The sequence below is a fragment of the Enterobacter sp. CGMCC 5087 genome (assembly GCF_003144775.1).
Classification (GTDB): Bacteria; Pseudomonadota; Gammaproteobacteria; order Enterobacterales; family Enterobacteriaceae; genus Enterobacter; species Enterobacter cloacae_M.
This window is the reverse complement of the sequence record NZ_QFXN01000217.1, coordinates 1-55,844: the sequence shown is the minus strand read 5'-3', so window position 1 is coordinate 55,844 and position 55,844 is coordinate 1. Positions and strand designations below refer to the sequence as shown.

The 55,844-nt window shown below is 56.1% G+C and carries 56 protein-coding genes and 1 tRNA gene (1 of these 57 running past the window's edge); 30 read left to right on the top strand and 27 right to left on the bottom strand.

Translation table 11 applies throughout. The features are described 5' to 3' along the window. The 7 genes from uhpB to DEO48_RS18355 form a co-directional block, all read left to right on the top strand. Window positions 1-1,272: the 3' portion of a signal transduction histidine-protein kinase/phosphatase UhpB gene (gene uhpB / locus DEO48_RS18385; RefSeq protein ID WP_109845930.1), read on the top strand. 234 nt of this gene lie to the left of the window's left edge; 1,272 of the gene's 1,506 nt are visible here — the last part of the coding sequence; its start codon lies beyond the left edge, outside the window; the stop codon is at window positions 1,270-1,272. Beyond that, window positions 1,265-2,584 carry an MFS transporter gene (locus tag DEO48_RS18380; RefSeq protein ID WP_033144332.1) on the top strand — a complete coding sequence of 440 codons (1,320 nt, stop codon included), beginning with the start codon at window positions 1,265-1,267 and terminating at the stop codon, window positions 2,582-2,584. The genes uhpB and DEO48_RS18380 overlap by 8 nt, the downstream gene beginning before the upstream one ends. 132 nt (window positions 2,585-2,716) lie before the next feature. Then, window positions 2,717-4,108 (top strand): hexose-6-phosphate:phosphate antiporter, encoded by a 1,392-nt coding sequence (gene uhpT, locus DEO48_RS18375; RefSeq protein WP_023309834.1) that lies wholly within the window; start codon window positions 2,717-2,719, stop codon window positions 4,106-4,108. Window positions 4,109-4,286: 178 nt separating this feature from the next. Continuing rightward, a complete protein-coding gene (locus DEO48_RS18370) occupies window positions 4,287-4,739 on the top strand; it encodes a DUF1198 domain-containing protein (RefSeq protein WP_023309835.1) in 453 nt (150 codons plus the stop codon). 102 nt (window positions 4,740-4,841) lie between these two features. Continuing rightward, window positions 4,842-6,032 (top strand): purine ribonucleoside efflux pump NepI, encoded by a 1,191-nt coding sequence (nepI, locus tag DEO48_RS18365; RefSeq protein ID WP_109845929.1) that lies wholly within the window; start codon window positions 4,842-4,844, stop codon window positions 6,030-6,032. A gap of 56 nt (window positions 6,033-6,088) precedes the next feature. Next, entirely contained in the window at window positions 6,089-6,361 is a 273-nt protein-coding gene (locus DEO48_RS18360; protein ID WP_041911702.1) for a type II toxin-antitoxin system Phd/YefM family antitoxin, read from the top strand. Further along, window positions 6,336-6,602 carry a Txe/YoeB family addiction module toxin gene (locus tag DEO48_RS18355; RefSeq protein WP_041911701.1) on the top strand — a complete coding sequence of 89 codons (267 nt, stop codon included), beginning with the start codon at window positions 6,336-6,338 and terminating at the stop codon, window positions 6,600-6,602. The genes DEO48_RS18360 and DEO48_RS18355 overlap by 26 nt, the downstream gene beginning before the upstream one ends. Before the next feature lies 1 nt (window position 6,603). Here DEO48_RS18355 and DEO48_RS18350 read toward each other — a convergent pair whose 3' ends face one another. The 6 genes from DEO48_RS18350 to DEO48_RS18325 all read right to left on the bottom strand — a co-directional run bounded on the left by DEO48_RS18350 (window position 6,604) and on the right by DEO48_RS18325 (window position 12,530). Next, window positions 6,604-7,509, bottom strand: coding sequence for a DMT family transporter (locus DEO48_RS18350; RefSeq protein ID WP_109845928.1), 906 nt, complete (start codon window positions 7,507-7,509; stop codon window positions 6,604-6,606). 148 nt (window positions 7,510-7,657) lie between these two features. Beyond that, window positions 7,658-9,037, bottom strand: coding sequence for a carbohydrate porin (locus tag DEO48_RS18345; protein ID WP_023309838.1), 1,380 nt, complete (start codon window positions 9,035-9,037; stop codon window positions 7,658-7,660). A 136-nt stretch (window positions 9,038-9,173) separates the two neighbouring features. After that, a complete protein-coding gene (locus DEO48_RS18340) occupies window positions 9,174-9,476 on the bottom strand; it encodes a PTS lactose/cellobiose transporter subunit IIA (protein WP_029741865.1) in 303 nt (100 codons plus the stop codon). Window positions 9,477-9,481: 5 nt separating this feature from the next. Continuing rightward, window positions 9,482-10,858, bottom strand: coding sequence for a glycoside hydrolase family 1 protein (locus tag DEO48_RS18335; protein WP_109845927.1), 1,377 nt, complete (start codon window positions 10,856-10,858; stop codon window positions 9,482-9,484). 17 nt (window positions 10,859-10,875) lie between these two features. Further along, window positions 10,876-12,204, bottom strand: coding sequence for a PTS sugar transporter subunit IIC (locus DEO48_RS18330; protein WP_109845926.1), 1,329 nt, complete (start codon window positions 12,202-12,204; stop codon window positions 10,876-10,878). Between the two features lie 11 nt (window positions 12,205-12,215). Beyond that, the gene (locus DEO48_RS18325) at window positions 12,216-12,530 is read right to left on the bottom strand and encodes a PTS sugar transporter subunit IIB (RefSeq protein WP_014830072.1); all 315 of its coding nucleotides are present in this window, start codon (window positions 12,528-12,530) and stop codon (window positions 12,216-12,218) included. 293 nt (window positions 12,531-12,823) lie between these two features. Here DEO48_RS18325 and DEO48_RS18320 point away from each other — a divergent pair, with 293 nt between their 5' ends. Further along, window positions 12,824-13,774 carry a LacI family DNA-binding transcriptional regulator gene (locus DEO48_RS18320; RefSeq protein ID WP_047646737.1) on the top strand — a complete coding sequence of 317 codons (951 nt, stop codon included), beginning with the start codon at window positions 12,824-12,826 and terminating at the stop codon, window positions 13,772-13,774. 45 nt (window positions 13,775-13,819) lie between these two features. Here the strand turns inward: DEO48_RS18320 and DEO48_RS18315 are convergent, their stop codons facing one another. From DEO48_RS18315 to DEO48_RS18295, 5 genes are all read right to left on the bottom strand, one after another. Then, complete coding sequence (locus tag DEO48_RS18315) at window positions 13,820-14,116, bottom strand: YicS family protein (RefSeq protein ID WP_023309843.1); 297 nt, start codon at window positions 14,114-14,116, stop codon at window positions 13,820-13,822. A 122-nt stretch (window positions 14,117-14,238) separates the two neighbouring features. Beyond that, window positions 14,239-15,603, bottom strand: coding sequence for an efflux transporter outer membrane subunit (locus tag DEO48_RS18310; protein WP_109845925.1), 1,365 nt, complete (start codon window positions 15,601-15,603; stop codon window positions 14,239-14,241). Next, a complete protein-coding gene (locus DEO48_RS18305; protein WP_109845924.1) occupies window positions 15,603-18,713 on the bottom strand; it encodes an efflux RND transporter permease subunit in 3,111 nt (1,036 codons plus the stop codon). The genes DEO48_RS18310 and DEO48_RS18305 overlap by 1 nt, the downstream gene beginning before the upstream one ends. Further along, on the bottom strand, window positions 18,713-19,834 hold the full coding sequence (locus tag DEO48_RS18300) for an efflux RND transporter periplasmic adaptor subunit (RefSeq protein ID WP_109845923.1): 1,122 nt from the start codon (window positions 19,832-19,834) through the stop codon (window positions 18,713-18,715). Before DEO48_RS18300 ends, DEO48_RS18305 begins: the two co-directional genes overlap by 1 nt. A 148-nt stretch (window positions 19,835-19,982) precedes the next feature. Then, entirely contained in the window at window positions 19,983-20,552 is a 570-nt protein-coding gene (locus tag DEO48_RS18295; RefSeq protein WP_029740765.1) for a TetR/AcrR family transcriptional regulator, read from the bottom strand. 186 nt (window positions 20,553-20,738) lie between these two features. On the opposite strand from DEO48_RS18295, the gene DEO48_RS18290 reads away from it, so the two are divergent. Continuing rightward, on the top strand, window positions 20,739-21,158 hold the full coding sequence (locus DEO48_RS18290) for a GNAT family N-acetyltransferase (RefSeq protein ID WP_109845922.1): 420 nt from the start codon (window positions 20,739-20,741) through the stop codon (window positions 21,156-21,158). On the opposite strand, the gene DEO48_RS18285 is transcribed toward DEO48_RS18290, so the two are convergent. Then, complete coding sequence (locus tag DEO48_RS18285; RefSeq protein ID WP_109845921.1) at window positions 21,155-21,802, bottom strand: TetR/AcrR family transcriptional regulator; 648 nt, start codon at window positions 21,800-21,802, stop codon at window positions 21,155-21,157. The two genes, DEO48_RS18290 and DEO48_RS18285, sit on opposite strands and share 4 nt — an antisense overlap. A 93-nt stretch (window positions 21,803-21,895) precedes the next feature. Between DEO48_RS18285 and DEO48_RS18280 the strand changes: the two genes are divergently transcribed. From DEO48_RS18280 to DEO48_RS18250, 7 genes are all read left to right on the top strand, one after another. Further along, window positions 21,896-23,380, top strand: coding sequence for an MDR family MFS transporter (locus DEO48_RS18280; protein WP_181367028.1), 1,485 nt, complete (start codon window positions 21,896-21,898; stop codon window positions 23,378-23,380). Window positions 23,381-23,568: 188 nt separating this feature from the next. Next, entirely contained in the window at window positions 23,569-24,369 is an 801-nt protein-coding gene (nlpA, locus tag DEO48_RS18275; protein ID WP_048981417.1) for a lipoprotein NlpA, read from the top strand. Between the two features lie 122 nt (window positions 24,370-24,491). After that, window positions 24,492-25,271 (top strand): MBL fold metallo-hydrolase, encoded by a 780-nt coding sequence (locus DEO48_RS18270; RefSeq protein ID WP_109845919.1) that lies wholly within the window; start codon window positions 24,492-24,494, stop codon window positions 25,269-25,271. A gap of 26 nt (window positions 25,272-25,297) precedes the next feature. Next, window positions 25,298-26,251 carry a GlxA family transcriptional regulator gene (locus tag DEO48_RS18265; RefSeq protein WP_109845918.1) on the top strand — a complete coding sequence of 318 codons (954 nt, stop codon included), beginning with the start codon at window positions 25,298-25,300 and terminating at the stop codon, window positions 26,249-26,251. 112 nt (window positions 26,252-26,363) lie between these two features. Further along, window positions 26,364-26,612, top strand: a complete 249-nt coding sequence (locus DEO48_RS18260) for a hypothetical protein (RefSeq protein ID WP_029740772.1) — start codon at window positions 26,364-26,366, stop codon at window positions 26,610-26,612. A gap of 303 nt (window positions 26,613-26,915) precedes the next feature. Beyond that, the gene (locus DEO48_RS18255; RefSeq protein WP_059446496.1) at window positions 26,916-27,371 is read left to right on the top strand and encodes a hypothetical protein; all 456 of its coding nucleotides are present in this window, start codon (window positions 26,916-26,918) and stop codon (window positions 27,369-27,371) included. 87 nt (window positions 27,372-27,458) lie between these two features. Continuing rightward, window positions 27,459-27,689: a hypothetical protein gene (locus DEO48_RS18250; protein WP_126786511.1), complete on the top strand. Its 231-nt coding sequence runs from the start codon at window positions 27,459-27,461 to the stop codon at window positions 27,687-27,689. 40 nt (window positions 27,690-27,729) lie between these two features. Here DEO48_RS18250 and DEO48_RS18245 read toward each other — a convergent pair whose 3' ends face one another. The 4 genes from DEO48_RS18245 to DEO48_RS18230 form a co-directional block, all read right to left on the bottom strand. Continuing rightward, complete coding sequence (locus tag DEO48_RS18245) at window positions 27,730-28,818, bottom strand: AAA family ATPase (RefSeq protein ID WP_109845917.1); 1,089 nt, start codon at window positions 28,816-28,818, stop codon at window positions 27,730-27,732. 145 nt (window positions 28,819-28,963) lie between these two features. Next, the gene (locus DEO48_RS18240) at window positions 28,964-29,923 is read right to left on the bottom strand and encodes a DUF523 and DUF1722 domain-containing protein (protein ID WP_047173159.1); all 960 of its coding nucleotides are present in this window, start codon (window positions 29,921-29,923) and stop codon (window positions 28,964-28,966) included. 102 nt (window positions 29,924-30,025) lie between these two features. Beyond that, entirely contained in the window at window positions 30,026-30,436 is a 411-nt protein-coding gene (gene uraH, locus DEO48_RS18235; protein WP_023309856.1) for a hydroxyisourate hydrolase, read from the bottom strand. A 99-nt stretch (window positions 30,437-30,535) separates the two neighbouring features. After that, window positions 30,536-31,261: a MerR family transcriptional regulator gene (locus DEO48_RS18230; protein WP_063409833.1), complete on the bottom strand. Its 726-nt coding sequence runs from the start codon at window positions 31,259-31,261 to the stop codon at window positions 30,536-30,538. Window positions 31,262-31,378: 117 nt separating this feature from the next. Here DEO48_RS18230 and DEO48_RS18225 point away from each other — a divergent pair, with 117 nt between their 5' ends. After that, entirely contained in the window at window positions 31,379-31,903 is a 525-nt protein-coding gene (locus DEO48_RS18225) for a lipocalin family protein (RefSeq protein ID WP_109845916.1), read from the top strand. 3 nt (window positions 31,904-31,906) lie between these two features. Here DEO48_RS18225 and DEO48_RS18220 read toward each other — a convergent pair whose 3' ends face one another. From DEO48_RS18220 to DEO48_RS18195, 6 genes are read right to left on the bottom strand one after another with little or no spacing between them, the layout of a single operon-like run. Continuing rightward, complete coding sequence (locus DEO48_RS18220; protein WP_109845947.1) at window positions 31,907-32,917, bottom strand: fimbrial protein; 1,011 nt, start codon at window positions 32,915-32,917, stop codon at window positions 31,907-31,909. Continuing rightward, a complete protein-coding gene (locus DEO48_RS18215) occupies window positions 32,917-33,432 on the bottom strand; it encodes a fimbrial protein (protein WP_109845915.1) in 516 nt (171 codons plus the stop codon). The genes DEO48_RS18220 and DEO48_RS18215 overlap by 1 nt, the downstream gene beginning before the upstream one ends. After that, a complete protein-coding gene (locus DEO48_RS18210; protein WP_109845914.1) occupies window positions 33,423-35,948 on the bottom strand; it encodes a fimbria/pilus outer membrane usher protein in 2,526 nt (841 codons plus the stop codon). The genes DEO48_RS18215 and DEO48_RS18210 overlap by 10 nt, the downstream gene beginning before the upstream one ends. A gap of 23 nt (window positions 35,949-35,971) precedes the next feature. Next, window positions 35,972-36,649, bottom strand: coding sequence for a molecular chaperone (locus tag DEO48_RS18205; protein WP_109845913.1), 678 nt, complete (start codon window positions 36,647-36,649; stop codon window positions 35,972-35,974). A 53-nt stretch (window positions 36,650-36,702) separates the two neighbouring features. Then, window positions 36,703-37,287 carry a fimbrial protein gene (locus DEO48_RS18200; protein WP_023309862.1) on the bottom strand — a complete coding sequence of 195 codons (585 nt, stop codon included), beginning with the start codon at window positions 37,285-37,287 and terminating at the stop codon, window positions 36,703-36,705. 53 nt (window positions 37,288-37,340) lie between these two features. Then, entirely contained in the window at window positions 37,341-37,943 is a 603-nt protein-coding gene (locus DEO48_RS18195; protein ID WP_109845912.1) for a LuxR C-terminal-related transcriptional regulator, read from the bottom strand. A gap of 706 nt (window positions 37,944-38,649) precedes the next feature. Between DEO48_RS18195 and DEO48_RS18190 the strand changes: the two genes are divergently transcribed. The 8 genes from DEO48_RS18190 (at window position 38,650) to DEO48_RS18155 (ending at window position 44,180) form a co-directional block, all read left to right on the top strand. Then, window positions 38,650-39,411, top strand: a complete 762-nt coding sequence (locus tag DEO48_RS18190) for a winged helix-turn-helix domain-containing protein (protein ID WP_088544610.1) — start codon at window positions 38,650-38,652, stop codon at window positions 39,409-39,411. A gap of 1 nt (window position 39,412) precedes the next feature. Continuing rightward, window positions 39,413-39,892, top strand: a complete 480-nt coding sequence (locus DEO48_RS18185; RefSeq protein WP_023309865.1) for a hypothetical protein — start codon at window positions 39,413-39,415, stop codon at window positions 39,890-39,892. A 189-nt stretch (window positions 39,893-40,081) separates the two neighbouring features. Further along, complete coding sequence (locus tag DEO48_RS18180; protein ID WP_109845911.1) at window positions 40,082-41,020, top strand: GlxA family transcriptional regulator; 939 nt, start codon at window positions 40,082-40,084, stop codon at window positions 41,018-41,020. A gap of 85 nt (window positions 41,021-41,105) precedes the next feature. Further along, entirely contained in the window at window positions 41,106-42,104 is a 999-nt protein-coding gene (locus DEO48_RS18175) for a class I SAM-dependent methyltransferase (protein WP_109845910.1), read from the top strand. Between the two features lie 127 nt (window positions 42,105-42,231). Next, window positions 42,232-42,675 carry an acetyltransferase gene (locus DEO48_RS18170; protein WP_109845909.1) on the top strand — a complete coding sequence of 148 codons (444 nt, stop codon included), beginning with the start codon at window positions 42,232-42,234 and terminating at the stop codon, window positions 42,673-42,675. Between the two features lie 127 nt (window positions 42,676-42,802). Next, window positions 42,803-43,345, top strand: coding sequence for a type IV secretion protein Rhs (locus tag DEO48_RS18165; RefSeq protein ID WP_109845908.1), 543 nt, complete (start codon window positions 42,803-42,805; stop codon window positions 43,343-43,345). Continuing rightward, window positions 43,342-43,686: a putative T6SS immunity periplasmic lipoprotein gene (locus DEO48_RS18160; RefSeq protein ID WP_258306118.1), complete on the top strand. Its 345-nt coding sequence runs from the start codon at window positions 43,342-43,344 to the stop codon at window positions 43,684-43,686. The genes DEO48_RS18165 and DEO48_RS18160 overlap by 4 nt, the downstream gene beginning before the upstream one ends. A gap of 11 nt (window positions 43,687-43,697) precedes the next feature. Next, a complete protein-coding gene (locus DEO48_RS18155; RefSeq protein WP_109845907.1) occupies window positions 43,698-44,180 on the top strand; it encodes a type VI secretion system tube protein TssD in 483 nt (160 codons plus the stop codon). Between the two features lie 631 nt (window positions 44,181-44,811). Here the strand turns inward: DEO48_RS18155 and DEO48_RS18150 are convergent. Beyond that, a complete protein-coding gene (locus DEO48_RS18150; RefSeq protein WP_109845906.1) occupies window positions 44,812-45,153 on the bottom strand; it encodes a SymE family type I addiction module toxin in 342 nt (113 codons plus the stop codon). Between the two features lie 128 nt (window positions 45,154-45,281). Here DEO48_RS18150 and DEO48_RS18145 point away from each other — a divergent pair, with 128 nt between their 5' ends. The 3 genes from DEO48_RS18145 to DEO48_RS26570 all read left to right on the top strand — a co-directional run bounded on the left by DEO48_RS18145 (window position 45,282) and on the right by DEO48_RS26570 (window position 46,913). Continuing rightward, the gene (locus DEO48_RS18145; RefSeq protein ID WP_109845905.1) at window positions 45,282-45,458 is read left to right on the top strand and encodes a YlcI/YnfO family protein; all 177 of its coding nucleotides are present in this window, start codon (window positions 45,282-45,284) and stop codon (window positions 45,456-45,458) included. A gap of 176 nt (window positions 45,459-45,634) precedes the next feature. Beyond that, on the top strand, window positions 45,635-46,492 hold the full coding sequence (locus tag DEO48_RS18140; RefSeq protein ID WP_109845904.1) for a hypothetical protein: 858 nt from the start codon (window positions 45,635-45,637) through the stop codon (window positions 46,490-46,492). Next, window positions 46,467-46,913: a hypothetical protein gene (locus tag DEO48_RS26570; protein WP_146198300.1), complete on the top strand. Its 447-nt coding sequence runs from the start codon at window positions 46,467-46,469 to the stop codon at window positions 46,911-46,913. The genes DEO48_RS18140 and DEO48_RS26570 overlap by 26 nt, the downstream gene beginning before the upstream one ends. Before the next feature lie 8 nt (window positions 46,914-46,921). Here the strand turns inward: DEO48_RS26570 and DEO48_RS18135 are convergent. After that, window positions 46,922-47,016: transfer RNA gene (locus DEO48_RS18135), tRNA-Sec, on the bottom strand. 288 nt (window positions 47,017-47,304) lie between these two features. Between DEO48_RS18135 and DEO48_RS18130 the strand changes: the two genes are divergently transcribed. Continuing rightward, on the top strand, window positions 47,305-48,696 hold the full coding sequence (locus DEO48_RS18130; protein ID WP_109845903.1) for a glycoside-pentoside-hexuronide family transporter: 1,392 nt from the start codon (window positions 47,305-47,307) through the stop codon (window positions 48,694-48,696). A gap of 12 nt (window positions 48,697-48,708) precedes the next feature. Then, window positions 48,709-51,027, top strand: coding sequence for an alpha-xylosidase (gene yicI / locus DEO48_RS18125; protein WP_109845902.1), 2,319 nt, complete (start codon window positions 48,709-48,711; stop codon window positions 51,025-51,027). Between the two features lie 60 nt (window positions 51,028-51,087). Here yicI and DEO48_RS18120 read toward each other — a convergent pair whose 3' ends face one another. The 3 genes from DEO48_RS18120 to DEO48_RS18110 all read right to left on the bottom strand — a co-directional run bounded on the left by DEO48_RS18120 (window position 51,088) and on the right by DEO48_RS18110 (window position 55,119). Beyond that, window positions 51,088-52,791 (bottom strand): AsmA family protein, encoded by a 1,704-nt coding sequence (locus DEO48_RS18120; protein WP_109845901.1) that lies wholly within the window; start codon window positions 52,789-52,791, stop codon window positions 51,088-51,090. Window positions 52,792-52,910: 119 nt separating this feature from the next. Continuing rightward, window positions 52,911-54,302: a xanthine/proton symporter XanP gene (xanP, locus tag DEO48_RS18115; protein WP_109845900.1), complete on the bottom strand. Its 1,392-nt coding sequence runs from the start codon at window positions 54,300-54,302 to the stop codon at window positions 52,911-52,913. A gap of 247 nt (window positions 54,303-54,549) precedes the next feature. Next, window positions 54,550-55,119: a fimbrial protein gene (locus DEO48_RS18110; protein ID WP_109845899.1), complete on the bottom strand. Its 570-nt coding sequence runs from the start codon at window positions 55,117-55,119 to the stop codon at window positions 54,550-54,552. Window positions 55,120-55,844: the final 725 nt, after the last annotated feature.

Sequence of the window (55,844 nt, the reverse complement as noted above, 5' to 3'; positions counted from 1 at the left end):
GCCCTCGCGCACCTGCCCTTATTGATGACCGGAAGCCTGCTCACGCTTCTCCCGGTTGCCCTCATCTCCCGCTACCGCCACCAGCGCGACTGGCGCACGCTGCTGCGTCAGGGGGCGGCGCTGATGGCCGCCGCGCTGCTGCAGTCGCTTCCGTGGGTCGGCGAGAAGGAGATGCTCAACGCCCTGCTGCTGACCCTGACCGGCGGCCTGACGCTGGCGCCAACCTGCCTCGTGATCTGGCACTATCTCACCAGCACCGTCTGGCAGCCGCTCGGCCCGGCGCTGGTTTCCCAGCCGGTGAACTGGCGCGCCCGGCACCTCATCTGGTATCTGCTGCTGTTTGTGGTGAGCCTGTGGCTCCAGCTTGGCCTGCCCGCCGAGCTTTCTCGCTTCACGCCGTTCTGTCTGGCGCTGCCGATTATCGCCCTGGCCTGGCACTACGGCTGGCAGGGGGCGCTGATCGCCACGCTGATGAACGCCATCGCGCTGATCGCCAGCCAGACCTGGCACGATCACCCTGTTGATTTACTGCTTTCCCTGCTGGCTCAAAGCCTGACCGGGCTGCTGCTGGGAGCGGGCATTCAGCGCCTGCGCGAGCTGAACCAGTCCCTGCAAACCGAGCTGGCGCGCAACCGCCGTCTGGCGGAGCGCCTGCTGGAAACCGAAGAGAGCGTGCGGCAGGAAGTTGCCCGCGAGCTACACGATGATATCGGCCAGACTATCACCGCTATCCGCACCCAGGCGGGCATTGTCCAGCGCCTGGCGGCAGAAAACGCGGGCGTGAAGCAGGGCGGGGCGCATATAGAACAGCTTTCCCTCGGCGTCTATGACTCCGTTCGTCGCCTGTTAGGACGACTGCGCCCGCGCCAGCTTGACGACCTGTCGCTGGAGCAGGCGGTGCGTTCCCTGATGCGCGAGATGGAGCTGGAAAGCCGCGGAATAGTGAGCCATCTCGACTGGCGCATTAACGAATCTACGCTCAGCGAAGGCCAGCGCGTGACGCTGTTCCGCGTCTGTCAGGAAGGGCTGAACAACATCGTCAAGCACGCCAGCGCCAGCGCGGTCACGATCCAGGGCTGGCAGCAGGACGACAGCCTGAAGCTGATAATTGAAGACGATGGCTGCGGCCTGCCGCCGGGCTCCGGCCAGCAGGGTTTTGGCCTGGCGGGCATGCGTGAGCGCGTCAAGGCGCTGGGCGGCACGCTGAACCTCTCCTGCACCCACGGGACGCGCGTCAGCGTCAGCCTGCCGCTACGGAGTTACCATGTTTAAAACCCCTGCCAGCGCCGCGCCGATTGGAGATAAAGCGGAAATCGACGCCCGCTACCGCTACTGGCGTCGCCATATCCTGATGACCATCTGGCTCGGCTACGCGCTGTTCTACTTCACCCGCAAAAGCTTCAACGCCGCCGCGCCGGAAATCCTCGCCAGCGGCGTGATGACGCGCACCGATATCGGCCTGCTGGCGACGCTGTTTTACATCACCTACGGCCTGTCGAAGTTCTTCTCCGGCATCGTCAGCGACCGCTCCAACGCGCGCTATTTTATGGGCGTTGGGCTGATCGCCACCGGCGTGGTGAACATTCTGTTTGGCTTCTCCACCTCGCTGTGGGCCTTCGCCCTGCTGTGGGCTCTGAACGCCTTCTTCCAGGGCTGGGGCGCGCCGGTCTGCGCCCGCCTGCTCACCGCCTGGTATTCGCGCAACGAGCGCGGCGGCTGGTGGGCAATCTGGAACACCGCGCATAACGTCGGCGGGGCGCTGATCCCGATGGTGGTAGGTGCGGCGGCGCTGCACTACGGCTGGCGCGCGGGGATGATGATTGCCGGTGGCCTGGCGATAATTGCCGGGCTGTTCCTCTGCTGGCGCCTGCGCGACAGGCCGCAAACCGTTGGCCTGCCTGCGGTTGGCGACTGGCGGCACGACGAGATGGAGATTGCCCAGCAGCAGGAGGGCGCGGGGCTGACCCGCAGGGAGATCCTCACCAAATACGTGCTGAAAAACCCGTACATCTGGCTGCTGTCGCTCTGCTACGTGCTGGTCTACGTGGTGCGCGCGGCGATCAACGACTGGGGCAACCTGTACATGTCCGAGACGCTCGGCGTGGATCTGGTGACCGCCAACTCGGCGGTGACGATGTTCGAGCTGGGCGGGTTTATCGGCGCGCTGGTGGCCGGCTGGGGCTCGGACAAGCTGTTCAACGGCAACCGTGGCCCGATGAACCTGATTTTCGCCGCCGGGATTTTGCTCTCCGTCGGCTCGCTGTGGCTGATGCCGTTCGCCAGCTACGTGATGCAGGCGGCGTGCTTCTTCACCACCGGCTTCTTCGTGTTTGGCCCGCAGATGCTGATCGGCATGGCGGCGGCGGAGTGTTCCCACAAAGAGGCGGCAGGCGCGGCGACGGGCTTTGTCGGGCTGTTTGCCTACCTCGGCGCATCGCTCTCCGGCTGGCCGCTGGCGCGGGTGATCGACGTCTGGCACTGGAGCGGTTTCTTCGCGGTGATCGCCATCGCGGCGGGGATCTCCGCGCTGCTGCTGCTTCCCTTCCTGCACGCGCAGGCGCCGCGCGAGGTGAGCGAAGCGTGATGCGCCTCACCTTTCTGGCCCGAGTGGCGTAAAACTAAGAAATTTTCCCGGTTTTACCTGGACGCTGTCTCAGGCATCTCTCCCGGCTGATTTTTACAATGCTGCAAAAATCAGCTCAGGAGTAACTCAGTCATGCTGGCCTTCTTAAATCAGGTGCGCAAGCCGACCCTGGATCTGCCGCTCGACGTGCGGCGCAAGATGTGGTTCAAACCGTTCATGCAGTCCTATCTGGTGGTCTTCATCGGCTACCTGACCATGTACCTGATCCGCAAAAACTTTAACATCGCGCAGAACGACATGATCTCCACCTACGGGCTGAGCATGACGCAGCTGGGGATGATTGGCCTGGGCTTCTCCATCACCTACGGCGTGGGTAAAACCGTCGTTTCCTACTACGCGGACGGCAAAAACACCAAGCAGTTCCTGCCGTTTATGCTGATCCTCTCCGCCATCTGTATGCTCGGCTTCAGCGCTAGCATGGGCGCAGGGTCTGTCAGCCTGTTCCTTATGATCGCCTTCTACGCCCTGAGCGGTTTCTTCCAGAGTACCGGCGGGTCGTGCAGCTACTCCACCATCACCAAATGGACGCCGCGCCGCAAGCGGGGTTCGTACCTCGGCATGTGGAACATCTCCCACAACCTCGGCGGGGCGGGTGCGGCTGGCGTGGCGCTGTTTGGCGCAAACTACCTGTTCGACGGCCACGTGATCGGCATGTTTATCTTCCCGTCGATTATCGCCCTGATCGTCGGCTTTATCGGCCTGCGCTACGGCAGCGACTCCCCGGAATCTTACGGCCTCGGCAAAGCCGAAGAGCTGTTCGGCGAGGAGATCAGCGAAGAGGACAAAGAGACCGAAGAAAACGAGATGTCCAAATGGCAGATCTTTGTTGAGTACGTGCTGAAAAACAAAGTGATCTGGCTGCTGTGCTTCTCAAACATCTTCCTGTACGTGGTGCGTATCGGCATCGATCAGTGGTCGACCGTGTATGCCTTCCAGGAGCTGAAGCTCTCTAAAGAAGTGGCGATTCAGGGCTTCACTCTGTTCGAAGTGGGCGCCCTGGTCGGCACGCTGCTGTGGGGCTGGCTCTCTGACCTCGCCAACGGCCGTCGTGCGCTGGTGGCCTGCGTCGCGCTGGCGCTGATTATCGCCACACTTGGCGTCTACCAGCATGCCAGCAACCAGTACGTTTACCTCGCATCCCTGTTCGCGCTTGGCTTCCTGGTGTTTGGTCCGCAGCTGCTGATCGGTGTAGCGGCAGTGGGCTTCGTCCCGAAAAAAGCGATCGGCGCCGCCGATGGGATTAAAGGCACCTTCGCCTACCTGATCGGCGACAGCTTCGCCAAGCTGGGTCTGGGGATGATCGCCGACGGCACGCCGATTTTCGGCCTCACCGGCTGGGCGGGCACCTTCGCGGCGCTGGATGCAGCGGCCATCGGCTGTATCGTCCTGATGGCGATGGTAGCGGTATTGGAAGAACGTAAGATTCGCCGTGAAAATCGTGCGCAGAAATTAAAAACAGCCTGAGTGTGCAGGTAACTTCTTTGCCCGGTGTGTGATGCCGGGCTTTTTTATATTGACCCCGACGGGGTTAACTCCTCCTCTCCCAATTCTTCAACATCTTTTCCGTTCACTATTATGGCGCCACCCGCTGTCGAGGCGCTGCGTTTCCCGCTATGATGAGCGGCTAGTCAAAGGAGAACGCATGGTCTGGATAATGCTGGCAACGCTTGCCGTGGTGTTTGTGGTGGGATTTCGCGTCCTGACCTCAGATTCCCGCCGCGCCATCAAACGTTTAAGCGAGCGTCTGGGGATCACCCCGATGCCGGTCGAGTCGATGATCGACCAGTTCGGCAAAATGCCGGGCAATGAGTTTATCCGCTACCTTGAGCGCCCGGACGAAGCGCATCTGCAAAACGCCGCGCAGGTGCTACTGATATGGCAGGTCTGTATTGTCGACGGCAGTGAAGAGAATCTGCACACGTGGCACCGCCTGCTGCGTAAAGCCCGCCTGGCCGCGCCGATCACCGATGCGCAAATTCGTCTGGCGCTCGGTTTTATGCGCGAGATGGAGCCCGATCCGCAGGAGCTTAACGCCTTCCAGCTGCGCTATAACCAGCTCTTTCTGCCGGAAGAGGGCGTGTTTTACCTGCACTGATCCCCTCTAAAAATCACAAAAGTTGTCTAAACGTTAAATTCGTCACACTTTTGATGATAAACTGCGCGACTTTTCCGCACGTTTTTATCTTCAGGTGACGCCATGACAGAACATATCCAGCCCACGACCAGACCGCAGACCAAAGAGGTTTCACGCCCCAACTGGTCGGCCGTTTTCGCCGTGGCATTCTGCGTCGCCTGCCTGATTACCGTTGAGTTTCTGCCGGTGAGCTTGCTGACGCCGATGGCGCAGGATCTGGGCATTTCCGAAGGCGTGGCGGGGCAGTCCGTTACCGTCACCGCGTTTGTGGCGATGTTCGCCAGCCTGTTTATCACCCAGGTGATTGGCACTATCGACCGTCGCAGGGTGGTCATCCTGTTCAGCGTGCTGCTGACGCTCTCCTGCCTGCTGGTCTCCTTTGCTGAAAGCTTCACCCTGCTGCTGCTCGGTCGCGCCTGTCTGGGGCTGGGGCTCGGCGGCTTCTGGGCGATGTCGGCCTCGCTCACCATGCGCCTGGTGCCCGCGCGTACGGTGCCAAAAGCGCTTTCCGTTATCTTCGGTGCGGTCTCTATCGCGCTGGTGATTGCCGCGCCGCTCGGCAGCTTCCTCGGCGGGATTATCGGCTGGCGTAACGTCTTCAACGCGGCGGCGGTGATGGGCCTGCTCTGCATCATTTGGGTGTGGAAGGCGCTGCCGTCCCTGCCGGGCGAAGCGGCGCACCACAAACAGAACATGTTCGCGCTGCTGAAGCGCCCCGGCGTGCTGGCGGGGATGACCGCCATCTTTATGTCCTTTGCCGGGCAGTTTGCCTTCTTTACCTACATCCGCCCGGTGTTTATGACCATGGCGGGCTTTGACGTGGACGGCCTGACGCTGGTGCTGCTGAGCTTCGGTATCGCCAGCTTTGTCGGCACCTCGCTGTCGTCTCAGTTCCTGAAACGCTCCCTGAAGGTGGCGCTGGCGGGTGCGCCGCTGGTGCTGGCAGCGAGCGCGGCGGTACTGGTGCTGTGGGGCAGCGATAAGTGGGTGGCGTCTGCCATCGCGATTATCTGGGGCTTTGCCTTTGCCCTGGTGCCGGTGGGCTGGTCGACGTGGATCACACGCACGCTGGCCGATCAGGCGGAAAAAGCCGGTTCGATTCAGGTGGCGGTGATCCAGCTGGCGAACACCTGCGGCGCGGCCATTGGCGGCGTGGCGCTCGACCATCTGGGGCTGACGTCGCCGCTGGTGATTTCCGGTACGCTGATGCTGCTGACGGCACTGCTGGTGGCAGGGAAGGTTAAGGCACGTTGATTGATAAATAGTCACTTCATCGATATACTTGTACCGTAACTTGTACAGGAGGAAATATGCAGGTTGTGACGTTTACCGAAGCACGAAGTCGACTCAAAGATGTGTTGGACGACGTGAATGACAATGTGGAGACCACCATCATCAGCCGTCGCAACGGGGGTGATGCGGTAGTGATGTCTCTGCAGCACTACAACTCAATGATGGAAACCATCCATCTGATGAGTTCGCCTGCTAACGCCAGCCGACTGATGGAGTCAATCGCACAGGCAAATACCGGAAAAACCACGCAGAGGGATCTGATAGATGACCAGGCTACTGATTTGGACTGATAATGGCTGGGATGATTACCTGTGGTGGCAGGAGCAGGATAAGAAAACGCTTCGCAGAATCAATAAACTGATTGAAGATGCGAAGCGTCAACCCTTCGATGGCCTGGGTAAGCCGGAACCGCTAAAAGGTAATCTTTCCGGATACTGGTCTCGCCGAATCAACGATACCGATCGTCTGGTTTACGGGGTGTCGGATAGCGCTCTTACTATTTTGATGTGCCGCTATCACTATTATTCGTAAATCACGCCGATGCCTTAACCCGTCTCCGCGAATCCATCGAAATCAGCACCACCGACGACACAATCAATAGCGTCCCCAGCCAGTCCGGCAGGGTGAACGCCACGCCCAGCAACACCACCGACAGCAGCGCGCTGCTCAGCGGCTCGGCGCAGCTCAGAATGCTCGCCTTCGGCCCGCCGATCGTCTGTGCGCCTTTCAGATACAGGCTGAACGTCAGCGCCGTACCAATCACCACCAGATAGAAAAACGCCAGCAGCAGGCTGCCGTCAATGACGAACGTGGTCCCGCGCCCGGCGTAGAACGGCGTCAACATCAATCCGGCAATCAACATACTCCAGCCGACAATTGGCAATGTGCCGTAGCGGGCGATCAGCGTTGACGGATAGGTGGTGTAAAACGCCGCGGCAAACGCCGAGGCGATACCGAAGAACAACGCGGCAGGCGAGATGGAGAGCGAGGTTGGGTCGCCGTGGGTGACCAGCAGAAAGGTACCGACAAGCGACGTTAAAATGGCCGACAGCACAAACGCGCCGGGACGCTTTTTCCGCGCCAGGGCAAACCACGCCACGATGATGGTCGGGGACAGAAACTGCAGCACGGTGGCGGTCGCAGCGTTGGATTTTTCAATCGTCAGCAGGAAGGTGAGCTGCACGGTGAGCGCGCCGACCACCGAGAAAAACAGCAGGCTGAGGGCGTCTTTGCGGTGTTTGATGACCGAGAAAATCTTGTCGCCGTGAACGAAGGAGAGCGTCAGGAGGATCACGCCAGTAAACAGCAGGCGAACCATGGTCAGGTAAGGCGAAGAAATGTGGCTTTTCTCCATGATGTACTGCGCGCAAACCCCCGAGCTGCCCCATAAAACGGCGGCGATCAGGACGTTTAGCATCCCTTTACGTGTGGAACCCATGTTCTCCCCTGCGATGTTGTCGTTAATTCGGTCAACAGCATAGCATGGTTGTGTGCGGCCTGATGCCCTCACCCCGGCCCTCTCCCACGGGGAGAGGGAGCAAACACTAAAAACGGCAACTCTCGTTGCCGTTTTGCTTCTACCTTGCTTAGAACCACGCCTCCCACATCGCGCCGACGTTGAAGTCGTCGAGCGTTTCGTCTTTGGTGTTGTTCACGCGCGCGGTGCGTTCGTTATCCACTTTGCCGCCGGTCACGTAGAAGCGCAGCATCGGGCGGAACTCCGGCCCCATGGCGATAGACATATTCTGCGACAGGGTCAGCTTCCAGCCCTTGTTGTCACCGCCGTTGTCGTAGTCAACGTGCTGCCAGCCCGCTTCCAGCCAGGTGGAGTGAACGTCGTTCCACCAGTGCATCGGACGCACGATGGCGTTGTAGTTCTTGCGGTTGTCGGTCTTATCGCGGCTGTTGTCGTAGTCGTGGAAGGCGAGGATGTACTCCACCTGCGTGGCCTGGGTAAATTTGTACAGCCCTTCGAAGCTGGCGTAGACCGTGGTCAGATCCTCGGTTTTGTTGAACACGCTGTTGTCCGCGTTATCGGAGTAGCGGGCGATCACCTTATTCACGCCGCTGTCGTTGGTGTGGCTAAGCACCACGCCGCCCTGCCACGCGTTCAGACGCTCGTCGCTCTCCACCGCCTTGGAGTCAAAGCCGTAGTTGGCGTACAGCTCCATGTCGATCGGGCCGAGCTTCATGCCGTGGATTTTTGAGGTCGCGGCGTAGTTGCCTTTGTCGCCCGTGCCGGAACCGCCGGTACAGGTGATGCGCGACGGGTTGGCTTCGTCTTCCATCACTTCCGGGCTACAGGATTCCACCGCCGCCACGGCGGCCACGTCGAACTGTACACCGCCGATGTCGAAGTTCTTCACCCCGGCGCCCTGGCCGTCGTGGTTCATCCAGAAGTAATCGTTGATGCCCTGCTGTGGACGCTGGTGGAAGTCACGACCGGCCCAGAAATAGGCGTTCGGGTTGGAGGCCATAATGTTGGTCACCCCCGCGTAGGCTTTTTTCAGGTTAACTTCGTCGCCCCAGTGGTCGATCATCACGTTGATGTCCCAGATGGCGCCGTTTTCACCCTTAAAGGCCTTGGAGAGCTGGAATTCCCCGCCGTTGCCTTCGTTGCCCAGACGACCAATGGCGGACGCGCCGTTGTAGGAGCCGTCCACCGCCACGTATTTTTGGTCGGCGGCCTGGAAGTGCGCGCCGTAGCGGGCATAGCCGGTAAATTTAATCCCGAACGGGATCGCCATATCCGGAGATTGCGCCGCGCTTTGCGGCTCGGTCACCACGTCCGCTTTTTTCGCGACCGCCGCATCCATTTTAGCCTGACGTTCGGCGAGGGCTTTATCCACCGCTTTTGCCACAATGGCGTCGATTTGCTCCTGGGTGAATTCCTGCGCGAGCACGGAAATTGGGCAAAGCGCGGCGATAACCGCCATGGTTAATGGAAGTTTTTTAATCGTATTCATGGTTATCTCAATATAGTTTAATTTTATTCAGACAATAACCATCCCGCTCCGATCTGACAGAGTATGTCGCTATCATCAGAACAAGTGGATCTCTATTTAGGGTACAGAGGTATTACAGTAATTATTTCGCCATAGACTATCTCTGATATAAATGAATAATTTCTTCGGACAGTTCACGCGCTAATAAGGAATTCATTAAGTGATCCTGCGCGTGCACCATAATTAACGTCATCGGCTGGCGGCCTTCGCCCGCATCCTGCTCGATCAGTTTGGTCTGCATCTTGTGCGCCTGGCGCGCGTAGCCGTCGGCTTCGCGCAGCAGGCTTTTGGCTTCGTCAATGTTGCCCTGACGTGCCGCGTGCAGCGCTTCAAAGCACAGGCTGCGGGACTGTCCGGCATTGACGATAATTTCCATTACGGCTTCTTCTAATGCGATCATCATCATTACTCTTTTTCAAAGCTATTATTTAACGCGGTGGCGGCAAACCACTCTCCGCTTTTCTTAATGGTGCGTTTCTGCGTCTTTAAATCGAGCTGGATAAATCCGTAGCGATTTTTATACGCGTTGCACCACGACCAGTTATCAATAAACGTCCACATATGATAGCCAAGACAATTGCACCCTTCGCTAATACCCTTATGCAGCCAGGCTAAATGTTCGGAAATAAACTCGATGCGGTATTGATCGTTAATCTGGCCATTTTCAATAAAGCGCTGCTCGTTTTCGACGCCCATGCCGTTTTCAGAAATAAAGCAGCGAGGGTTGCCGTAATTGTCGCGGAGGTTGACCAGAATATCGTAAATACCCGGCTCGTAGATTTCCCAGCCGCGATACGGGTTCATCTTGCGGCCCGGCATCTCGTAGCTATCAAAGAACCACTCCGGCATAAACGGCGCCTGCGGGTTCACCGCGCTGTCGCGACACTTCACGCGACGCGGCTGATAGTAGTTAATGCCGAGCAGGTCGATTTTTCCTTCCGCAATCAGGAAACCGTCTTCCGGCTTGCAGGCGGGCAGCTGGTCGTAAGATTTCAGCAGCGCCACCAGATCGGCCGGGTATTCGCCGCGCAGGACCGGGTCGAGGAAGCTGCGGTTAAACATCAGATCCGCAACGTGCGCCGCCTTCACGTCTGCCGGGTTCTGCGAACGCGGATACGACGGCGTCAGGTTCAACACGATGCCGATCTCCCCCGCGTAGTGCCCGGCGCGGTAGGCCTGAACCGCCTTCGCATGGGCCAGCACGGTGTGATACGCCACGGTGGCCGCCCGGCGGAAATCCACTACGTTGGGGTAGTGGAAGTCGTACAGATAACCGCCTTCCACCGGCACGATCGGCTCGTTGAAGGTAAACCAGTGCAGCACGCGGTCGCCGAACAGCTCGAAGCAAATCTGCGCATAGCGGGCGTACGCGTCCACCACGTCACGGTTTTCCCAGCCGCCTATCTCCTGCATCGCCATCGGCATGTCGAAATGGAACAGGGTGATAAACGGCGTGATGTCCTGTTCATTCAGCTCATCAATGACCTGATTATAAAAATCGACCGCGTCCGGGTTCACTTCACCGATACCGTCGGGGATCAGGCGCGCCCAGCTAATCGAGGTACGAAAGCTGTTGTGGTTCAGCTGTTTTAACAGCTGAATGTCCGTTTTCCAGTGCTGATAAAACGTGGAGGTGTGCTGCGGCCCCACGCCGTTGTGAAAACGGTTCGGCTCGCGGGCAAACCAGTAGTCCCACGTGGTTTCACCCTCTCGTGTCCCTTCCGTCTGGAGAGCGGAGCTTGCGCTGCCCCACCAGAAGTTATCGGGAAATGCGTATTTCATGACCCTTCCTCTTTGACTTAATTGCTTGTGGCTTCAGCGGCACCCACGGTTGCAGCCTGGGCTTTCTGCTCTTCGTTTTTAATCAGCGTACGCTCATAGGCGCGCAGGAACGGCAGGTACATCAGCGCCGACATCACCATGCAGACGAGGCACATCACCACCGGGCTCAGCGCCCAGTTCGCCGCCCACGAGGCGCCAATCGGCGCGGGCGTAGTCCACGGGGTTAACGAGACCACCTGTGCCAGCCAGCCGAGCTTCGTGGCGCCGTACGCCAGGCAGGCGTTGACCAGTGGAACGAACACGAACGGGATAAACAGCATCGGGTTCATGATGATCGGCGCGCCGAACAGAATCGGCTCGTTGATGTTAAAGAAGCTTGGCACGACGCCCATTTTGCCGATGGTGCGCAGGTGGGTAACGCGGCTGCGCAGCAGCAGGAAGGCCAGCGGCAGGGTGGAGCCTACGCCGCCAATCAGCAGGTAGTGATCCCAGAAGCCCTGAAGATAAACGTGCGGCAGCGCCGCGCCGGCCGCCAGCGCCGCCTGGTTTGCGGAGAGGTTCGCCATCCAGAACGGGTTCATGATGCCGGTGACGATCAGCGAGCCGTGAATACCGGCGAACCAGAAGATCTGGCACAGCAGTACGGAGAGCAGAATCGCGGGCAGGGAGTCAGACGCGGACACCAGAGGCTCCAGCAGATGCATGATCGCCTGCGGGATGATCATTCCGGTCTGCGCTTCGATGAACAGGTTCAGCGGGTGCAGCGTACCGATCACCACCATCACCGGGATCAGGATCTCAAACGAGCGCGCCACACCGGTTGGGACTTCCTTCGGCAGGCGAATGGTGACGTTGTTCTGCTTCAGCCACGCGTAGACGCGGGTGGCGTAAATGGCGGTGATCAGCGCGGTGAAGATGCCCTGGCCGGAGAGATACTGGGTCGAGATCTTGCCTTCGGCATACGGCGCGGCGACCAGCAGGAAGGCCATAAAGGCCAGCAGGCCGGACATCACCGGGTCGAGGTTGAACTGACGCCCCAGGCTCGCGCCAATCCCCACCGAAATGAAGAAGGTCATCACGCCCATGCTGAGGTTAAACGGCAGCATCAGCTGTTCGCGGTAGGTCTGGGAGAAATCCAGCCAGCCGCGGGCAAAGCTGTTAGTGGTATCCGCCGAGAACGGCGGGAAGATGAACACCAGCATAAACGAGCCGATGATCATAAACGGCAGCGCGGCGGTAAAGCCGTCGCGGATGGCAATCACATACTTTTGCTGGCCCAGCTTCGCGGCCAGCGGGGTAATTGACTGCTCAATCACCGCGACCATGGATTGATATAACGAACTCATGTGAACACCTTTTAGTGTGCCGCTTCGATGAGCGACAGAGCATAGTCCAGTACTTTATCGCCACGCTGCATGCCGTAGTCCATCATATCGATGGGCTGCACCGGAATGCCTTTCGTAGCCGCCTTGTCTGAGAGTGTCTGTAACATGTATTTCACTTGCGGTCCGAGAAGGACAACCTGGTATTGCGGAAACTGCGTATCAAATTCGGAAACACCGTACGCATCAATCTTCACCGGCAAACCACGTTCTTTCGCGACATCGACCATTTTGCTGACCAACAGGCTGGTGGACATCCCGGCAGAGCAGCACAGCATAATCTTGAACATCGACAACCATCCTCTAAATGTAAAAAGTTATTGCGAGGATGATTGGACATGATACGGAAACCGGTTTCCATTCATAAAGAGCAGAACTGTGATAGCCATCAAGATCCAATACTTATGAGGCTAATTAACCGGATGTGTGTCACATAATTTGGCTGTTTTGACATCATTTTGAGTGGAAACGGAAAATCGGTTTCCATGGAAAACGGAAACGGATATACTCCGTTCTGGCTATAATGTGAGCCGAAGCGGTCATGGAATTTGCAGGCGCGAGGTAAGCCTGCCAGGGGAAAGAGATGTCGACAATCAATGATGTATCACGTCTTGCCGGGGTGTCTAAAGCCACGGTATCGCGAGTGTTGAGCGGGTCGCGTGGCGTTAAGGAAGCCAGCCGTCAGGCCGTATTAAAAGCGGTGGATGAGCTGAACTACCGGCCTAACGTGATTGCCCAGTCGCTGCTGAGCCAGTCGACGGGCTGTATCGGGGTGATTTGCGCGCAGGAAAACATTAACCAGACCACCGGTTATCTCTACGCGCTGGAAAAACAGCTCAGCCAGCATCAAAAACATCTCCTGCTGCGCTTCGCGCATAGCAAAGCTGAAGTAATGCACGCCCTTGAAGAACTCTCCTGCGGGCTCTGTGACGACATCCTGGTGATTGGCGCCCGTTTCCCGCTGGACGTGGATATGGACAACGTCATTCTGGTGGACTGCATGGAATCTGATAATTCCAACAGCATCCAGTTCGATCACGCCTTTGCCGCCGAAACCGCCTGTAACTACCTCACCAGCCAGGGGCGTCGCCAGATTGCGCTGATCCACCCCCACGGCAGCGGTTTTGCCGACCAGGTCCTGCTCGGCTACAAGCACGCGCTGGAGAAAAATTTCCTGCCCTTTAATCGCAGCCTGGTCTTTATGGACGCGACTTCTTCGTCCGTTGCGCTGCAGGAGCTGCTGAACAACGCCAGCACCCTGAATTTCAACGCGCTGTTGGTGGCCGACGAGCAGGAAGCCCAGCGGGTGATCCCGCAGCTGCAGGCGTTTAACAAATCGGTGCCGGACGACATCATGGTCTTCAGCCTGGCCGGATCGCTGCACCTGCCGGGTATTCCGGTGATCCCGGCGATTGAATATTCCATGGACGCGATGGCGGCGCGCATTGTGAGCTGGCTGACGGAGAAAACGCAGATGCTCGGGTCCTATGTTCTGCGCGGGGATTTGATTATTCCGGACATGCGGAAGCGTTAAAAATGTTTTCCGGGCCGGGTAAGCGCAGCGCCACCCGGCGGGAACTCAATAATCTTCCATACAATCCACTTGACCAATCGCCCCCCAGTAGGCATCCAGGTTGTCGCGCTTAACGGCGGTGATGGCATTTTTGATCAGCAGCTGATTGGCCTCGGACGACAAAATCATCTCCTGCCAGGCTTTATCGCTCTGTTTTTTCTGTGGCGTACAGGTTTTCTTAATATCTTTAAGGACCTGCTGCTTTATTTGCGCCTCTTTCGCGGGGTCATCCTTTTCCTGAGCATGGACAAACGCGGCGAAGAGCAGACAAACCAGCAGGCAGACCAGGTGCGCAGCTTTCATCAACAACCCCCTTTTAGAAGTCACATGCTTCCCATGAAATATATCGTTACATTCAGTGTAGCGACGCCAGCCGAAAGTATGAATTTTCTCTTCACCGCCTGTCATGAACTTCCCGGCAAGCGCTACTGAATACCGCCGCCCAGCGACTGCCACAGCGTGATGCGGTTTTCCAAGTCGGTTTGCTGCAGCGCAATCAGCGATTCCTGCGCCGACCACAGCGACCGCTGCGCGGTAAGCACCGTCAGATAATCCCCCGCGCCTGCCTTATAGCTGCGCGTTGCCACGTCCAGCGTTTTTTGCTCCGCCGCGACGTATTCGCGCTGGGCGTCGAGCTGCTCGCTCAGGGTTTCTCGTCGCGCCAGCGCGTCGGCCACGTCCTTAAACGCGCTCTGGATGGCTTTCTCATAGGTGGCGATCAGCCCCTTCTTCTCCGCTTCCGCGTAGCGCAGCTGCGCCAGGTTGTTCCCGCCGCTAAACAGCGGCAGGGTGATGGACGGCGCAAACGACCAGACCTTCATCCCGTGGCTGAACAGGGAGGAGAGCGAATCGCTGCCGACGCCCGCGCTGGCGGTGAGTGAAATGGTCGGAAAGAAGTTGGCGCGCGCCGCACCGATGTTGGCGTTGGCGCTCAGCAGGTTATGCTCGGCCTCCTGAATGTCCGGGCGGCGCAGCAGCGCGCTGGAGCTGACGCCCGCCGGGATCAGCGTGATGGCGTTATCGCTCAGGCTCTCCAGCGTGCCGGGCAGCAGGTTCTCCGGCACCGTATTGCCCGCCAGCAGATTAAGGGCGTTTTTGTCCTGCATCACCAGCGTCCGGTAGCTCGCCACGCTGGCGCGCGCCTGCTGATACACCGCCATCGCTTCACTGACGTCCGTCGCCGCCGCCACGCCCACTTCCTGCTGGCGCTTCACAATCTTCAGCGAGTTCGCGGCGCTCTCCATCGTGGATTTCGCCAGCGCCAGGTTGCTGTTATCCGCCGCCAGCGTCACCCAGGCCGTGGTCAGCTCGCTGACCATCGTCAGGCGCGTGTTCTGCGCGGTGAACTCGCTGGCAAGCCAGGTTTCACGCGCGGCGCGGGAGAGGCTCTGGTTGCGGCCAAACAGATCCAGCTCGAAGCTGGAGACCGCGCCGTTGGCTTGGTCGCTTGTCGCGACGCCGCTTGCCAGCGTGCGGCTGCGGGTATGGCTCAGCTCCGCGTCCACCGTCGGGAACAGGGACGAGCGCGTTTCACTGTACTGGGCGCGGGCGGCGTCGATATCGGCAATCGCTTTTTGCACGTCGCGGTTGCTGTTAAGCGCCATCGTCACCACGCTTTTCAGCCGCGCATCGTTCATTACCTGCTGCCACTGGCTCACCACGGCGGTGGCTTCGCCGTGCGCGCCGGGCAAGGTTGCCGGGACGGGGGCGTCCGGGCGTTGATACGTTGGGTCTAACGACACACAGCCTGCGCTCAGCAGGGCTAACGCTAAAACAGATACACGAAACATTATGACCTCCGGTTCGCGTGTTTACCGGAGAACAGACGTTTCACCAGTACAAAGAATAAGGGAACGAAGAAGATCGCCAGCAGCGTCGCGGCCAGCGTTCCGCCGATAATGCCGGTACCAATCGCCACGCGGCTGTTTGCGCCTGCCCCGGTTGCCACGGCCAGCGGCGTAACCCCTGCGATAAACGCCAGCGAGGTCATGATGATCGGACGCAGGCGCGTCTGGGCGGCACGCAGGGCGGCACGCGTCAGAGAGTACCCTTCAGCGACTTTGGCTTCGGCAAACTCGACAATCAGGATCGCGTTCTTCGACGACAGGCCGATAGTGGTGAGCAGCGCCACCTGGAAGTAGACGTCGTTGTTCAGGCCGCGCAGGGAGGCGGCGACGGCCGCGCCTAGCACGCCAAGCGGGATCACCAGGATGACCGAAATCGGCACCGACCAGCTCTCATACAGCGCCGCCAGGCACAGGAACACGACCAGGATCGAGAGGGCATAGAGGCTCATCGCCTGACCGCTCGCCAGTTTTTCCTGCAACGACAAACCGCTCCACGCCCAGGTGCTGCCGGACGGCAGGCTGTTTGCCAGCTGCTCCATTTTGCCCATCGCCGTGCCGGAGCTGGCGCCGCTGGCGTTTTCGCCCTGTATTTCATACGCCGCCGAGCCGTTGTAGCGCACCAGGCTTTCCGGGCCATACTCCCAGCGGGTGGTGGCGAAGGCGGAGAACGGCGTCATGGTGCTGTCGCTGCCGCGCACAAACCATTTGTTGAGATCCGACGGTACGGCGCGGGTGTCGCTGTCGCCCTGGATGTAGACCTTTTTCACGCGGCCGCGGTCGATAAAATCGTTCACGTAGGTCCCGCCCCAGGCGCTGGAGAGGGTGTTGGTAACGTCGCTCAGGGACAGCCCCAGCGACACGGCCTTGTTGTTATCGATATCCACCTGAAGCTGCGGCATCTGCGGCAGATCGTTGGCGCGCACGGCGTGCAGCGAGCTGTCCTGATTGGCCTCGCCAATCAGCTGGTTACGCAGCTTCAGCAGCGCGTCGCGGTCGGTGCCGCCGCTTGCCATCAGCTCAAAGGTAAAGCCGTTGCTCTGGCCCAGGCCGTCCACCGCGGGCGGCGTCATGGCAAAGATTATCGCATCGCGGATGGTGCTCAGCTCCTGCGTGGCGCGCAGGGCGATGGCCTGCGCGGTATTCTCATCGCCTTTACGTTCGGACCAGTTTTTCAGGGAGACAAACGCCATCCCGGCGTTCTGGCCGCTGCCGCTGAAGCTGAAGCCTTCAATGGTGAAGATCACGTTGGTATTGGCTTTTTCTTTCGTGAGGAACCACTCGCGCACCTGGCGGCTGACTTCGGCGGTACGTACCGTCGTTGCGCCCGCTGGCAGGGTGTACTGCACCATGATTTCGCCCTGATCTTCCGTTGGCAGGAAGCTGCCCGGCAGCTTAAGCATGGCGAAGCCCATCGCGCCGCAGAGCAGGGCATAGATAACCAGCATGCCGCCGGAACGGCGCAGGGCGCGCAGCACCTTGTTCTGATAGCCGCGCTCTGTCCTGCTGTAGAAGCGGTTAAACGCGCCGAAGAAGCCCTTTTTGTGCGGTGCCGTGTGGCTCAGAATCGAGCCGCAGAGCGCGGGCGTCAGGGTCAACGCCACCACCACGGAGAGCAGCATCGCTGAAATGATGGTGACCGAGAACTGACGGTAAATCACCCCGGTGGAGCCGCCGAAGAAGGCCATCGGCAGAAATACCGCAGAGAGCACCAGCGCAATGGCGACCAGCGCGCCGGAGATTTCGCCCATCGATTTCTCAGTAGCTTCCCGGGCGGGCAGGCCTTCGTCGCGCATAATACGCTCGACGTTTTCCACCACCACGATGGCGTCATCCACCAAAAGCCCTATCGCCAGCACCATCGCAAACAGCGTCAGGGTATTGATGGAGTAGCCGAACAGCGCCAGCACGCCGAATGTGCCCAGCAGAACGACAGGCACCGCCAGCGCCGGGATCAGCGTCGCGCGGATGTTTTGCAGGAACAGGTACATCACCACCACCACGAGGATAATGGCTTCGAACAGGGTCTGAATTACGTCCTCAACGGAGATCTTGATGAACTCGGTGCTGTCTTTCGGGTAGGCCACGTCGTAGCCTTCCGGCATCGACTTTTTGAACTCGGCGATCTTGTCTTTTACCGCCGTCGCAGTGTTGAGCGCGTTCGCACCCGGTGAGAGCATGACCGCCATACCCGCAGCCGGGTGGCCGTTGAGCTTCGCGGTGGCGGTGTAATCTTCGCTGCCCATCTCCACGCGGGCAACGTCGCTGACGCGCACCACCGCGCCGCTGGACTGGCTCTTCACGATGATGTTTTTAAACTGATCGACCGTCTGCAGGCGCGACTGGGCGCGGACGGTGGCGGTCAGCTGCTGGGCGTTCGACGAGGGCAACGCGCCGATTTTACCGGCGGAAACCTGCACGTTCTGGGCTTCAATCGCGCTCTGCACGTCGGACGGCATCAGCGAGTAGGACGCCAGCTTCGCCGGGTCGAGCCAGATGCGCATGGCGTATTCCGCCCCGAACACCTGCAGGCTCCCGACACCCTCCACGCGCGCCAGCGGGTCCTGCATATTGCTCACCAGCCAGTCGGCGATATCCGAGCTGCTGGCGGTGTCGGTTTTGTCGTACACGCCCATGATCAGCAGGAAGTTGCTCTGCGATTTCTCGACGGTAATGCCGGACTGCTGCACCTCGGTCGGCAGGCGCGATTCCGCCTGCTGAACCTTGTTCTGCACCTGCACCTGGGCGGTGTCCGGATCGGTTCCCTGCTCGAAGGTGACGGTAATGCTCACCGACCCGTCCGAGCTGCTGGTGGAGGTGAAGTAGAGCAGGTTATCCAGCCCGGTGAGCTGCTGCTCGATCACCTGCGTCACGCTGTTTTCCAGCGTCTGCGCGGAGGCGCCGGTGTAGGTGGCGGAGATTTTGATCGACGGCGGGGCGACGTCCGGGTACTGCGCCACCGGCAGCGTGCGGATCGCCAGCATCCCGGCGAGCATGATAAGAATGGCGATAACCCAGGCAAACACCGGGCGACGCACGAAGAAGCGGGAAAACATCAGGCTTTTCCTCCCGCAGCTTTCATCTCTTCGGCTTTCACTTGCTGACCGGCGGTCACTTTGTCGGTGCCTTCCACAATCAGCTTATCGCCCGCCTTGAGGCCACTCAGCACCAGCCATTTGTCGCCGTAGGTGTCGCCCGTCTCCAGCTGACGCTGCTCAACCTTGCTGCTGGCATTCACCACCAGCGCGGTGGCGGTGCCTTTGGCGTCGCGGGTGATGCCCTGCTGCGGTGCCAGGATCGCGTCGTTCATGATGCCTTCATCCACCCTGGCGCGAACAAACATGCCCGGCAGGAGCTGATGCTGCGGGTTCGGGAAGACGGCGCGCAGCGTGACCGAGCCGGTTGATTCATCCACCGCCACTTCGGTTAACGCCAGACGGCCTTTCTCGCTGTAGGTGCTGCCGTCTTCGAGGATTAGCGACACGCTTAGCGTATCGCTATTGGTGGCGAGGGTTTGCCTGCGTAAACGCAGTAGATCGGCGCTGGAACGCGTGAGATCGACGTACATGCTGTCCAGTCCGCGAACGGTGGTGAGCGCGGTATCCTGCTGGGCGGTTACCAGCGCGCCGGGCGTGACGGAGGAGATGCCGATGCGTCCGGCAATCGGCGCGGTCACGGTGGTCCAGTTAAGGTTAATGCGCGCGCTCTCCTGCGCGGCCTTCTTTGACTCGACGCTGGCCTTGTCCTGCGCGCAGGTGGACTTCGCGTCCTCTGCGTCCTGGCGCGACACGCCGTCGTCTTTCACCAGCTGCGCATAGCGCTGGGCCTTCTGGCAGTCGGCTGCTACCAGCGCCTGCGCCTGCTTCAGCGCCGCGGCGGCTTCATCAAACGCCGCGCGGTAGCTGGAAGGGTCAATTTGATACAGCGCCTGCCCGGCCTTGACCGTATCGCCTTCGGTGAACAGGCGCTTCTGGATAATGCCGCCCACCTGCGGGCGCACTTCGGCGCTCATGGCTGCGGCGGTGCGGCCGGTCAATTCGCTGACGACGGAAACAGGCTGGCTCATGAGAGTGACAATCCCCACTTCCGGAAGAGGACGCTGGGGAGCAGATGTTTGCGCATTATCGCACCCGGTCAGGAGAAATAATGCCGCGATGGAGGTTGTTATGTTTTTCATAATCTTTTTCCAGGGTGAACGACGCCTGCCCCGTTAATGGCTTAACAGGGAGGAGGGCTATTTAAAGGCACAGCGATACCGCATCTCTGGCAGAGCCAGAAATGTAAAAAAGGGGAATTACTAATTCCCGCTAATTATTCATATGCGATTACTTCGCAGAGAAAAGCATATTTAAAATATCCTGATAAAGGGGTTCTAATTGTTCTGACGGGACTTTTAAGGGGGTTAATCGACGATAAATCGTCCCCTCAATCATCACGGCGGTAATCTCCACGCAGCAGCGAATATGCTCGTCGCTCAGGTGGGGAAACTGTTTTTTCAGGTGCTCGCAGGCGTTGGCGAACATGCGCGATTCGGCTTCGATCAGCATCGTCGCCACCTGCGGATTACGCGTGGCCTCCGCGGACATTTCCAGCATCAGCGCATCGTCATCTTCGTTGAGGGTCTGTCGCCAGGCGAGTGCCTGCGGCATCCCTTCTACCAGGGTTTTACCCTGCATCTCCTCAATGCGCGAGTCGATGATGCGGCGGATCATCTCTTCGATAATCGCGTCTTTGTTGCTGAAATAACGGTAAATTTGCCCGACGCTGAGCTTCGCCTCGCTGGCGATCTGCGACATGCTGGCGGCGTGAAACCCGCTGGCGCGAAAGCAGCGGCGCGCGGCGGTGATGATCTCGTCCTGGCGCAATTTTTGTCGTTCTTCCAGCTTTGTGCTCATCGTCGGCTACCGTGTAAAAGTGAGAATGATCGTTCTCATTATACGTTTTAGGTGCGTATTGGAAAGGCTTTTTTTATTTACATATTGAATGAATATTTCCTGGATTAAACAATGGAGGAAATAAGGAGTTTTTATGAAGGTTAAGCTGTGAGATATTCAGATTGCGCTGAAAATAAGGAGAACATTATGCAATTGAGCATTACTAAAAAAGTCACACCCGAAGAGAAAGAAGAGTTATTAACGGGGCTGAGAGCCTATAACGGGCAGTTTTTAGATCTGGCGAACTTCAGCGGGGATATTGGCGTTTACGTGCGGGACGAAAAAGGAATCATGCTCGGCGGGCTAGTTGGGGTGCGTAAAGGCGACTGGTTAAATATTGATTTTCTGTGGGTTAGCGATAGCGTGCGTGGTTCCGGCGTCGGCAGCGAGCTCATCACAACGGCAGAAGATGAAGCCCGACGCCAGGGCTGCAAGCACGCGCTGGTCGATACCGCCAGCTTCCAGGCACGCCCGTTCTATGAAAAGCAGGGCTACCGGCTACAGATGTCGCTGCAGGATTACCCCTATGCGGGCATGCAGCGCCACTATCTGGCAAAGGCGCTTTAACCGCCGATCCCGGTGCCGATTACGGCAAGCGCATGACGGACAATGATTTCCGGCGAGAGGGATTTTAGCCTCTCGTCATTGCGCATGCGTGAGAACGGCACCAGTACCAGGCTCAGTAATGTGGTAAACAGCAGCTCGGGTGCCAGCGCCTGATTCAGCTTCCCTTCCTGCTGCCAGCCTTTGAGGGTGGCGAGCGTCGCCTGATACTTCTCATCACCAAACCGCGCTTGCAGATGGGTGCGCAGGACCGGCATTTCGCCAATCACCTCCTGCATCCACAGCGGCGCAAACCAATGATACTGTTCCGCCAGCTCTGCCAGCACCTTTACCATTTCCGTCAGGGCGTTGACCGGAGAATCCCGGTTATCGGCGAAAATCGTTCCGATCCGCTCGCGTAACGGCAGGAAACGCTCCTCAATCATCGCATCCAGCAGTTGCTCTCGGGAGTTGAAGTAATAGTGCAGCATCGCGGGCGTGACGCCCGCCTCTTTGGCAATGGCGTTGAGTGAGGTATTGGCGATCCCCTGACGAGAAAAGAGGTTCAGGGCGATATCCAGCAGCTGTTCGCGGCTGGCGGTGACGCGTTTACCCCCGCGAGGGCGGCCCGGGCGGCGCGGTTCAGAATTGTCCTTTTGTGCTGGCATGGCCACAGTATCTCTTGATCTTATTCATCACTTCCACAAATATTAATTATACGATTAATTAATTTCAAGTGATGTCTTATGGAGTCTGACGTAATGGCTCAACCCGCGCAGAAAGCGCCGTCGATCAAGCTGCTGTTCAGCGCGCTGCTGCTAGTGATGCTGCTCTCCGCGCTGGATCAAACAATTGTCTCCACGGCGCTGCCGACCATTGTCGGCGAACTGGGCGGCCTGGATAAACTCTCCTGGGTGGTCACGGCCTATATCCTCAGTTCCACCATCGTGGTGCCGCTGTACGGAAAGTTTGGCGATCTGTTTGGGCGTAAAATCGTCCTGCAAATCGCCATTGTGCTGTTCCTCGTGGGTTCCGCGCTGTGCGGGCTGGCGCAAAACATGACCCAGCTGGTGCTGATGCGCGCCCTTCAGGGCCTGGGCGGCGGCGGCCTGATGGTCATCAGCATGGCCGCCGTGGCGGACGTAATCCCGCCTGCCGATCGCGGGCGCTATCAGGGGCTGTTTGGCGGCGTGTTTGGGCTGGCAACGGTCATCGGGCCGCTCATTGGCGGGTTTATCGTCCAGCACGCGTCCTGGCGCTGGATTTTCTACATCAATCTGCCGCTGGGGCTGTTTGCATTGCTGGTCATCGGCGCGGTATTCCACGGCAGCGCGCGGCGCAGCAAGCATGAGATTGACTATCTGGGGGCGATTTACCTCAGCATGGCGCTGCTTTGCATCATCCTGTTCACCACCGAAGGCGGGACCGTTCGTCAATGGAGCGACCCACAGCTGTGGTGCATTCTGGCTTTTGGCCTGACGGGCATTGCCGGGTTTATCTACGAGGAGCGGCTGGCGTGGGAGCCGATTATCCCACTGTCGTTGTTCCGCGACCGTAGCTTCCTGCTCTGCAGCCTGATTGGCTTTATCATCGGCATGTCGCTGTTTGGCTCGGTGACCTTCCTGCCGCTGTATTTGCAGGTGGTGAAAGACGCCACGCCAACGCAGGCCGGTTTGCAGCTCATACCGTTGATGGGCGGGCTGCTGCTGACCTCCATTATCAGCGGGCGCATTATTAGCCATACCGGGAGATACCGCCTGTTCCCGATCCTCGGCACCCTGCTCGGCGTGGTGGGGATGTTTTTACTGACGCGCATTTCGCTCACCTCCCCAACCTGGCAGCTGTATCTGTTCACCAGCGTGCTGGGCATGGGGCTGGGTCTGGTGATGCAGGTGCTGGTGCTGGCGGTACAGAACAGCGTCTCTGCCGAGCAATACGGGGTGGCGACCTCTGGCGTCACGCTGTTCCGCTCCATCGGCGGGGCGATCGGTGTTGCGCTGTTTGGCGCGGTGTTCACCCATGTTCTCCAGGCGGGGCTGATGGACAGATTGCCTGAAGGGGCAGAGCTGCCGCACGAGCTGAACCCGACCGCCATTCATCATCTGCCTGACGCCCTGAGGCTGGACTACCTTGATGCGTTCGGCTCGGCCATTCATGCGGTGTTCCTGCTGGCGGCGGGCATTATGGTGCTGGCGTTTGCGCTGTCATGGTTTTTACGCGAGGCGCCGCTGCGCCGGCAGGCGTGATGCCCATCGCCCGGTGGCGCTGTGCTTACCGGGCCTACAACATCTCCGCGCGTAGGCCGGGTAAGCGCAGCGCCACCCGGCAATAGGCCGCATATAACTTATCCTTCTTATTGATTCTTTTTCGGTTTTTATTTCACCGCCTCGTTGTCGATATAGTCACTACAACATTTAGCAAAAGGAACTGTCTTGTGAAACGTCGATTGGGTGCTCTGGTACTTGCTGGCCTGCTGCTGGCAGGATGCGATCAAAGTGGCAGCGATGCCAAACACATTAAAGTGGGCGTCATCAACGGCGCTGAACAGGACGTAGCGGAAGTTGCCAAAAAGGTGGCAAAAGAGAAATATGGCCTGGACGTGGAGCTGGTCGGCTTCAGCGGCTCGCTGTTGCCTAACGATGCCACCAACCAGGGGGAACTGGATGCTAACGTCTTCCAGCATCGCCCGTTCCTCGCTGAGGATAACAAGGCGCATAACTACAAGCTGGTGGCCGTGGCGAACACCTTTGTTTTTCCGATGGCCGGCTATTCCCGCAAAATCAAATCCGTCTCTGACCTGAAGGACGGGGCGACTATCGCCATTCCAAACGACCCGACCAACCTTGGCCGCGCGCTGTTGCTGCTGCAAAAGGAGAAGCTCATTACCCTGAAGCCGGGCACCGGGCTGCTGCCGACGGCGCTGGATATTACCGCCAACCCTAAACAGCTGAAAATTATGGAGCTGGAAGGGGCACAGCTGCCGCGCGTGCTGGACGACCCAAAAGTGGATGTCGCCATTATCAGCACCACCTATATTCAGCAAACCGGGCTGTCGCCGGTGCATGACAGCGTCTTTATTGAAGACAAAAACTCGCCGTACGTGAACATCGTAGTGACGCGCGAAGACAACAAAGACGCGGAGAACGTGAAGGAATTTATCCAGTCCTATCAGTCGCCTGAAGTGGCAAAAGCGGCTGAAACGATCTTTAACGGCGGGGCGGTGCCGGGCTGGTAAACGATCTGACGGAAAACGGGTGGCTTAAATTGGCCCGATTCCATCGGTAATCGCCCTTTAGCCCACAGCGCCAATAGTGACGGCTGGCTATCCTCCTTATCACACCCACCGGAGGATAGCCCATGAACATTACCCACATTCGCAACGCCACCCAGCTGATTACCTACGCCGGAAAACGTCTTTTAATCGACCCGATGCTGGCCCCGAAGGGGGCTTATCCGGGCTTTCCCGGCACGGCGTATGCCGAACGTCGTAACCCGACGGTCGAACTCCCCGTTGACGTCAACACGCTGCTGGACGCCGACGCGGTGATCGTCACCCATACCCATGACGATCACTGGGATCGCACCGCAGCGGAGCTGATCGCCAAAGATAAACCTATCTACGTGCAAAACGATCGTGACGCCGCGCTGCTGCGCAGCCAGGGATTCAGCAACCTGACGGTCATGGCCGACGCGACCTTCTTCGGCGATATTCAGATTACGAAAACCCACGGCGGGCAGCACGGCACCGATCGCGCTTACGCCGTGCCGGAGCTGGCGGAGCGTCTGGGCGAGGCCTGCGGCGTGGTGCTGCGTCATCCCGATGAGAAGACGCTTTATCTTGCCGGGGATACCATCTGGCGTGACGAAGTGGCGGCCGACCTGCAAAAGCACCAGCCGGACGTGGTGGTACTGAACGCTGGCTATGCCCACGTCATTGGTTTTGGGCCCATTATTATGGGGCAGGAGGATGTGCTCAACGTTCATTTCCTGCTGCCGCAGGCCAACATTGTGGCGATCCATATGGAGGCGATTAACCACTGCCTGTTGACCCGCAGCGCGCTGCGTGAGTACGTTGAAGCCAATCAGGTGAGTGACGCAGTGAGCATTCCCCAGGATGGCGAAACCGTTATATTCTGAGTGCGTTAAAGGGAAAGGAGGAACTGATGTCGCTAATCAACGTCGCGATTGTCGCGGTAGACGGGTTCAGCCCGTTCCACTACTCCGTTCCCTGCATTCTGTTTGGCGATTCGGTCTCCGGCGAAAAGCGCTTTAACGTGACGATCTGCGCCGAAACGCCGGGTTTTCTCACCTCAAAAGACGGATTTGCCCTCAACGCCACGCAGGATTTTACCGCCCTTGGTCAGGCCGATATTGTTGTCGTTCCCTACTGGCAGCACGTCCTTGAACGCCCGCCCCAGGCGCTGCTCGACAGCCTGGTGCAGGCGAGAGACAACGGCGCGGAAATCGTCGGGCTGTGTCTGGGGGCGTTTGTGCTGGCCTGGGCGGGGCTCCTCGACGGCAAACGTGCGGCCACCCACTGGGAGTTCGAGCATCAGTTCCAGTCCCTTTTCCCGCACGTTCAGCTGGATATCAATGCGCTCTACGTGGATGACGGCAATATCATCACCTCCGCCGGTACCGCGGCGGCGCTGGACTGCTGCCTGTATATCATTCGCCAGCGCTTTGGCAGCGTGGTCGCCAACCAGATTGCCCGTCGGATGATTGTTCCGCCCCACCGCGAGGGCGGGCAGGCGCAGTTCATCGCCCAGCCGGTACCCAAAGATACCCGCGACGGACGCATTAACTGCCTGATCGACTACCTGCAGCGGCACATCACCGAACCGCATAGCCTGGACTCGCTGGCGGAGGTGGTTTCGATGAGCCGCCGCACCCTGACCCGCCATTTTATTAAAGCCACGGGAATGAGCGTTGCCGACTGGCTTACCGCCGAACGCCTGCGGCGCAGCCAGATCCTGCTTGAAGCCGGAAATATGCCGATTGAGCGCGTGGCCGAGCTGGTGGGGTTTAATTCCGCCGTCACCTGGCGACAGCAGTTTAAGGCGCGTTTTGGGGTCAGTCCGGCGGAGTGGCGAAAGACGTTTCGTCTGCAGAACTAGCGTGAAAGTTCTGTAATAACGAAAGGTTAAGAAATTTGAGCATTCAGGAACCTACAGAAGCTAGTGGTTACAGTCCTTCACCAGTTTGCCGCCTTCAGGCAGAGGAAAAATAATGATTACTACAAGGGTAAAATTATTCTTGTTACTGGCCGCTGTTTGGATAGCAGGAATATTTGCCACGCTTTTATTTGGACGTTTGTTGATTGCCCTGGTCAGCTTCTTTTTCATCGGACAATTTGATTTTCCAATCAGTGATCTTGTTGAAGCTACTACCCTTGCCATTAGTGGAGGGATCCTCATTGGAGGAATACAGTGCGTTATGGCAAAGGAAAAGAACCGATCCGAAGACCCACCCCGGTAAGTTGGGTAGGAAGAGATTGTACTACCCCAGCCTCTCCACTCTCGGTTGCTGGCAACAATACCGGTGATGCGATGAATGATGCCAACCAGACGATGGCGTGACCCAATGCACCTTTGGGCGTACTTGCTGTTCTAATGATACTAAGCAGGGTGAGGAGCCTGATACAGGAGAGCATATAGCGGCAGAAGAAAATGTGTTGAGTACTAAGTCTCAACCAAACAAACCTGATGCCGATAATATAATTTCTTACCTGTCGAAGAACAGATAGGTACATTGAATGAGGTGGCAAAAAGGACTCATGAAATGATTTATGTATTATTAGGAATTGCACTTTTCGCTTTTGCAGTTGGAACGGCCGTGTTTCTTCGCTTTAGTAAAGTGACGGGAAGAAGCGTCCAGTCACCTTTTACCTCTATGTTTTTCTTTGATGCGCTCTTTTTTGGGCTGGGCAGTAAGCGAGACATGAATATCGCAGCATGTTCGTTTATTGTCTTTTTACTAAGCGTATGGGGATTAACTTATTTAAAATTAAGCGCACATTTTTGGGGGAGTCGAGAAAGCTATTTTGGTCTCGTGATCGCCGGGATTTTGTTTCTAATTATGCACTGTCGCTATTGCGCAAAAAATGTCGTTATCAAAAATGATGGGCTTGCACCCATGAGAGAATTGACCAGTCTCAGGTTGTCCAGCCTCACTAGCCCCTTTTTATGGTTAAGTCGGGCCGGGTATCTGGGTTTCTTTATTGGAATGATACGTTGAAGCAAATGTGGATAGAGAGAGCCTCAATCTCGACGTACTGCCAAACGAAATATCAATATCACGAAAGCGATTGTGGTAGTTATAGAAATGATGATTAATCCTCGAATAAAACTTTTCCTGTTACTGGTATTACTCTGGATGTCAGGCCTCTTTATCACTATGGCTGCAGGCCGTCTGCTAATTGCAGCGGCCTCGTATCTCTTCCTTAATGATTTTGATTTCAAGTGGAGCGACTTGATTACTGCGCTCAAAATCTCTGTAGGCGCAGGGTTCATCATTGGAGGGGGGCAGTCCCTGCAGGTGAAAGAGAAAAAATGAAGATTTCATTTTATTGGGCTTCAAAGGAAGAGAATGCGGCTTACCCCAGCCTCTCCACCCGCGTCTCCCCCTCAACCATCGATAGCTGATACAGCGAAAACGACCTCTGCTTCTCAATCAACTTTGCCAGCTCCGGCGAGTGGCTGGTGAGCCAGATCTGCGAGTAGCGGCTGGCCTCGGCAATTAAGCTCGCAAGGGCGGGCAGCATCTGCGGGTGCAGGCTGTTTTCCGGTTCGTTGAGTGCGATAAACGCCGGTGGGCGCGGGCTTAACAGCGCCACCGCCAGGCACAGAAAGCGCAGGGTGCCGTCGGAGAACTCCGCCGGTTCCAGCGGTCTGCTCAGCCCCTCGCGCTGCATCATCATGCGAAAACGTCCGCCGGTGTTGTCGCTGTAAAACACGCAGCCGGGGAAGGCCTGGTCAAGGATGCGCATCAGCAGCAGCTCGTCGCCGATCTCGACGATGGTCTGAAACGCGGCCGCCAGGTTGGCGCCGTCGCTGGCCAGCACCGGGGAGCGGAAGCCGACCTGCGGGGCGCGCATCGCCGAGCCAATTGATACAGAAAACTCATGATAAAAGCGCCAGTTACGCAGGGACTCACGCATCTGCGACACTTCCGGATAAAGATGCGGTTCGCCGAGCTGTCCGAACACCGATTCGTTCTCGTACAGCGTGCCGCTGTGGGTCACTTTCTCGTGATGCACGTTGTTCAGAAACACGGCCTGGTTCTTACGCTTCATCAGCTGTGACGAAGGCCGCCGGTGCTGGCCGCTCAGCCAGATGGACTCCTCTTTGATCACCGGGTCGAGCTGAAACTGCGAGGGATAGGGCAGCTTCTCCACAAACCCGACCTGCAGCTCGTATTCGTAGGTCTCTGTTTCCACCGCGAGGTTCATCCGCCGCAGCTGGTCGCTACGGGTTTTGCCTGCCCAGAACACCTTCAGAATGCCGCCCTCGTTTGCCAGCGCCTGGGAAAACTGCCCCTGCGCGGCGCTGTGCATCAGATGTATCGCCTTGTAGATATTCGATTTTCCGGTGCCGTTCGGCCCGAAGACGATATTAAGCTGCTCCAGCTCCAGCGACATCTCGCGGATGGAGCGGTAGTTTTGAATGTGCAGGGTGTTGATCACAGGCAGGCCCCTTTCGCAGAATAAGCCTGTATATAATTACAGTCTTTGAGATGAAATGCAAAAAAGAGACGACAGTGAGGATGTCGTCTAAACGGGGTACTGCTTTGGGCCTCTATGGGTCAATGGGGCCTTCGCATTTTTATGATCACTTGACTGCCAGACGCAGACCCAAATCATCAGGATAGGGATCAAAGTAGTTTTGCGTCATCAGATACCGGTCGGGGTATTCGGCCAGGTAGTGCTTCAGCAGCGTGATCGGGGCGAGAATAGGCAACTGTCCGTTGCGATAGTGCAGGATCACGTCGCGCAGTTCGCCGCGCTGGCGGGTGTTCAGCTGGTTACGGAAATACCCCTGGATATGCATCAGCACGTTGGTGTGATTCTTCCGCGAGGCGGGTTTTTTCAGGATGGTCATTAGTTTTTCCCGGTACGCCACGAAGAAGGCGTCCAGGTCTTCCCACTCGTGCAGCGAGGCAACGAACGGGCCGATTTCACGGTAGCCCGCCTGATGGTGCGCCAGCAGCTGCAATTTATAGCGGCTGTGGAAATCCAGCAGCCCACGTCGCGTGAGACCTTTAGCGCGCAGCGTGTTTAGCTCGTGCAGGGCAAATACCCGCTCGATAAAGTTTTCCCGCAGCACCGGGTCGTGCAGCCGACCGTCTTCCTCGACGGGCAGCCACGGGTAGGTTTCAAGAAGGGCGGCGGTGAACAGCCCGACGCCCTCCTTGCGGCCCCGGTTGCCGTTTTCATCGTACAGCCGCACGCGTTCCAGGCCGCAGCTTGGGGATTTTGCACAGACGATAAATCCCGACAGATCGCCGATTTTTGGCAGATAGTCCGCCGTGAACTCGGCCATTTTCTGCGTGAGGTCATCATGAGGCGGTTTGCTGAAACGGAGCTGCGTTTCGCCGCTGTCCGTCAGCGTCAGGCGTATGGCCGGGCGAGGGGTCGGCAGGCCGATGGCCATTTCAGGGCAGACGGGCCTGAAATTCACCCACTGGGCCAGCTCATCCATGACGAAGCCCATACGCTTGTGTCCGCCGTCAAAGCGAACGGCGGATCCGGTCAAACATCCGCTAATACCGAGCACAGGTTTCGTTGTCATGGTGTAGTCCTCCCGTTCATATAATTAAAACTTACACAACATGACTAATTTGTCCAAGTATTAGCGGAACTATTTTTTTTATTCCTTTAAAATCAACGCGTCTTAACTGCCCTTGTAGGTCGAGTAACCGTACTGGCTCAGCAGAAGCGGAATGTGCAGCTTCTCGTTGGTGCGGGTCACGGTAAACAGCACCGGGATCTCCGGGAAGAAGGAGTCCAGCTTTTTGCCGTGGAAGTACTCTGCGGTTTTGAAGGTCACTTTATACACGCCAGGCTGCATGTCCTGATCCTGCGGATAGAGCGATTTGATGCGGCCGTCGTGGTCGGTTTTGCCGTTGGCAATCGGGGTCCATTTGTCCTGCTGCTGTTTCTCCAGCGTAACGGTCACGTCCGATGGCGGCATCCCGGTTTGCTGGTCGAGAATGTGGACGCTCAGCGTGCCGGCAGGGGCGCTAAAGGCGGCAGGGGCAAAGGCCATCGAGGCCAGGATCAGCAGAGGGGCAGTTTTTTTCATGGTGTTTTCCTGTTGAGTTATTCGTCACAGGAAAACGTTAGCATCTGCGGCGCGGGAAAATATTCAACTTTTCGTGAAGATTCCCGCAGGAGAAAATTATCAGAGGATAATCACTTCAAGCGATACCTGCTGCTGCCACTGCTCCACCTGTTTTTTCCGCCCGGCGGTGAGTTTGCCGCTGATGACCAGAAGCCATTTGCGCTCCGGGAAAATTTCCGGTGCCAGCGCGTCAGGCGGAACCGGCAGGATGTCGATTCGGTGGCCCTGCCCGGTGCGCGTTAAGGCTTCGAGCCAGATCTCGCACGGGTCGTTCAGGTGCCAGCCGCTGAGCAGAATGTTATCGCCCGGCGCTTTTTTATCGCCTTCGAGGCAAAACGAGGTGTAGGCGATGATGATGCCGTCGAGGATCGCACGCAGGGTCATGGCGGCGGCGACGTTGGCCGAGACCTGGCTGCGCAGCGGGCGCAGCACGTTCGCGACCAGCTCCGGCCTAGGGTATTCGCGTCCGGCGTCGTAAATCATCTGGCGCAGGGACTCGACCTTGCCGTCCTGCAGGCGTTGCAGCATGTTCTGCTGCAGGGTTTGCCAGTTGTTGGTCCGACCCGGCGTCGGGCGCTCCAGCAGAGGTTTGACCTGGCCGATCGGGACGCCTTTTTTGACCCAGTCGAGAATTTTTAGCGCCTGCTGGACGTCCTCGTCGCTGTACTGGCGGTGGCCGCCTTCCGTGCGCTGTGGCTTGAGTAAACCATAGCGACGCTGCCACGCCCGCAGGGTGGTGGCGGTGATGCCGCTGAGTCTGGCGAATTCGCCGATGGAGTAAGCCATGTCCGTGTCCAGAGTGGAGGAATACTCTCAATATACTACGAATTTTCCCGAACGGGATGAAGCGCCGAAACGGTGCACTACACTTAACATCCAACCGCGCAAATGAAAGGAATTCTCATGAAGCTATGGCCCGTTGTGACCGGTGTTGCGATTGCTTTGACGCTGGTCGCCTGTAAATCCCCCACGCCGCCGAAAGGCGTGCAGCCTATTACCAACTTCGAAGCCAGCCGCTATCTCGGCAAATGGTACGAAGTCGCCCGTCTGGAAAACCGCTTCGAACGCGGGCTGGAGCAGGTGACGGCGACCTACGGCGAGCGCAGCGACGGCGGTATTAGCGTGCTCAACCGGGGCTACGATCCGGTGAAGAACAAGTGGAACGAGAGCGAAGGCAAAGCGTACTTTACCGGCGAGCCAACCACCGCCGCGCTTAAGGTGTCCTTCTTCGGCCCGTTCTACGGCGGCTATAACGTGATCAGGCTGGACGATAAGTACCAGTACGCCCTGGTCAGCGGCCCGAACCGCGATTACCTGTGGATCCTGTCGCGCACGCCAACCATTCCGGATGCGGTGAAGCAGGATTACCTGAACACCGCGCGCAGTCTGGGCTTCCGGGTTGACCAGCTGGTGTGGGTGAAGCAGTAGCCCCTACTGGTAGGAAAACGTAATGCTGGCCAGCGCGTTGGCCGAGCCGGGGACCAGTTCGCCGGTTCTGATGTACTGCGCCTGGAACGGCAGCGTGAGCGTCTGCGCCGCCGTGGTGCTCTGGATAAAGAACTGGCCGGTTGCGCCCGCAGCCGAGCTGTCCGGCCCCATCGTCAGCGGCCCGCTGCCGTTGTAGAAAAACTGCACCCCAACGCCGGACGCCGTTGAGTCTCCGGTCAGGGTCACCACCGACGAGGTGTTCGACGGCGTGGTCTGATCGGTCATCACCGCGTGAACCGCCACGTTCGCGTCGCAGGTCAGGCCGACGGTAAACGTTCCCGATGGTGACGTGCTTCCCACCGTGGGCAGAGTGCGAATATCAATGGTGCCCAGCGCCACGCTGGCGTTTTTGCTGCCAACCGTACACCCGCTGGCGGTCACCGTGATGGTGGTCGGGCTGATGATGACCTGCGCCGTTTTCGTTTCGTTGTTATAGGCGGTGAGCACCGCGGCGTTGATGGTCGGGATGTTATAGACGCCGGATTTCAGGGCGGCACCGGTTTTAATAAAGGTGACCTTTGCAGACCAGCCCAGATCCTGAGCAAACCCGCTGGTGCCCTCTGCCGGGTAGCTTTGCGTGATACCGGTTTGCAGGGGAATGTATTTTGTTCCCTTAAAATCCTTCAGCCCGATGATATACCCCACGCCCGGTACGCCGGTCTCAAAAACGGTGTAGTTCACCCCGTCGACGGTGACCGTCGCACCGCTCGTGATGGCGCTGCTGCTGGGCTGCAGCGTGCCTTTGTTGCAGGTAAAAACAATCCCGCACCAGAACACCTGCTGCACGCTGGCGGTGGCGCTCCAGGTCGAGCCGATAATGCTGCCCGGCACCACGGAATCCGCCGGCCCGCTGTAGGTCATCGGCTGAGGGGAGAGCGTAATGTCCGATTTCCAGTCCAGAGCCTGCACGCTGGCGCAGAAAAGAAATCCGCTGAGAAGAAACGCTAAACGCATCATAGATACTCCGTTGTCCAGGTGGCGAGGGCTGACACATCGCCGGCGCTCACGGGTGCGCCAGTGGCAACCAGCTGCGCATAGAAGGTCATCTGTACGCTGTCATCTCCCGCGGTTCCGTATGCGGTGGTCTTTGTATTCAGGGGAATGAGTACGCTCTCTTTATCGAGGATCTGCACCGCCACGCCGGTAGCGCCACCGTCAGCAATCTTCAGCAGCTGCGGGTTGGCATCATCCGGCGTACCGCTGAAGCGGATTTTTACGCCAGCAAAGGTTGGCCCGCACGCTTCAAGCCTGAGCGTAAAGGGCGTTTTGATATTGCTGACGGCTCCGGCACGGCTGAACTGTTTAATACCAATGGTGCCCAGAGGCACGTTTTGCACCTCAGCGCCCTCTGCAACCACGCAGGTGTTGCCAATCACATTGCCGGTGACGGAGACCAGCACGTCATACCCGCGAACGGGGAGAGCGAAAACCAGCAGTGCGATGCAGCCGATCCGGAACGTTACTGACATACCACCTCCTGAGAATAGAGACCGGTGCGGGCGTTATAGTTCTGCTTGTTTAAGGCGTAGGTAATGGCGCAGCGCTGGCGGCTGCCGCGGCCCCACACGGCGTTCAGCGTGCCCTTCTCTGACAAACCGGAGAGATACAGGCTGCCGCCATCGCCGACGATGCCGCTGGTTTTGTCATCATCGAGCGAGACCAGCGTGCCGAAGGGGAGCACGTCGTTGCCGTGACGCACGATAAACATCGCTTTAGCCCCCTGGTGCGTGATGAAGGTGGCGCGAACCAGGGCGCCATCGGTAGGCGTTTTGTTGGCGATGGCGTTTTCCAGCTCCACGTCATTGCCGGCGGTCGTCACGTCCAGCGCGACCTGGTTGACGCGATACGGCGTGGCGTACGGGATCACCGCGTAGCCCCGGCTGTCCGTTTTGATGCCCTTATGGTTAAGCACGGCGACGTTGCTGGCTCCCGGCGCTTTTACCAGAATGTTGGTGTTCCCGAGCGGCTGGCTCAGCGTCAGGCCATCTTCATGCACTACCGCGCCGCCGCTGATGCCGTAGCTGAGGTTGCGGGAGTCGCTGGCGTAGCTGTAGCCCAGGTTGTAGTCTCCCCACGCGCCTTCGTACTGCAGGGTGGCATCGCCGCCGTAGTGCTGTCGGGAGCTGTAGCGCTGGTTGACGCTGTAGAACAGATTCTCCTCACCCGGCAGGTAGCCGCTCACGCCCGTGCTGGTGGTGGTGCCGGTGGAGTCCGCATGGGTCGTGGTAAAGCGCGCGCGGGTCGACAGCGTCGGGTTGCCCAGCGGGACCGAAATTGACATCGACAGGATGTTATCTTTCTTGTCGTCATACAGGCTCGAGCTTCGCTGGACGCTGACGCCAAGCGACACGTTGCGAAACGTGGCGTTCCACGCAAACTGCAGGCTTTGCGTGGTATTTGACGTGTTCCAGTAGGTCTGCTGATCCCATGACAGTGACAGCGAGCCGTATTGTCCCATCGGCTGCGACAGCAGCAGCTGGTTTTTTGCCTTGCGCGACATGCGCAGGTTGTACACGGTGTCGTATTGGGTGGTGACGGTGCCATCGTCTTCCACCGTCTGCTTTGGCGATCCGCCCGACATGCCTTTGTACGTGGTGTCGCTGAGGGTATAAAACCCTTTCGTGGAGTAGCGCAGCGAGAAGAAGTTAACCCGCGTGCCAATGTCGTTCAGCAGCTTGCTGTAGCGCAGGCGCACCGAATCACCGGTATAGTGCCGATCGTCCGCCAGCTGGCTGCGGGCGTGGGTCAGGTCGATGGAGTAGGCGCCAAAGCGGCCGAGGTTTTGCCCAAACCCGAGGGCCAGGCCGTTATAGCGATCGGCAAACTGCGCCCCGCCGTAAAACGTCAGGCCGTATCGCCAGCCGTAGAACAGCTCGCCCTGCGCGAAAGAGGGCGCATCCTGATTGCCCGTCGGACGGTATTTCCCGGCGCCCAGGGCATATTTCACCTGTCCGTTACGCACCAGGTTCGGCACGCTCGCAAAGGGAAGCGTGTATTGCGTTTTGCTGCCGTCGTTCTCCTGAATGGTGACCGCCAGATCGCCTCCCGAGGAGGTCGGGTAGAGATCTTTCAGCACAAACGCCCCCGGCGGGACGGAGGTTTGATAGATGATGTTGCCGTTCTGACGAACCGTGACCGTGGCGTTGCTGCGCGCGATGCCCCGGACTTCAGGCGCATAGCCGCTGAGGCTTGCGGGCAGCATGTTGTCATCGGTTTTCAGGGCGATACCGCGCAGGCCCACGGAGTCGAACACCTGCGCCGAGGTGTACGTTTCCCCGGCATACACCTGCGCGCGCAGGGCGTGAATATCGCGCTGCAGCCAGGTCTGCACGTGGGTAAGCTCATTGCTGTCTTTGGTCCACGTGGTGAAATCACGCAGCCGCCACGCGCCCAGGTTGACGCCGCTGTTGAGGCTCGCAAACAGCTGCTGTTCCCGCGTGCGCGTCTCGCCGCGATACTCATTGTTCGAGCCATTGACCACGTAATTCAGCCACGCGGCAGGAATGCCCGCCTCCCAGCTTTCCGGGCTGACGTACCCGCGCGGCAAATTTCGCATCGCACTTTGCGGTACGGTGAAGCTCAGGGTGAGCGTCTTCTGGTCCAGATCAAACTGCGTATCCGCAAACGCCTTCGTTAAGAAAATGCAGCGCTGCGCCAGCGGCAGCGCTCCGCCCTTCGCCTGATGGCTATCGATGCCCAGCGCGTCGAATTGCTCAGGCGTGAGGCAGGGCAGCGCTTCACCCGTGCTGTCCTCAGCAAGGCGGAACGTGACGTTACCCGTGAACGCATAATTCGTATTGATATACACGTTGAGGTTGTAATCACCCGGCGGCAACGCGCTCCCGGCGTTGACCCAGGCGAGATCGGCGCTGTTTGCGCTCTCGCCGTTGAGGAACGCGGGGTTAAATTGCAGCTCGCTTTCAGCAGCCACGGCTTGCCGAATCACCAGGGAGATCACCGTGGCGCACAGGATTTTTATTTTCACGTGGTCACGCCTTACTGTTTTTATTATTGGGATAACGACGCGCGCGTGGCGGGGGTCCATGCCCCGTAATCGTTAATGGTTTGATAGCTCATGCTGCCCGCATGGCTGAAGGTTTCGGCCAGCGTCACGCTGCCTTTCGGGGGCACCATCACCGGCTGCACCGGCATACCGTCAATTTTCACGTTGATGGTGGTGAGGTAGTACGGCGTGGGGTTGCTGAGCGTGACTTTTCCGGCACGGTAGGCACCGGCCAGTTTTTTCCACGCCTCTCCCGGGGTCTCACTGAGTCCCTCCGGGCGATAAAAGACCTTGATGCGGTTAGCCGATGCAAACTGCAGCGTATTCCCGGCGCCGCTTTTCGCCTGCTGGGGGATGGCTTTGACCGTCATCCAGTAGAGCGTCTCCCGATCCTCTGGCAGGGCCTTACCGGTAAACATGATTTTCACCGCGCTTTCGCTGGCCGGTTTCATGACGTACAGCGGCGGCGTGATCGCGAAGTCGTTGGTGCGTTCGCCTTTCTCATTCTCCATCCAGGACTGGATGAGGAACGTGGCGTCGGGATGGGTGTTTCTCACCTGCATCATGGCCTGGCTGGTGGCGCTGGAGTAGACCAATCGCGTTGCGCCCAGCCCCACGCCGCCGGCATAGACGGCGGAGGAACATAACGCGCCCGCCAGGCAAATCCATGTGTTTACGCGCATAGTGTTACTCCTGAAAGATAAGACAGGCCCGGCTCGCAGACCGGGCCTGAAGATTACGAATAGGTCACTGTGTAGGTTGCGACGGCGCTGGCATCACCCGCGGTGGCGCCGCCCTTCGGCGAGTAATATTTCGCGCTGAAGTTCAGGGTGTTGGCACCCTTACGCAGAGGGATGGCCGAAGCGGGTTCACCCAGCTTCACCACGTTGCCCTGCTCGTCATAAAGGCGAATAGCCACGTTTTGCGCAGAGTTGGCGCTGCCGTTTGCCCCGACGGACAAGCTATTAACATCGGAAGTGTCCGGCGTGCCGGTGAAGGTGACAGCCACGGTTGTGGCGGCAATCGGGTTCTCATCCGTAGAGGCTGATGTATCGGCGATTTCGCAATCTTCCAGGGTGATGGCAAACGCTTTTGCCGTGCTGGCTTCGCTGCCGGCGGTCGCCAGCGTTGCGGTACGCACTTCACCCATATCCACGTCAATGTTGGCGCTTCCTGCGCTGATGGCGCAGGCGGAAGTCACCACTTTGCCGCTAAAGTTCACCGTGCCGCCGCTGGTGCCGGCAGCCAGGGCCGTGCCCGCTGGCAGTAATGCCGCAATAGCGATCGCGAGCAGCGTTTTATTATTGAATTGAGCTTTCATTGTCCTGATTCCATTATGGTGTTATGTCGAGATTTGCTCTGAAAGCAGCAGGTCTAACTGGTTAAAAAGACCAGCAAATCTGTCTTGTTCCTGAGCCCGAGTTTTCTTATCGCTGAGCTTTTTAACGCGCTGACACGACGGTAAGAAAGCTGCTCTGTTTCGGCGATGTAACGCATATCCAGACCCTTTCGCAGTTCCTTCAATACCCTCCATTCACCCGGCGTCAGCGATAACGCCGTGGGTTTTTTTATTGGGCGATAACGGCTATCGACCATTTTTAATACGCTGGCTCGCCAGTGATAAAGCGGGTCCTGCAGCGAGAGATAGGCGTCTATTTCACCGCGTATCCACAGCCAGGAATTTGCCGGTGCGGAATACATGCAAATAAGTACGTCGGGATAAAGGACTTTCATCTTCCTGATATATTTCAGGCAGTCATATCCCGCGTGATATTTCTCCATGCCGGATAAAAAAATCACGTCTACCGGTGCGGCCGCGAGTGTCGTTTCGATCTCCGCGTAATTATCGATCGATGCCGTAATCTGCATAGCCGGGACAATATTTTTTAATAACGCGGCGATCCCCTGGCGCGCAAAGTGATCTCCACCCAATAGCGCGATATTTAAATGACGTGTGTTGTTGAGCTTATTCGCCATGTCATTCCCTCGATTTATAATTGTAATGAGACTCGTCTGTCTGGCAGAACGATGCCTGTATTTTCGAAGCAATTAAGCATTGCACGGTGTGAGCCCACTATACTCAGGGCGTAAAAGAGGTAACCTGAATTAATCTTAATTTGTTTTAAGTACGGTTTAGGTGTAGCGTCAATTTCTCCTCGCTGAACCGGCTTTTGCTTATCTGCCTGTAAATAATCATACCGATAGTTTTTATTGAAAAGTTAGCTTTAATAAATGTTTTGTAAGGAAATAGTCTGGGGACGTCATGCGACGCGGGTTGTTACTGACGGTGACTAACAGTTCCGTGCCGAAATTGTTAATTAAGACGACAGGTTTCGAATGGGGCATAATTTCGAAACCCGCCGGGAACGCCCGTCCTCTCTCCTTTTTGTTAAAAAAACAAATTAAGGGTGCTGAATAATTCAGACAATGATGGCTAAACCGTTCAACGGGCGGATTTGTCGAGTTTTGTCAGTGTCAAGACGGCTTTAAATAGCGGTTAAGAAAACTTTAGACCCGTCAGATAAAGAGAAAGGAAAAATAAGAATTTTCGCCAGGCGCCAGGATATACAGTTGCGCATTTATCCGTCACATTAATCCTTACACAGGCGAGGGATACGCATGTTAACCGTGAAGGGAATCTACTGGAGCAACAGGCGTTGACCGGAGGTATTTAGCCCATTCTATGCATAAGCATTACATTATTAATGGCCTGGTAGAGTTTCATCCAGCGGCCAGCACATTACGCGATCTCAACAATCCTGACCGGGTGGTGGTATTAAATTCCCCGGCGGGGCGCTGTTTGTTGTTATTAATAGAAAGAGTCGGAAGTATTGTGACTCAACAGGAGTGCATGGATATTGTCTGGCAGCGCCGGGGGATGCTGGTTTCGCCTAATACCTACTACCAGAATATTTCTATTCTGCGTAAGGGGTTGAAGAAAGTGGGGTTTGAAACCGATCCGATTGTCACTATCCCGCGGATTGGACTGACGCTCGCAAGCGATACGCAAATCACCGTTAAAGAGACGCAGCCGCAGGCTGATGAGGAAGAACGTGCTGCTCCGGATGTCTGCGAAGAGACCGTCGCCCCGACCGACTCGACGCGCCGCTTCTGGCTGCCGGGCGCGCTGGTGCTATTGCTGATGCTGGCTGGCGTGAGCGTTATCAGCCATAACCTGCTGCATGACAGCTATTTCGTCGACGGGTACCGCTTCGCGATGAAGATGGGCGAATGCCAGCTCTATTTTTCTCGCGATATTGAAACGCAGCGCGACCGGGATAAAGCCCTGGCCTATGCCGCCCCGTTTAAGGACCAGTGCGCGAACTATCCCTGGGTGTACGTCAGCGGATACATCCTGCTGCCTCGCGCGTCGGTCATTCGCTGTGACAGACCGATGACGGAACCCAACCGCTGTATGTCCGATTATTTTATAGAGGATCGCTAGTATGGTTCGCTACCGTCAAACGCTTGTTGCGCTCTGCCTGTGCCTGTTGATGGGGGCTGTCGTGGCGGCGTATTACCTCTGGCATCGCCATTACATTCAGCCCTTTTCCTGTCAGGCGAACTTTATTCAGCATCACCGTGATGAGACGCTCTCTCTGTGGCTGAATTACACCGTGGAGGGTAACAGCGGAATACTCAGCATGAATGGCCGGTTGAAAAGCGATCCCACGAAGACCCTGAATCGCAAAGTTTTCTTTCAGATTGAGCGCAAAGACAGCGTCTATAATCTGACGTCCATACGCAATATGAAATTTCCGGACGACAACATCAGCGATAGCTGGCTGGAGAAGTACGAGCCCTTATTTTTTATCTATCCGAATAAGAATATTTATATGCGTATTAAGAAACAGCAGAATGAGAATTATTTATTTATTCTGGGGACGCTGCCGACCTATGTGTGCCACACGTCAAAAAACGGATAGCGACAGGGAGAAATGTTTTTAAGTTTTTGCGGGCATCATTTATGCTTGATTTAACAGCCAGGACCTATCTTAGGAAAATATAACAGCAACAATAATGTTGCGATAATGTAATTATTCTTCGGCAAGTTAATGAAAAATATAATTGATGATAGCGTCAGAATGACGCCTGCACGGAATAAATCCCTGCATATGGGTTTACTCCTGTGGCCCCATTTCTCGCTTTTCGCATATTCAGGATTAATAGAGGCGTTACGCATTGCATCCAGCGTCCAGAAGCGTAGCCAGAAAATACGCTTTAAACTCAGTCATATAAGCACTTATCCCGACTTACCGGTAGTGAGCAGCTCAGGGCTCAGCTTGCGGCCGGAGGCCGCCCATGCGCCGCCCGGCAACTTTGACTATATTGCGGCGATCGGCGGGGGTCTGGAGCATCTTCACCAGGGACACCGTGGCGACAGAGCGTTTCTCACGGATGCTTATCACAACAACGTTCCCCTGATAGGTATTGGTACCGGCAGCTTTATTCTGGCGGAGGAAGGCTTACTGAACGAGCGCCGCGCCTCGATTCATCCTCATCACCATGACGTTTTCACGCAACGCTTTCCGCAGGTTTATGCTGAGCAAGGCCTCGATTTTATCGACGAAGGCGATTTGCTGACCTGCCCGGGCGGGATCTCAACGATCACCCTTGTAACGGCGCTTATCCGAGCCCACGGGGGAGACGACATTGCGGCCACCACCTCCCGGCGGCTGTCCCTTCCTCCGCATGACGCCGCCACGCCGCGGCCCGCGAATATCGCCATGATCCCTGATTCACGGCTGCGCAGGGCGGTGACGATCGTCGAACAGTATCTGACTCACCCGCTGAACGCCGCCAGGCTCGCGCAGGACGTTAAGCTGAGCGAGCGCCAGCTTAACCGCCTGTTTCATGCCGAGTTTGGCAAAACGGCGCGGGAATTTATCCGCAGCGCCAGGCTGCGCTATGCCTGCTGGCTGCTGAAAAACTCTCAGCAAAGCGTTACGGATATTGCGCGGCGGATGCGGTTTAGCGACTGCGCCCACTTTATTCGTCATTTTCAGACCGAGTACGGCTGCACGCCGGGGGTATGGCGCACGTCGCAGAACTGATGCACCTATTTCGTGCTTTCTTCGTAGGGTATTACTGGCTCGCCTGGATAGACTTCCGTTAAAAGCCTAACGGAGGGAAGACGACATGAACTGGCAGCCTTTTCGCGGCGATGCACCGGAAAATATGACGATTTTCAGCGCGTCATTTCCCGACGTCAGCGACCAGTGGCCGATGAAAGACGACGCTGCCCGCGAGATCGCCTCCCTTGACCGCGCCCTGAAAGCCGAGCCAGCGCTCCGGCCCCCGAGGGTGGAATACGACGAAGGGGGGCAGGCCGTGCTGGTTCCCCAGAACCGCTATTCCGAACAGGCCTTCCGCAACCGCCCGGCGCTCACCGCGTGGCGCACCCGGCTGGTGCCCTCCGCGCTGGCGCTGTTTGTGGTGCAAAACCCGCTGGAAGATCGCCTGCCCGACGGCACGAAAATGGACAGCGACAGCCGCCAGTGGTTTATCCACGCTAACGATGCGATTGGCGTGCGCTCCCGCGCCAGAGTGCTGGCCGCGCTGGTGGATAAGTACATTCATAATGAAAGCGAGAACAACTGGGTCAGCCTGGCGAGCGGCGCCGCCATTCCGGTGCTGGAGGCGCTGCGCGAAGCAAAGCTCGACGGCCAGCGGGTGTATCTCACGCTGGTGGACAAAGACCCGGTGGCGCTCAGCTGGGCCGAAACCATGGCGGCGCAGGAAGGGATTGTAGTGGGGGAACAGCTGACCCTGCTCAGGCGCAACCTGCTCCATACGCTGGTGCGTAACGAAGACCTGCTGCTGGAGCTGGGCGAGCAGCAGGCCGAACTGGTCGACGCGCTGGGGATTTTCGAATACTTCAACGATACCGACGCGGTGATTTTTCTCCAGCGCGCGCTGCGGCTGGTCAAGCCCGGCGGGGCGGTGATTGTGTCAAACATGCTCACCAACAGCCCGCAAATTGATTTTGTGCTGCGGGGGATCGGCTGGGAGGATATTTACCCGAGGTCGTTACAGCAGCTGCAGGATATTCACCTCGCGGCGGGCGTGCCGGTGGAAAACGTCACCGTGGTGGTGCCGAAGGACGGCGTGTACGCGGTGATGGAGATTAGGGTTTAGCGCGAGCTGTGTGGGGGGACAAACCGCACAATCGGTTCCCTCTCCCTGAGGGAGAGGGCTAGGGTGAGGGGGAACAGGGCGCGCTGAGTTACTTGAATTAACGTTCTAAACCGCACATGATCCCCCCATGAAAATAGAAACCGCACTCCCCACACACTTCGAACGTCTGGTTGCGATCTGGGAATCTTCAGTCCGCGCCACTCACCACTTTTTACAGGAAAGCGATATTGCGGCGCTGCGCCCGTTATTGCTTAACGCCTATCTGCCTCACCTCAAGGTCGTGATCGCTCGCGATGAAGCAGGCGACATTCACGGCTTTTTAGGCGTGGATGAAAACCGCATTGAAATGCTGTTTGTTGACGACGCGAGCCGGGGGAAGGGCGTCGGGAAATTGCTGATGCAACACGCCATCGCGGCATTCGGCGCGAACGAGGTGGACGTGAATGAGCAGAACCCGCAGGGCGTCGCGTTTTATCGCCATATGGGGTTTGAGCAGGTCGGACGCTCGGAACTGGATGGGCAGGGGAATCCGTTTCCGTTGTTGCATATGCGGTTGGGTGAGTATAAATAATCAGTAGATAATTTAAAACGTTACTGTAATTTCTGAGGGATATAATTACACCCTTATCATTCATTAAAAAAATAATTGTATTAAGTTACGGTGATATTAATATAGCTCTCGCAAAAGGAGAGCGCAGATGAGCGATGGAATAAAAATTGGCGGAGTGCGACTGCTAACGCTCGGTGAAATTAACCTTGCCAAAACACTTTATGGTTTAAGTATTCGTTATAATGAAGTGTGGATTCATCGGGGAAGTTATTTGCCCTTCAATATGCAGAATTTCAGAACCGCAATGACGCCAAACGGTGAGATTTATTTTATGGAAGGTACGTATGAAAACGACTTTTCCATGTCCCATCAAAGAATGTCTCGTATCGTCGGAGCGCATCTTTTTCTGCATGAAATGATGCATGTTTGGCAGCATCAGCACGGTATGATGGTACGCCTTCGTGGAGCATTCTCTTGGGCTGTCGACTATTCCTACCATTTAGATAAACATCACTTGCTTGATTACGGTCTCGAGCAACAAGCCTCTATCGTCAGTGATTTCTGGCTGCTCAATACCTATGGATTTGATCCCCGCAGCAACCTGCATAAACTCATTGATTACGACCCATCGGAACCAAAACAGGATCTTCTCAGGCGTTATGAAGTTATTTTAGGAGACTTTCCACAGTGAAACTAAAAATTCTATTCATTCCGATTATCTCAATGTTGACCGGTTGTCCGGGTGAAAGCCTGAATATTCCTGAGCAGCGAATGATCATGATAAATGGCAATCATTTTTGTTTTAGTGTTGACGAAAAAGATATTTTGAATGGATATATAATTTCGTCTATGCAACACGGTGAATATAAAGAGTTTGCGGCCGAATTTCAAAGGCGTTCATATCCAGATAGTTGTATCGAGATTGCCTTGCCAGCTGGCTATGCCTATGAAATCTCTTATACCTTGAATGAGCGAAATTATTACTATCCATTTTTCAAGGATAATGACGGCAGAGTCATAAATTATCATTAGGAGGAAAGTCAATGTCATTACCCGCATACATGTTTCTTTATGATGAAAATGGAAACCCGATCAAAGGCAGCTGCAATGTTTCGGGCAGAGAAGGTGCGATTGAGATCCTTAACAGCAATTACCACATCCATCAGGTTTGCAGCGCCAGCACGGGCAATCTTATGGGTGCCAGAGAACATGGGGCATTCACTATCCATAAGCAGATCGACAAAACGTCGCCTTACTTTGCAGATGCTTTATGTCAAAGCAAAAGGCTACAGAAAGCGGTTATCCACTACTATGATGTGAACGAAGCAGGATTTGAATTCGAGGTGTACCGCATAACGCTGGATAGTATCGTGATTATGTCTGTCGATGCTGCCCATACCTGGGTTCCGGGGGCGCCTGGTCATAATATGATGGAAAGCATCGGGATTCGTTATCGCGGTATCGAGTGGTTTTATCTGGAAGGACACATTAAATATGAGGATCACTGGAATAAGGTGCCTCAGTGAGGCCGTAGTGAAGATTGGGTCCCTCTCCCTATAGGGAGGGGGCTAAATGATTTAGTTAGTGCATTGAACTTAATAATCGTAAAGAGCATTTATGTTCTTTTTGATAAAAGAATGTATAAGCCTACGATTGTAACAAAAATCCATATTAAATTCATTGCGGTTTTTTCTGGTAGCCATGTTACGGCAAACAAAGCAAAAATAATGACACATAGTAATGTGTACTAAGCCTCAAGAATGAAGAGAATTTGTTCTTTTAACCAGAGCTTGATACTATTCATTACAGTCCACTTTTAGTAGGGCCATCTCAAATGTTCTCATAATTTTTACTTCGTCTTTTTATATGATGCCTTGTTCAAAATAAAAATTATCCGTCGATATTGATCTCATTAAAAAGCTCAATGTGCGAAGTGAAATTAAAGTGTGACTGGCCTTGCAAAGCCTCCAACAATAAATGCGATAAAATATTAACAATTAGTGTGATGAATATTTTCTATCTATCAATAGATAGAACGAATGTGCTAAAACTTATTGAAAAATAAAAAGAGGCTTTCATGTAGAGAGACATCTCATATGTCGCCTCCCTCTTTTTGAAGATTAACCCAACTCACTGGTAGTATGCCAGAAACAGCCGCTAAGCCAGGTGGTTTGTATTTGATTTTGCGAGGCGCTTTCCAGGACGCGGAGTTTGGATCGCTGCAAGCGCGTCCTCTATCTCAATGAGCTTTGCCTTCGTCCGTTTATAATTATCCTGCAAACGCTGCTCCTGCTCGTTATACGCCACCAGAACGATGCATCCTTTCATGACTTTTATCGTGACCTGCTGTCCGGTATCAAAACCCGCGGCGCGCAGCCACTTGCCGGTAAGGATGATTTTCGGCGTGGATTTGTCGAAAACATTCGGGCGGTATCCCACAATTAACGAACGCTCGGTTCCGGATTGGTCGGTGTCTGGGGTAGAATGCGAATCAGCCATAATCAACTCCTTGATAGTTGGTGAGGTTAGACGCCCTTTAGTGCTCCAACACTGCAGGGCGTTGTTAGAATTCCGAATCCATGTGGTAGGTACCACATGAAGATAAATTAACCGAAGTGGTACCTACCATGCAAGAAAAAAAGAAACCAAATTTTGACCGCACCAAGAGCACGATGAAGAACATTCGGTTTGAGGACGAGCTTTTGGAACAGATTGAGAAGGCTGCGGGTAAAGGGAATTTTAGTAAGTGGGTGAAGGAAGCATGTAAAGCACGATTGGAAACATCTAATCTATTGAATTCGTGATAATTAATTTTTAATTTAAACAGCAACTGTGTTTTTGTACAGTATTTTATTGAAGTGTTACTTCTGATCCGATATTGTCTTACATTGAAGGGGTTAGTGCTCTTGTAGGACTGATATCACATTAATTGATAAATGCCTGAAAAAATCAATTTTGCTATCAATCAACGAGGTACGTCATGGAAGCAAATGTTTTTATAAAAATAGACTATAAAAAGGACAGACCAAACCCCAGCCAACTTTTTGAAGCTATGAGTTTGTATATTTCTGCGTATGAGCAGTTTGGACAAATTTTGGCTAAATCAATCGATGTAAAACAGGAGTTTAAATTCCATCTCGAAGATATACAAATCTCTTCCATCAAAGCCAAGTTGATTCAGTCTCCTAGCATAATACATGATTTCTTTATTAATAGAGTGGCTTCTGCAGGTTCAAAATTATTTGAGCAATTACTAGAAACTGATGAGACAGAGACTGAAGAACAAGTTGATCAATTAGCAGCTAATATTGAAGAAACATTAATTAATGATGGATTAGGGAATGAAATTGATTCACATATTGATAGGAAAGCACTTTCCCATATGTTAGGAACAGTCTCAAAAGCTAATAATCTCATACTTAAAGATGAGATAGTTGAATTTGGAAGTCCTTCTTATTCGCAAAACATTAATACAAAGTGGCGATTCGCGGGAGATCTTTCAACGATGTTTTTAGGTTTGAAGGAAACGATTATCGCAAAAGATTATTTATATGTAAAAATTGCAATAAACGAAGGTAAACAATTATGGACCTTTAAAAGCTCAAAAATGAATAAAACTTTTACTGCACGAATTCTAGTCAAGGATTGGATAAAGAATTATCAATCCGGTTTAATACCTCCTATTGGACCAAAAGACACTTTATTAGCAGAGTTTAGTTATGATCTTTATAAACCTTATGATAAACGAAAAACCGCAGAAGTAAGAAATGTGAAGATTATAAGCATCGAGGATATCGTTAGGGGAGGGAGTGATGAACAATTCGAAATACCAGCTTAGTGCGTTACAGAAAAAGGGTTACGTATCAGATCTTAAAGCTGAGTATTTGTATATTTGTGTGCCTTTTTTAATTCTTATTTTAGTTAAGGTATATTTTGGACCTTTGCGTGATATAATATACTCCTCTGACTGGAGCCTTGCTGCTTCAATAATTCTTGGACAAAATGCAGCGAAAATTTCAAGATCTATTTCACAAATTAAACAAAAAGTTAATGATAGTAACTTTAGTTGGTATAGCGCCAAAAGATTTATTTTTGTGATTGTAGCATTATTTTTTTATTTTGGAATGATCTTCAAACCAAACGTTTATATTGCGTGTTCTCAGATTTTGATCTTCTTACTTGCCAGTTGGTTACATTTTTCAGATGGATATACAATAAAAATGTTAGAGAGAAAAGTAAAAAATGAAGGGACAAAGTAGAGTGATTTTGGCGGAAGATCACAGGAGTCGAACCTGCCCGGGAACGCTGGCGTCCCCAACTGGATTTGAAGTCCAGCCACCTCACCGGAGATGACGATCTTCCGCGCCTGCATTGCTACATGGAGGCGGGGCGCATTATAGCTACTTTCAGGCATTTACCACATCCCCCCGCACACTTTTTTCACCTCTCTTTTGACCTGTACCCCCCTGTTTCAGCTAATTCTTAAGAAAATCCTCAGGTTAGCCTTTCGTGCTCACCAGTATTTACCGCGATCACAAAAAACAAGAAACGTAATCTGCTAACCAGAAAACGCAATACCCGCTCCTGAAACAATGGTTTAAAACTCTGTAACCGGTCTCAGCGCCCCCTACAGCGTGAAGGATAAAAAAGATGAGCGAAATATTGTCAGTAAAAGAGAAGATCGGCTACGGCATGGGAGACGCCGCCAGCCACATCATTTTTGATAACGTCATGTTGTACATGATGTTTTTCTACACCGATATTTTCGGCATTCCCGCCGGGTTTGTCGGCACCATGTTCCTGCTGGCGCGCGCGCTGGATGCGATCTCCGACCCGTGCATGGGGCTGATTGCCGACCGCACCCGCAGCCGCTGGGGCAAGTTTCGTCCGTGGATTTTGTTCGGCGCCATCCCGTTCGGCATCGTCTGCGTGCTGGCCTACACCACCCCGGACCTCAGCCTCAACGGCAAAATGGTTTACGCCGCCGTTACCTACACCCTGCTGACCCTGCTCTATACCGTGGTGAACATTCCCTACTGCGCGCTCGGCGGCGTGATCACCAGTGACCCGACGCAGCGTATCTCCCTTCAGTCCTGGCGCTTCGTGCTGGCGACCGCGGGCGGCATGCTCTCCACGGTGCTGATGATGCCGCTGGTGAACCTGATTGGCGGCGACGATAAGGCGCTCGGCTTCCAGGGCGGGATCGCCGTGCTGTCGGTGGTCGCGTTCCTGATGCTGGCGTTCTGCTTCTTTACCACCAAAGAGCGCATCCAGGTTCCGCCGAGCACCACTTCCATGCGGGAAGACCTGCGCGACATCTGGCACAACGATCAGTGGCGCATCGTCGGCGTGCTCACCATCCTCAACATCCTCGCCGTCTGCGTGCGCGGCGGCGCGATGATGTACTACTGCACCTGGATCATGGGCTCGCCGGAGGTGTTCGTCGCCTTCCTCACCACTTACTGCGTCGGCAACCTGATCGGCTCCGCGCTGGCGAAACCCCTCACCGACTGGAAGTGCAAGGTCAGCATCTTCTGGTGGACCAACGCCGCGCTGGCGGTGGTCAGCGCGGCGATGTTCTTCGTGCCGATGCACGCCACCGTGCTGATGTTCGCCTTTATCTTCGTCATTGGCGTATTGCACCAGCTGGTGACGCCGATTCAGTGGGTGATGATGTCCGATACCGTCGACTACGGCGAATGGACTAACGGCAAACGCCTGACCGGCATCAGCTTTGCGGGCACGCTGTTCGTGCTGAAGCTCGGCCTGGCGCTGGGCGGAGCGATGATCGGCTGGATGCTGGCAGGCGGCGGCTACGACGCGGCAGCCAAAACTCAGAACAGCGCGACCATCAGCATCATTATCGGCCTGTTTACCCTGGCCCCGGCGGTCTGCTACGTGCTGAGCGCCATCATCGCTAAACGCTACTACACGCTGAAAACCCCCTTCCTGACCAAAATCCTGGGCGAGCTGGCGCAGGGCGCGCGCCGCAATCAGCAGGAATTTGAAAACCTGCCGGTCAGCAAAGAATTACAGAACTAAGAGGACGAGAGTATGAAAATCAGTGATGGAAACTGGCTTATTCAACCGGGCCTGAACGTGACGTATCCGGCACAGGTGTTCGACGTGGAGCAGCAGGGCAACGATCTGGTGGTGTTTGTTGCGCCGCGCGACGTGCGCGAGCGTACCTGGCAGCTCGACACGTTGATGTTCACGGTGCGCCTGTTTGCCCCGCAGGAAGGGATTGTCGGGGTGCGCATCGAGCACTTCCAGGGCGCGCTGAATAACGGCCCGCACTATCCGCTGAACGTTCTGAAAGACGTGAAGGTAGAGATTGAAAACAACGCGGAGTTTGCCGAGCTGAAAAGCGGCAACGTCAGCGTGCGCGTCACCAAAGGCGAGTACTGGGCGCTGGATTTCCTGCGCGACGGGCAGCGCATCACCGGCAGTCAGCTGAAAAACAACGGCTACGTGCAGGATACCAACGCCGACCGCAATTACGTATTCGAACGTCTGGATCTGGGCGTGGGGGAAACGGTCTACGGTCTGGGCGAGCGCTTTACCGCCCTGGTGCGCAACGGCCAGACGGTCGAAACCTGGAACCGCGACGGCGGCACCAGCACCGAGCAGTCCTACAAAAATATCCCGTTTTACCTGACCAACCGCGGCTACGGCGTGCTGGTGAATCATCCGGAAAACGTCTCGTTTGAAGTCGGCTCCGAGAAGGTCTCCAAAGTGCAGTTCAGCGTGGAAGGAGAATATCTCGAGTACTTTGTGATCGACGGCCCGACGCCGAAAGAGGTGCTGAACCGCTATACCCGCTTCACCGGCCGCCCGGCGCTGCCGCCTGCGTGGTCGTTCGGCCTGTGGCTGACCACCTCGTTCACCACCAACTATGACGAAGCGACGGTAAACAGCTTTATCGACGGCATGGCCGAGCGCGACCTTCCGCTGCACGTCTTCCACTTCGACTGCTTCTGGATGAAGGCCTTCCAGTGGTGCGATTTCGAGTGGGACCCGGTGACCTTCCCGGACCCGGAAGGGATGATCCGCCGCCTGAAAGAGAAAGGGCTGAAGGTCTGCGTGTGGATCAACCCGTACATCGGCCAGAAATCCCCGATCTTCCGGGAGCTGAAAGAGAAGGGCTACCTGCTCAAGCGCCCGGACGGCTCCCTGTGGCAGTGGGACAAATGGCAGCCGGGGCTGGCGATTTATGACTTCACTAATCCGGACGCGTGCCGGTGGTATGCCGACAAGCTGAAAGGCCTGGTGGAGATCGGCGTCGACTGCTTCAAGACCGACTTCGGCGAGCGTATCCCGACCGACGTGCAGTGGTTCGACGGTTCCGATCCGCAGAAAATGCACAACCACTACGCCTACATCTATAACGAGCTGGTGTGGAACGTGCTGAAAGAGACGGTGGGGGAGGAAGAGGCGGTGCTGTTTGCCCGTTCGGCGTCCGTGGGTGCGCAGCAGTTCCCGGTGCACTGGGGCGGCGACTGCTACGCCAACTATGAATCGATGGCCGAAAGCCTGCGCGGCGGGCTGTCGATTGGCCTGTCCGGCTTCGGGTTCTGGAGCCACGATATCGGCGGGTTCGAAAACACCGCTCCGGCGCATGTCTATAAACGCTGGTGCGCGTTCGGGCTGTTCTCCAGCCACAGCCGCCTGCACGGCAGTAAATCCTACCGCGTGCCGTGGGCGTACGATGACGAGTCCTGCGACGTGGTGCGCCACTTCACCCAGCTGAAGTGTCAGCTGATGCCGTATCTGTATCGTCAGGCGGCGCTGGCGCGCGAGTTCGGCACGCCGATGCTGCGCGCGATGATGCTGGAGTTCCCGGACGATCCGGCGTGCGATTACCTCGACCGCCAGTACATGCTGGGGGATGCGGTGATGGTCGCGCCGGTGTTCTCCGAGGCGGGCGACGTGCAGTTCTATCTGCCGGAAGGCCGCTGGACGCACCTGTGGCACAACGACGAAATTCAGGGCAGCCGCTGGCATAAGCAGCAGCACGATTTCATGAGCCTGCCGGTCTACGTGCGCGACAACACGCTGCTGGCGCTGGGTAACAATAACCAGAAGCCGGACTACGCGTGGAACGCGGGGACGGCCTTCCAGCTGTTTAACCTGGACGACGGCGCAACGGCGGTGAGCGAAGTGCCTGCGGCGGACGGGTCCGTGGCGTTTACGCTGAAGGCGTCACGTCGGGGCGACATCGTGACCTTTACCGGCGCGGGGGACGCGCAAAACTGGTCGGTGTGCTTGCGCAACGTGCAGAAGGTGAGCGGCGTGAAGGGCGGTTCACACTCTGGCAGCGAGTGGGGCGTGGTGGTGAAAGCGGAGGGGAATGAGGTGGTGGTTCACCTTTAATTCCCCTCACCCTAACCCTCTCCCCAAAGGGGCGAGGGAAGGGTTTGCTCCCTCTCCCTTTCAGGGAGAGGGCTGGGGTGAGGGTGGTGTTGAAACCACTCCGCCTGTCATCGTCTGCTGCACCTGCTGTTTATCCATATTCACTGCGTTCAGCTTGCCGTTCACCGTTGGCTTCAGCGGGGCATTTGCCTGCACGCTGCCGCTGGCGGTGAGCTGAATATTGCCGTCGCCCGTAATCGGCAATGCAGGCCAGCCCCACTGCTGCAGCACGTTGAGCGGCACGCCGCGCCCGTTCAGGCTCACAGCGGTCTGCCGCTGCGGCTGCTGTGAAACCGTCGCTGTGGCTTCCAGAATACCTTTCTCGGTAAAGGCGCTCAGGTCGGTAATGTTCACCGTGGCGGCGTTGGCATTCAGCGCCAGCGACGGACGACGCACGTCGACGCGGTTAAAGGTCGCCGCCGCGCCGTTCAGGGTCGCGCTGCCGCCCCAGATGCCCCACTGGCGATCTTTCACCAGCTGCAGGTTTGCGCCGTAGCCGTCCAGAGAGGTGATCTGCCATGGGAAGGCGGAATCGATGTCGATCACCAGGTTGCGGCTCAGGCCGAATTTTTGCAGCGTGACGCTGTTCAGCCATTCCGGCATAGGCTCCATCCACAGCGTTTTCCAGTTCTGCGGCAGGGTGTACTCCAGCCCGGCGATGGCAACATCGTCAAGCACCAGCGCTTTACCATCGCGCAGCCAGTTACCGGACGTGCGCACCATGCCGCCTTCCCAGCGGGAGGTGAACTGACGCAGCGCCATGCCCTGCGGGGAAAACTCCGCATTCAGGATAGGGTCGAAAAGATGCAGCGAGCCGTAGATAAACTCGCTGGCGTTCATGGACAGGCGGCCCTCCTGGCTCTGCCAGTCGCCTTTGCTGAGAGTCAGGTTGCGCAGGCTTAAGTCGAGATCGGTCACCGCCCAGTCCGGGCCCTGAAGCCGGGCGTCGGTTACGTCCAGACGACCAATCTGCAGAGAGGGGATGGTGGCCAGCGGCGCGAAGAACGCCATCAGCGTTTTATCGCTCTGCAGGCGGATCTCATTCAGGCGCATGGTGTCGATGATCCAGCTCCCATCGGCGTTGCGCAGGGCGGAGCCGGTGAGTGAGCCACGGGCCATATCGGCGCCAATCGTTTTCAGCACCACTTCCTTGCCGTTAAGCTGGCCCTCGATCAGCACGTTGGTGGCCGGCACGCCGTTCAGGGTCAACGAGCCTGCGCTCATCTGGATCTGCGCGTTGTTCCCCAGCACGTTGCCCGCTTCCGGCTGCCACGGGCTAACGCCGCCCGTGACCTTCTGCGCGCTCAGGTCCCATTCAGTATTCGGGCTGTTAAAGGCCATGTTGTTCAGCTGCAGGCGATCCGCCTGGAAGGGCAGCGGTGCCGTCTGGGGCGAGAGATTCAGCGTGCCGTCGAACAGGGTGATAGTGTCCATATGCAGCGGATCGGTTATCTGGCGGCTGCTCAGGCCGATATTGACTTTTTTGGCAACCAGCGTGGCGGGTTTACCGTCCCGACCGAAGGTGACGTTTTCCAGAATGATGTGGGAAGGCGACGAAAAGCGGTGATTCATCTTGTCGAAACTGAGTTCGTAGTCGGTATTCACCGTCACCCAGCTGCTGACCTGAGACGCGCCCCAGCGGGTCTGGAGCAGAATGTAGAACGCCAGCAGCACAATGAGCAGGGCTACCAGAAGATAGATGAGGAGCTTTCCAATAAATTTCATGGTCTTCCATCCCGCAAAACGCACATAAGGGAGTTATGCACGATTTATGCGCAATCCTCAAGGCGGGAATGGTGTAATTAGATGTCACGGCAGGCATTGACTGCCTGCCGTGAGAGAAATCAATTTTTCTCAGGCGGGAAAACGAGGTTCAGAACGATAGCGGTGATACCGCCCGCGGCAATGCCGGAAGAGAGCAGGTTTTTCACCCAGTCAGGCGCAAACTGCAGGATCAGCGGCTGCTGGGAAACACCCAGACCAACGGCCAGCGACAGCGCGATAATCATGATCGCGCGGCGGTTCAGAGGCTCGCGGGAGACGATACGCACGCCAGAGGCCGCGATAGTGCCGAACATCACCAGCGTTGCGCCGCCCAGCACCGGCTCAGGAATGTGCTGCACAAAGCCGCTTACCGCCGGGAACAGGCCGAGGACGATCAGCATCAGCGCCACCACAAAACCGACGTAGCGGCTGGCAACGCCGGTCAGCTGGATCACGCCGTTGTTCTGACCGAAGCAGGAGTTCGGGAAGGTGTTGAATACCGCAGAGACAAACGAGTTCAGACCGTTCGCCAGCACGCCGCCTTTCAGGCGCTTCATGTACAGCGGGCCGGACACCGGCTGCTCGGAGACGTCCGAGGTAGCGGTGATATCACCGATGGTCTCCAGAGAGGTGATCATAAAGACCAGCATCAGCGGCAGGAGCAGGCCCCAGTCAATGCCCAGTCCGTAGTACAGCGGCGTAGGAACGACAATCAGCGCGCTGCTGGTCGGCGCGGTGTTCTCCGGCAGCATGCCCAGCGCCCACGCCAGCAGGTAGCCCGCCGCCATGGCGATCACCAGCGAGGCGACGCGCAGGTAAGGGTTACGCTGACGGTTAAGCAGAATAATGATCGCCAGCACGACACCCGCCAGCAGCAGGTTTTTCGGCGCGCCGAAGGTGTTGTCGCTCATTGCGGCATAGCCGCCGCCGATGGACGTCAGGCCCACCTGGATCAGCGACAGGCCGATAATCATCACGACCACGCCCGAAACCAGCGGGGTGATGACGCGGCGAGCCAGATGTAGAACGCGGGAGATGACCATCTCCGTGCAGCTGGCCAGCATCAGGGTGCCGAACAGCGCCGCCATCATGGTTGGGACATCCGCACCGCCGGTTTTCAGCGCCGTACCGCCCATGATCAGCGGTGCCACGAAGTTAAAGCTGGTGCCCTGAATCGACAATAATCCCGACCCCACCGGACCCCACGCTTTAATTTGAATGATAGAGGCGACGCCGGAGGCAAAAAGAGACATGCTGATAATGTGCTGCGTGTCCTGCGCCGGCAAACCGAGCGCCTGGCAAATCAGCAGCGCCGGGGTGATCACCGCAACAAACATTGCCAGAAGATGCTGGCAGGCGGCGAAAAGCGTTTGCGGCAGCGGTGGGCGGTCTTCAAGGCGGTAAATCAGTTCGCTATTTTGCTTCTGCGCAATCGGTTGCGCATCTTGTGACTCTACTGCATTAACGGACATCAGCGATCATTCCATTAAGGTGGGGTGGAAAGGCGCTAATTTTATCGGACTGTTTGGTAAAAGCAAACGTTTGCCAGCGTAACATGCATAAAAAAATGTGATGGTTTTACAGCGGGAAGAAAGCAGAGACTGCAAGCAAAAGCTAAAATGCGCAGATTGCCGTTTACTGAATCAGGATAAACAATAAACGGCCATATTAACATCAGGCTGGCATGCTATAACGCCATGGTTGCCTGCTTAGCGAGGATTAGAGGCGCTCAAACTGGATCGTCAACGCGCTTTGCACTTTGCCTGCTGTGACTTCTTTGCCGTTTAACTTAACCATCTGCAACACGATTGTGTTGCCCCAGGATTTAGCGGTTAACACGTCCTGGTTGATCCGTAACGGCTGGAATTTGTTGTTGCCACTGTCACCCACAAATACGCCAACGCCGATGCCTTTTGCCGCGCCAGGCGTCACATCGTTATTGGCAAGCACGGTTCCTTCCGCATCGTCAGCCGTGCCGACAAATTTGTAGGCGAGTTTGCCTTCATCAGCGAGCGTTTTACATTTGTTAGTATAGGAATTGCCGCCAATGGTAATCTGAATGTTAGCGCCGCCAGTGGCGTTGTCATTCTGATTAATTAATCCTTCCGTCTTGCCATTAAGCTGAACGTAGTCCGTATTTAAATAGAGCGAACAGGAGAAAGTGTCATTTTGCGTAACTTGTCCCGTTATGGCCAATGTCGCGGAGACATCTTCCGCCTGTACTGCACAATGAAACAAACCCGCCAGGATTAACGCTGACATATTCATAGAAATAATGCGTTTATTCATAATTGACTCCTTGTGTAATAACTTATCCGTTTAACTCGTCTGCGCCAAATGTAGAGGCGAACAATCTCAACGGTGACATCACTGGGAACTTTTCCTGTTGTCATCGTTTGGTTTTTTAATTTCATCATCTGTAAGCCGAATATACCTCCATTATTTCTATCCATGAATGTCATCACCCGGGTATTCACGCTAATAGGCTGTTTAGCCTGGATCCAGTTGCCAGAATCATCAGTAATACTTAAGGCGATAGGTTCAATAAACGTGGCGTTTTAACTGCCCAACTTGATGCGGTAGCGAACAATACTGTTTTAGCGGCGATACGAGATGTTTTTTCATACTATGCCCTTGTAATTTTTAGTATTAATACGCTTCCGCCTTTTTATCTGTTGTTATCCCAGATAAAACCTGTGGAGGTTAGAAAGCGTACCTGTAGCCTAAATGCTATTATTTTTAATAAAGACCTAACATTGTTAAAATATAAAAATTAAATATGATCAAATAAAAAGTATAATAATTATGTATGAATTAAAAGTAATGGCACAATACTAACATGATAAGGTCGATGTTGTAATTAGAAAATTAAAAAGCTGGACATTAATGGAATAGTGAAGGTGACAGGCATTAATTAATACTATCGACCCCCGTTTTAACACCGACAAAAAATTAAGCGTTGGAATACTTTTCTGTCTCCGGCATCCAACGTTCAATCAATGCTGCCGCCTGTT

Excerpts from the sequence above, each read along its gene's own strand:
- DEO48_RS18165 (WP_109845908.1), top strand. The coding sequence starts at position 42,803 with ATGAGCGATGGAATAAAAATTGGCGGAGTGCGACTGCTAACGCTCGGT.
- DEO48_RS18220 (WP_109845947.1), bottom strand. The coding sequence starts at position 32,917 with ATGCGTTTAGCGTTTCTTCTCAGCGGATTTCTTTTCTGCGCCAGCGTG.
- DEO48_RS18325 (WP_014830072.1), bottom strand. The coding sequence starts at position 12,530 with ATGTTCAAGATTATGCTGTGCTGCTCTGCCGGGATGTCCACCAGCCTG.
- DEO48_RS18200 (WP_023309862.1), bottom strand. The coding sequence starts at position 37,287 with ATGAAAGCTCAATTCAATAATAAAACGCTGCTCGCGATCGCTATTGCG.
- DEO48_RS18355 (WP_041911701.1), top strand. The coding sequence starts at position 6,336 with ATGACCAGGCTACTGATTTGGACTGATAATGGCTGGGATGATTACCTG.
- DEO48_RS18270 (WP_109845919.1), top strand. The coding sequence starts at position 24,492 with ATGAACATTACCCACATTCGCAACGCCACCCAGCTGATTACCTACGCC.
- DEO48_RS18345 (WP_023309838.1), bottom strand. The coding sequence starts at position 9,037 with ATGAATACGATTAAAAAACTTCCATTAACCATGGCGGTTATCGCCGCG.
- DEO48_RS18180 (WP_109845911.1), top strand. The coding sequence starts at position 40,082 with ATGGGTTTACTCCTGTGGCCCCATTTCTCGCTTTTCGCATATTCAGGA.
- DEO48_RS18145 (WP_109845905.1), top strand. The coding sequence starts at position 45,282 with ATGCAAGAAAAAAAGAAACCAAATTTTGACCGCACCAAGAGCACGATG.
- DEO48_RS18320 (WP_047646737.1), top strand. The coding sequence starts at position 12,824 with ATGTCGACAATCAATGATGTATCACGTCTTGCCGGGGTGTCTAAAGCC.
- DEO48_RS18335 (WP_109845927.1), bottom strand. The coding sequence starts at position 10,858 with ATGAAATACGCATTTCCCGATAACTTCTGGTGGGGCAGCGCAAGCTCC.
- DEO48_RS18110 (WP_109845899.1), bottom strand. The coding sequence starts at position 55,119 with ATGAATAAACGCATTATTTCTATGAATATGTCAGCGTTAATCCTGGCG.
- DEO48_RS18240 (WP_047173159.1), bottom strand. The coding sequence starts at position 29,923 with ATGACAACGAAACCTGTGCTCGGTATTAGCGGATGTTTGACCGGATCC.
- DEO48_RS18170 (WP_109845909.1), top strand. The coding sequence starts at position 42,232 with ATGAAAATAGAAACCGCACTCCCCACACACTTCGAACGTCTGGTTGCG.
- DEO48_RS18315 (WP_023309843.1), bottom strand. The coding sequence starts at position 14,116 with ATGAAAGCTGCGCACCTGGTCTGCCTGCTGGTTTGTCTGCTCTTCGCC.
- DEO48_RS18190 (WP_088544610.1), top strand. The coding sequence starts at position 38,650 with ATGCATAAGCATTACATTATTAATGGCCTGGTAGAGTTTCATCCAGCG.
- DEO48_RS18130 (WP_109845903.1), top strand. The coding sequence starts at position 47,305 with ATGAGCGAAATATTGTCAGTAAAAGAGAAGATCGGCTACGGCATGGGA.
- DEO48_RS18150 (WP_109845906.1), bottom strand. The coding sequence starts at position 45,153 with ATGGCTGATTCGCATTCTACCCCAGACACCGACCAATCCGGAACCGAG.
- DEO48_RS18330 (WP_109845926.1), bottom strand. The coding sequence starts at position 12,204 with ATGAGTTCGTTATATCAATCCATGGTCGCGGTGATTGAGCAGTCAATT.
- DEO48_RS18380 (WP_033144332.1), top strand. The coding sequence starts at position 1,265 with ATGTTTAAAACCCCTGCCAGCGCCGCGCCGATTGGAGATAAAGCGGAA.
- xanP (WP_109845900.1), bottom strand. The coding sequence starts at position 54,302 with ATGTCCGTTAATGCAGTAGAGTCACAAGATGCGCAACCGATTGCGCAG.
- DEO48_RS18215 (WP_109845915.1), bottom strand. The coding sequence starts at position 33,432 with ATGTCAGTAACGTTCCGGATCGGCTGCATCGCACTGCTGGTTTTCGCT.
- DEO48_RS18280 (WP_181367028.1), top strand. The coding sequence starts at position 21,896 with ATGGCTCAACCCGCGCAGAAAGCGCCGTCGATCAAGCTGCTGTTCAGC.
- DEO48_RS18305 (WP_109845924.1), bottom strand. The coding sequence starts at position 18,713 with ATGTTTTCCCGCTTCTTCGTGCGTCGCCCGGTGTTTGCCTGGGTTATC.
- uraH (WP_023309856.1), bottom strand. The coding sequence starts at position 30,436 with ATGAAAAAAACTGCCCCTCTGCTGATCCTGGCCTCGATGGCCTTTGCC.
- DEO48_RS26570 (WP_146198300.1), top strand. The coding sequence starts at position 46,467 with ATGAACAATTCGAAATACCAGCTTAGTGCGTTACAGAAAAAGGGTTAC.
- DEO48_RS18250 (WP_126786511.1), top strand. The coding sequence starts at position 27,459 with ATGATGATTAATCCTCGAATAAAACTTTTCCTGTTACTGGTATTACTC.
- DEO48_RS18260 (WP_029740772.1), top strand. The coding sequence starts at position 26,364 with ATGATTACTACAAGGGTAAAATTATTCTTGTTACTGGCCGCTGTTTGG.
- DEO48_RS18175 (WP_109845910.1), top strand. The coding sequence starts at position 41,106 with ATGAACTGGCAGCCTTTTCGCGGCGATGCACCGGAAAATATGACGATT.
- DEO48_RS18350 (WP_109845928.1), bottom strand. The coding sequence starts at position 7,509 with ATGGGTTCCACACGTAAAGGGATGCTAAACGTCCTGATCGCCGCCGTT.
- DEO48_RS18230 (WP_063409833.1), bottom strand. The coding sequence starts at position 31,261 with ATGGCTTACTCCATCGGCGAATTCGCCAGACTCAGCGGCATCACCGCC.
- DEO48_RS18120 (WP_109845901.1), bottom strand. The coding sequence starts at position 52,791 with ATGAAATTTATTGGAAAGCTCCTCATCTATCTTCTGGTAGCCCTGCTC.
- DEO48_RS18295 (WP_029740765.1), bottom strand. The coding sequence starts at position 20,552 with ATGAGCACAAAGCTGGAAGAACGACAAAAATTGCGCCAGGACGAGATC.
- DEO48_RS18370 (WP_023309835.1), top strand. The coding sequence starts at position 4,287 with ATGGTCTGGATAATGCTGGCAACGCTTGCCGTGGTGTTTGTGGTGGGA.
- DEO48_RS18205 (WP_109845913.1), bottom strand. The coding sequence starts at position 36,649 with ATGCGCGTAAACACATGGATTTGCCTGGCGGGCGCGTTATGTTCCTCC.
- DEO48_RS18285 (WP_109845921.1), bottom strand. The coding sequence starts at position 21,802 with ATGCCAGCACAAAAGGACAATTCTGAACCGCGCCGCCCGGGCCGCCCT.
- DEO48_RS18255 (WP_059446496.1), top strand. The coding sequence starts at position 26,916 with ATGATTTATGTATTATTAGGAATTGCACTTTTCGCTTTTGCAGTTGGA.
- DEO48_RS18195 (WP_109845912.1), bottom strand. The coding sequence starts at position 37,943 with ATGGCGAATAAGCTCAACAACACACGTCATTTAAATATCGCGCTATTG.
- DEO48_RS18185 (WP_023309865.1), top strand. The coding sequence starts at position 39,413 with ATGGTTCGCTACCGTCAAACGCTTGTTGCGCTCTGCCTGTGCCTGTTG.
- DEO48_RS18265 (WP_109845918.1), top strand. The coding sequence starts at position 25,298 with ATGTCGCTAATCAACGTCGCGATTGTCGCGGTAGACGGGTTCAGCCCG.
- uhpT (WP_023309834.1), top strand. The coding sequence starts at position 2,717 with ATGCTGGCCTTCTTAAATCAGGTGCGCAAGCCGACCCTGGATCTGCCG.
- DEO48_RS18225 (WP_109845916.1), top strand. The coding sequence starts at position 31,379 with ATGAAGCTATGGCCCGTTGTGACCGGTGTTGCGATTGCTTTGACGCTG.
- nepI (WP_109845929.1), top strand. The coding sequence starts at position 4,842 with ATGACAGAACATATCCAGCCCACGACCAGACCGCAGACCAAAGAGGTT.
- DEO48_RS18155 (WP_109845907.1), top strand. The coding sequence starts at position 43,698 with ATGTCATTACCCGCATACATGTTTCTTTATGATGAAAATGGAAACCCG.
- DEO48_RS18290 (WP_109845922.1), top strand. The coding sequence starts at position 20,739 with ATGCAATTGAGCATTACTAAAAAAGTCACACCCGAAGAGAAAGAAGAG.
- yicI (WP_109845902.1), top strand. The coding sequence starts at position 48,709 with ATGAAAATCAGTGATGGAAACTGGCTTATTCAACCGGGCCTGAACGTG.
- DEO48_RS18140 (WP_109845904.1), top strand. The coding sequence starts at position 45,635 with ATGGAAGCAAATGTTTTTATAAAAATAGACTATAAAAAGGACAGACCA.
- DEO48_RS18300 (WP_109845923.1), bottom strand. The coding sequence starts at position 19,834 with ATGAAAAACATAACAACCTCCATCGCGGCATTATTTCTCCTGACCGGG.
- DEO48_RS18310 (WP_109845925.1), bottom strand. The coding sequence starts at position 15,603 with ATGTTTCGTGTATCTGTTTTAGCGTTAGCCCTGCTGAGCGCAGGCTGT.
- DEO48_RS18360 (WP_041911702.1), top strand. The coding sequence starts at position 6,089 with ATGCAGGTTGTGACGTTTACCGAAGCACGAAGTCGACTCAAAGATGTG.
- DEO48_RS18340 (WP_029741865.1), bottom strand. The coding sequence starts at position 9,476 with ATGATCGCATTAGAAGAAGCCGTAATGGAAATTATCGTCAATGCCGGA.